The sequence below is a fragment of the Streptomyces sp. H39-C1 genome, from assembly GCF_027158125.1.
GTDB lineage: Bacteria > Actinomycetota > Actinomycetes > Streptomycetales > Streptomycetaceae > Actinacidiphila > Actinacidiphila fildesensis.
This window is the reverse complement of sequence record NZ_JAPVLS010000001.1, coordinates 230,649-285,979: the sequence shown is the minus strand read 5'-3', so window position 1 is coordinate 285,979 and position 55,331 is coordinate 230,649. Positions and strand designations below refer to the sequence as shown.

Sequence of the window (55,331 nt, the reverse complement as noted above, 5' to 3'; positions counted from 1 at the left end):
GACCAAGGAGTTCGCCGGGCTGACCCTGCGGCTGTTCGACACCGAGCGCAAGGAGTGGTCGCTGTACTGGGCCAGCAGGCGCACCGGGACGCTGTTCCCACCGGTCACCGGAACCTTCACCGACGGCGTCGGCGAGTTCTACGGGGACGACACGCATGCGGGGCAGCAGATCAGGGCCCGCTTCATCTGGTCGGGGATCACCGAGGACTCCGCGCGCTGGGAGCAGGCGTTCTCGGTGGACGGGGAGCAGACCTGGGTGACCAACTGGATCATGGAGTTCACCCGCCGCTGACCACTCACCGCTGAGCACTCACCGGCAGCCCGCCGCTGACCACGCGCGGGTGAGGGGGCCGGGTCGCTGGAGGAGATGGGCCGGCGACCCGGAGTGGTGCGTGGCGGGCGTCAGCCGTTGTGGGCGCCGTTGCCGGAGAGCACCGGGATCTGGTTCAGGATGTGCGACGCGGCCTCGTCGCCCTTGCCCTGGGTGGAGTTCTCGGCGCACTGCTGGTTCTGCGGCGACGCCAGGACGTTGATGTCCTGGGCCGTGACCGGCACCAGGATGCCGACGAGCGAGCCGACGTTGGCCTTGACCGGGACGCCCGCGCAGAGCTTGTTGAGCGAGCCCTGCACGAGGCCGATCTGCGGGCTCTGCATGCCGTCGGTGTGGGTGTTGCCGTAGGACTGCTCCGCCCCGTTGCCGTTCACGGTGTTGAGACCCGACTCATCACCGATGGCCATCGCGGGCGCGGCCGAGGCGGCACCGACGGCGACGACGGAGGCCGCCAGGGCAGCGCCGGCCAGGAACTTCTTGATCATGATCAGTCATTTGTCTGCGGGGGGATGCCCTACGTCGGGGCGAAGAGATCAACCGTTCAGAACGGGTTTGGTTCCGGAGCTTCATTCCATTGGCGGAAATTGCCCCGCACAGTGAAGTCAGCCGCCGAGGGGCAGGCCGCCGAGCAGCGACGTGGCCTTCGCGGCGCCGGCCAGCGCCGGCGTCAGGTTCTTGGCGGCGTCGGTCGTCTGGCCCAGGAGCGAGTCCGTGGAGGTGTCCGACCGCAGCTTGTCGGTGGTCTTGGAGACCGCGCCCACCACGGGTCCGAGGCTGGCGTCGCCCGCCTGCTGCACCGGCTGCGCCGCGAAGGCCTGGTCGAGGCCGCCGTTGATGCTGGTCGGCATCGGGGCCCCGTCGGCGGCGAACGCCGGCGCGGCGGCACCCACGGCCATCACGGAACCGGCGACGACCACAGCAACCTTGGAGAACTTCACTGTCAACCCTTTCAGTAGCGGCGCCCGGGTCGGCCACAGAGGTGGTGGCCGGGTGAGCGGCTGGTGGCTCACGACGCCGTAGTCCCCCTGGCTAACGACCCCGCCGCGCAACGGAAACCATGAGGAAAGATCCTTCTTGGCAATCACTCGAAAGTGAAGAACTCATGCAATTCTAGTATCAATTGAGTTCTCCGGATTCCGGCCAGGAGTACCGGAAACAGCCGAACGCATGTGAAACAAGCGAAATGACATATTCTCGTTCGCGTGAAGTCGCGGTTCGGCCGGGGGGACCACGGCGTCCGGCCCGTACTATCGAAGACGCACGAGGAGTCCGCAGATTCCTGCGCACGGCCTGCCCGCGGTGGGCCCCCAGCCGCCGGCGAATTCGCCGATTCGGGCACCTCGCGAATCTCTCCTGTCGCGGGACACCGGGGCAGGCCGTTTCCCCATCGCGTCAACAGATCAATTCGATCAGACCCGTGCGGCGCGCGTTCGGCGGTAGAGCATTGCTCCACTCAGCAGCAGCCCCGCACTGACCGCTCCGGCCGTACCGAGATCCCCGGAACCCGTCTGAGCGAGCTGCGCGCGCACCGGAACGACGGGCCGGGTCGCGGCCGCGTGCTTCGGCGGCGTGACCTGCTCGACCGGCGGCGGGGTGACGTGCGTCGGCGGCGGGGTGTGCCGGACCGGCGGCGGCATGGGGTGCGTCGGCGGCGGGGTCCACTCGTCCCCACCGCAGTCCGTACCCATGGCCGGGTTCAGCAGCGCCACGACGTTCACCGAGTCGCCGCACACGGTGACCGGGGCCTGGACCGGCACCCGGATGCTGTTGCCCGAGCCCACACCGGGCGAGCCCGACGTGGTGTTCCCTTCGTCGTGCCGCATGCCGTGGTGGCCGCTGTGCTCCTTGTGGTGCCGGCCGCCGTGCTGGGCGCTCCCGTGCGAGGGTGCCCCGGTGTGCTGCGCGGGTACCGCCGCGTGCCGCTCGTGCGCCGGGGCCGACTCGTTGCCGCAGCCGTTGCCCATCGACGGGTTCAACAGCGCCACGACGTCCACCGAGTTGCCGCACAGGTTCACCGGCGCGTCCACCGGGACCTGGACGCTGTCGCCGGACAGCACGCCCGGCGAGTTCGAGGTGGTCGCCTGCGCCTCCGTATCGGCGTGTGCGTAGCCGCCGGTCATGGCGAGCACTCCGCTCGCCGCGGCGACGGTGATCAGACTCCTGCTCAAGGCCTGTCGCATCGACTCTCTTCCCTGCCATGGGTGTTTCACGAAGCGCGCGGGAAGGTCTCCCGCACGCCGCAACCGAAGCGGCCCCGGAGCACAGGCGAGCGCTCCGGGGCCGCAGCGGGTCGCCCTCACGGGCTGGGGACCAACGTCACTTGTTGGTGCAGGCGTTGCCGAACGCCGGGTTGAGCAGGGCGATGACGTTGACCGTGTTGCCGCACACGTTGACCGGGATGTGGATCGGGACCTGAAGGCTGTTGCCCGACAGCACACCCGGGGAGTGCGAGACCTCGGCCTGGGCGCCGGCGTCGGCGAATGCGGGGGCAGCGCCACCCATGACCATCAGCGTTCCTGCGGCGATTGCGGCAACCTTCGAGTATTTCACGTTGAGCTCCCTTTCCGTAGGGGCGTCGATCACAGTCACGACCGTCGTGCTGCCCGGGGGAATTTCTTGCCGCCCGTGACGCCGCTACCATCCGGGGTAACGACTGCCGATGGCTGGAGAAACCCTTCACGTGCCGCTGCCGTGATCATCCACCCGAATGCCGTAACTTCGGCTTCCGCAATTCACGAATTGCCGTGCTGAATACGATTCCAGGTACGAATTGCGGTCAACGCAGAACAGCCCTGGCCGCCGGTGGTGATCACCGGCGGCCAGGGCCTTCAGGCAATGCGGATCAGTGGTTGCCCGCGCCGTTGCCGGAGAGGACCGGGATCTGGTCCAGGATGTGCGACAGCGGCTCGTCGCCCTTGATCTGCGAGGAGTTCTCGGTGCACTGCTGGTTCTGCGGCGACGACAGGACGTTGATGTCCTGGACCGTGATCGGAACCAGGCCGACCAGCGAACCGACGTTGGCCTTCGCCGGGAGGGCGATGCACGGCTTGTTCAGGGAACCCTGGACGAGCGCGAACGAGGGGCTCATGTAGCCGCTGGTGTAAGTGTTGCCGTACGACTGCTCGGAACCGTTGCCGTTGGTGGTGCTGGCACCGCTGTCGTCGCCGATCGCCATCGCGGGCGCGGCCATCGCGGCGGTGGCGCCGACGACGGAGACAGCCACCGCAGCCGTGGCGAGGAACTTCTTGATCACGATTATTCCTTCTTGTGCGAGATTGCCCCGGTACCGGGTCGGACTGATCAACTGTCCATCCCAGGTTTAGTTATGGCCCTTCACCCGAATGGTGACGACCCCGGCCCGGACAACGAGCCGTGCGGTCAGCGGTTCACGCAGACGTTGCCGAATACCGGGTTGAGCAGGCCGATCACGCTGACGGAGTTGCCGCACAGGTTGACGGGCACGTGCACCGGAACCTGGATCTGGTTGCCGGAACCGACACCGGGCGACTCCACAGCGGCACCCTGGGCACCGGAGTCCGCGAAAGCGATACCGGACGCACCGGCGACAGCGGCACCGGCGAAAGCGGTCAGAACGGTTGCCTTGGCGAAGCGTGACAAGGGAGCACCTTTTTCTACTGGAGAGCTGGAAAGCGGCGTTGGCCCGGATGGGCCAACGGAACTATCAACGCACCGGCACGCCCGGGGGTACCTCCCCCGGAAGGTGAAATCCCGCGCATGTGTACGGGTTGCCGAATAGCCGCATCGTTTCTTTCGCGACCCCGTTCGACAAACGCCGGTACGTCAACACACCGCGCTGATTGATCAGTTGGTCGTAAGAATGTGCTAGGAGCCGTGGTCAGCGCGTCCTGCGTGATTTTCAATCCGCGCTCTGTCACGGTGCATTCCTGTTCTGATGGTTGACTGTGGAGAGCAACCAGCATTCCGCCGGCATTTGCGAGCGGACGAACAGGAGTTCGCCGATCGACCTGCGGGCGCCGGTCGGTGAACCAGGTTCCGCCGTCGGCCGGCGGCGGCACTGAGCTCCGATTTCGCGCCGGCGCGCCGAACAAGGATTACCTGCCCGGCAGACCCCTCGTTGTTAGCGGGACAGACCACTGATGTGGCGGGACAGGGCAGGCAGCACACATCCGATTCTTCATGTCGCGGAGAGAGAGAACGGCGCGCGATGCCGCAACACCAGCAGGACCCGGGCCGGCTGACGGTGCTCCACCTCGTTCAGCCGGTCGACGGCGGGGTCGCCCGCGTCGTCACCGACCTGGTGCGGGCCCAGGTCGGTGACGGGGTCCGCGCGGTCGTGGCCTGCCCTCCCGGCGGCGTCCTGGCCGCCGACGCGGCCGAGGCGGGCGCCGAGGTCGTGCCCTGGGCGGCCGGCCGTTCCCCCGGCCCAGGCCTTCCCGGCGAGACCGCCCGCGCCCGCCGGGTGGTCCGCGAGGTGCGTCCCGACCTGCTGCACGCCCACAGCGCCAAGGCCGGACTGGCCGGACGGCTGGCGGTACGCGGCCGGGTCCCGACGGTGTTCCAGCCGCACGCCTGGTCCTTCGAAGCGGTCGGCGGGGCGACCGCGTACGCCGCTCTGCGCTGGGAGCGGTGGGCCGCGCGCTGGGCCACCCGGGTGCTCTGTGTCAGCGAGAGCGAACGGCTGACAGGGGAACGTGCCGGGATCGACGCCCGCTGGGCGGTCGTTCCCAACGGCGTCGACCTCGAGCGATTCACTCCCGACGGCGGGCCGCCGGACGCGGCCCGCGGACTGCGCGCCTCGATGCCCGCCCTCACCGACCTGGGTCCCGCCGACCGCCTCGTGGTCTGCGTGGGCCGGCTGTGTCCGCAGAAGGGCCAGGACCTGCTCCTGCGGGCCTGGCCCGAGGTCACCGCCCGGCTGCCCGACGCCCGGCTGGTCCTGGTGGGCGAAGGACCCGACCGCGACCGGCTGCTCCGGGACGCCCCCGAAGGGGTGCTGTTCGCCGGGGCCACCCGCGACGCCGTCCCCTGGTACCGGGCCGCCGACGTGGTCGTCCAGCCGTCCCGGTGGGAGGGGATGGCGCTGGCCCCGCTGGAGGCGATGGCCTGCGGCCGCCCCGTGGTGATGACCGACGTCGACGGCGCGCGGGAGAGCCTGCCACCCGGCCAGGAGCGCTTCTGCCTGGTGCCGCCGGAGGATCCCGACGCCCTCGCCCAGGCGCTGCTCGGCCTGCTGACCAACCCCGGCGTGTGCGCAACCGCGGCCCGCCGGGCCCTCAACCACGTGCGCACGACATACGACGTGCGGCGGACGACGGCATCGGTCGCGGACCTCTACCGCGACATGCTCGATCCGTCGCGACCCGAGTGCAGGGAACGCATCACGCGATGACGACGGAGAGCGCAAGCGCGCCCCACCCAGCCCGGCACGTGCGGCAGACCAAGGTCGCGCCCGCCACCACCGCCCCGATCTCGCCACCCCGGGGACCGTCCGACGCCGCCGTGCAGCGGCGCCCCCACGCACGGGTCGCCGTCCGCCACCGCGCGGTCGTCCCGCTCGTCGCCACCGACTGCCTGGCCGCCGCCGGCGTGCTGGCCGTCCGCCCGGGTTCCCCGGTGCTGCTGCTCGGACCGCTCCTGGTGTGCCTGACGCTCCTGCACACCTACGCCGGGCTGTACCGAACCGGCCTCGACCCGGCGGCACTCGACGAGTTGCCCGCGCTGCTCGGCTGCTCGGCCCTCGCCTGGTGCGCGTCCGCCACCACCCTCGCCGCCGTCCGCCCGGCGCACTCCCCCGGCTGGCCGGTGCTGCTCACCACGATCGCCGCGACCAGCCTGCTGGCCTGCGCCGCACGCGCGGTCGTCTACCGGTTCCAGCGCTGGTCGGCGCGGCGCCCTCCGCGCTCGACGCTGCTCGTCGGGGCCGGTCCCGTCGTCCAGCAGGTGGCCGACGTGCTGTACGCGCACCCCGAGTACGGCATGCGGCCGGTCGGCGTGGTGCACCCGTACAACACGCCGGGCACGGACTCACCGCTGCCCGTGCTCGGCTCCGTCGGCGACATCCACCGGGCGATCATCCAGAACTCGGTGCGCTACGCCGTGTTCGCCGGCCCCCCGGCGGGCAATCCGGCGGCCGCGAACCTGGTCCGGCTGCTCGCCGCCCGGGGCTGCTGTCTGTGGCAGGTCACGTCGGGGCCCGGCTCCAGGACCGCCGGCCGGCCGGCGGCCGGCCATCTGTGGGGCTTCGCCTGCGCCCGCCTCGACCCTTACCCGCGCCCCGGCGCCGGCCTGATCGCCAAGCGGGTGCTGGACGCCCTGCTCGCCTTCCTGGCGCTGCTGCCCGCGGCCCCGATCCTGGCACTCAGCGCGCTGGCCGTCCGGCTCTCCGACGGCCCCGGGGTGCTCTTCCGGCAGGAGCGCGTCGGCCTGGACGGCCGGCCGTTCGTCCTGCTGAAGTTCCGCACCCTGCGGCCGAGCGACGAGCGGGAGTCGGCCACCCGGTGGAACGTCTCCCACGACCGGCGGATGAGCGCCGTCGGCCACTTCCTGCGCCGTACCTCGCTGGACGAGCTGCCGCAGCTGTGGAACGTGCTGCGCGGTGACATGAGCCTGGTCGGCCCCCGGCCGGAACGGCCCTACTTCGTCCGCCAGTTCAGCCAGACGTACCCCGGATACCAGGAGCGGCACCGGATGCCCGTCGGCATCACGGGCCTCGCGCAGATCCACGGGCTGCGCGGCGACACCTCCATCGAGGACCGGGCCCGCTTCGACAACCACTACATCGAGAGCTGGTCGCTGTGGCAGGACATCCGCATCCTGCTGCGCACCGCGACGGCGCTCTTCCGGTTCGGGGGGAGCTGAGCGTGGCCGTCCTCCCGGACACCGCCCCCCGCCCCGTACGGCACGCGCCGGCCGCCCGTCCCCCGGCCCGCCACGCAGTCGACCGATGGGCCTGGCTGGGGCCGCTGCTGCCCGCGGTCGCGACCGTGCTGCTGCTCGCGGCCCCGGTCGGCGCCGGGGATGTGAGCGCCTCCGGGAAGATGACCCCCGCCGACGCGGCCTCGGGAGTGCTGGTCGCCTTCTGCGCCGTCCGGGCGCTGCGGGCGCGGACGCGTCCGCTGACCGCGGCGGCCGCCCTCGTCCTGGGCGCGCCCGTCGTCGCGATCGCGGTGGCCACCCTCGCCGCCGCCGATCCGGCCGCCGGTGTCGCCGGATTCGTGCGGTACCTACAGGTCTTCGTCCTCGTGCCGACCGCGCTGGTGCTGCTGCTGCGCACCACCCGCGACTTCCTGGTGGTGGCCGGCTCCGTCGTACTGCTCGCCCTGGTGCAGGGCGCGTTCGGGGTCTACCAGTACGCGACGGGAACCGGCGCCTCGTACGTCGGCGAGAACATCCGCGCCGTCGGCACGTTCGGGCCGTCGGACGTGATGGGCATGGCCACCGTGGTCGCCTACGGGCTGATGATCTCCGTCGGGCTGGCCCTCGCGCCGGCCGCGCCCGGCTCCCCCCGCCGGCTGCGGCCGGTCGCGCTGGGCTGCGCCGCGGCGCTCGTGGTCCCGCTGGTGCTGTCCTTCAGCCGCGGCACCTGGATCGCCACCGTGCTGGCGTGCTCGGTGATGACCGTGCTGGCCGGCTGGCGCCAGGCGGTACGGATCCTCGCGGTGACGGCCGCGGCGGGCGTGGTGCTGGTCGGCGGCGCCGGGGTGGGCTCCCAGCTGATCAGCGACCGGCTCGCCAGCATCACGCAGGTGACGGACGCGCCCGACTCGTCGGTCACCGACCGGTACAGCCTGTGGGCCGCCGCCACCGACATGTGGCGCGAGCGGCCGGCCACCGGCGTCGGCCTCAAGGGCTTCCCCGCCCACCGCGACGGGCACGCCGCGCTCGACCTGTCGTCCGGCAGCGACACCGACGGCGCGGGCCAGGGGTTCGCGCGCGAACCCCTGTTGTCCCCGCACAACATGTATCTGCTCATCCTCAGCGAGCAGGGGCTGATCGGGATCACCCTGATCGTCGGCAGCTGGGCGGCGCTGCTGGCCGTCGGGCTGAGCCGGCTGGCGGGAGCCCGGCGCGCGGGCCGCGGCACCGAGTGCGGGCTGATCGCGACCGGGCTGCTGCTCTGGCAGTGCGTCGACTTCCTGTACGCGGACATCGGCGGGCCCTCGACCGTGCTGACCGCCATGCTCTTCGGACTGGCCGCCGCCTGGGCACTGCGCCCGGAGGCCGTCCGATGACGGACACCACGGCGCCACCCGAACCTCCCGCGCAGCCACCGCGATCCGGCGTCCTCGAAGGCGTAGCCCCGGCTGTCGTCCCCGCTCCTTCCCCCGCGCCGGACGGCGGGGGAGCGGCGAGGGAACAGCCCCAACCGTCCGGCCTGGGACGGGTACTGGCGCGGGCCGCGGCCCTCACCGCCGCGCTCACCGCGCTCGGCTCGCTGCTGGGCCTGCTCCGCGACCAGACGATCGCCCACCTCTTCGGCGCGGGACCCGCCACCGACGCGTTCCTGGTCGCCTGGACCGTGCCGGAACTCTCCTCCACCGTCCTCATCGAGGACGCGATGGCCCTGCTGCTGATCCCGGCCTTCAGCCTCGCCCTGGCCCGGCGCCGCGGAGCGGGGCAAGGGCCGGACCCCGTACGGACGCTGCTGGCGGCCACGCTGCCCCGGCTGCTGCTCGCCCTGGGCGCGGCGATGGTGCTGCTCGAACTGGGCGCGCCCGTGCTCGTGGGGATCCTGGCGCCCGGTCTGAAGGACCCCGCCCTCGCGGTCGACTGCACCCGGCTCACCGCCGCCACCGTCCTGACGTTCGGCCTCACCGGCTACTTCAGCGCCGCGCTGCGCGCGCACCGCCGGTTCGTCCCGCCGGCGGCCATCTACGTCGTCTACAACGTCGGCATCATCGCCACCCTGCTGCTGCTCCACGCCCGCTGGGGAGTGCGCGCCGCCGCGGCCGGTGTCGCGGTCGGCGGCCTGCTGATGGTGCTCGTCCAACTCCCGTCGTTCCTGCGCCGGCTGCCGCCGCGCGGCCCGCGCCCGCGGCGCTCGGTGCGGGCCGCCGCACGGGCCGCCGGGGACGCGGGCGCCGCGCCCCTCGGGATCGCGCTGCTGGCTCCCGTCATCATCTTCAGCCTCTGCCGCCAGGCGCAGGTGCTGATCGAACGGTTCCTCGCCGCCTCGCTCCCCGCGGGCGCCATCTCGCATCTGAACTACGCGCAGAAGGTCGCCCAACTGCCGATGGTGCTCTCGTTGATGATCGTCACGGTCACCTTCCCGGTGGTCGCGCAGGCGCTGGCCGACGGTGAGCCGGACAAGGCGCGGCGCCGGGTGGAACGCGATCTCACGCTGGCCGGCATCGTGGTGCTGCTCGGCACCGCCTTCGTCATCGCCTGTGCGCCGCAGATCGTCCAACTGCTCTTCCAGCGCGGCGCCTTCGACGCGGCCGACACCGCCGCGACGGCGTCCGTCATGCGGGTCTACGCGCTGGGCCTGCTGGGCCAGAGCATGGTGGGAGCCCTGGTCCGGCCGTTCTTCTCGGCCGCCCGGCCCACCTGGTACCCGGCCGCCGCCATGGGTGCCGGACTGCTGATCACCATCACCGCGGGAGCCGTCACCGTCGGGTACTGGGGCATCTACGGCATCGCCGGCGCCAACGCCGCGGGCATCACGGCCACCGCCGTGCTGCTGCTGCGCGGCCTCGGCGCGCAGGTGATCGCCATCAGGGCCCGCACGGTCGCGGCGGGTCTCGGCCGGCTCGTGGTGGCCGCCGCGGCCGCCACTACGGCCGGCTGGGCGACCGCCCGCCTGCTGCCGGGACCACTCCTGTCCACCACCGTCTGCTGTCTCGTGGTACCGGCCATTTTCACCGCGGCCGCCGCCGCCGTACGGGTGCCGGAAGTCCCGCACCTGCTCGCCACCGTGAAACGGAAGCTGCCCCATGTCCGCTGAGATCTCCCCCGTCCACGTCCCTCCGCGCCGCTCCGCCGCCTCCGACACGCTGTCCGGACGAGGCCGCCGGACAGCGCCGTGGGTGCTGATGTACCACTCCGTCGGGGAGTGCGCCGACGATCCGTACCTGGTCACCGTCAGCCCCGACCGGCTGGAACGGCAGCTGCGGTGGCTGAACGGCCGCGGCCTGACCGGGGTGGGCGTGGCGGAGCTGCTGCGCGCCCGCGCGGACGGGCGCGGGAAGCGGCTCGTCGGGCTGACCTTCGACGACGGCTACGCCGACTTCGTGGAACACGCGGTACCGCTGCTGCGCCGGTACGAGCACTCCGCCACGGTCTTCGTCCTGCCCGGCAGGCTCGGCGGGAGCAACGACTGGGACGAACTGGGGCCGCGCAAACCACTGCTGACCGAGGACGGCATCCGCGCCGCGGCCGCCGCCGGTATGGAGGTCGGCTCCCACGGCCTCGTCCATCTGGACCTGACGGCCACCGCCGACGACGTGCTGGCCGCAGAGGTGCGCGGCAGCCGCGACCGGCTCCAGGAGATCACCGGGAAGGCCCCCGAGGGCTTCTGTTATCCGTACGGCAAGCTGGACGCCCGCGTCGTCAACGCCGTACGCGCGGCCGGCTACGCGTACGGCTGCGCCGTCGGAGCGGGGCCGCTGACCGGGACGCACGCGCTGCCCCGCGCCTATGTAGGGGAGCGGGACACCGCCGGGCACCTCCACCTCAAGCGGCTGCAACACCTGCTGCGCCGCCGCCCGCTGCCGTTCGAGGGCGGTTACGCCGCGCTGCCGTACGCCCGCACCGCCGGCCCTCGGGATTCCGCGGACGCCCCTGACGTGCCGGACGCCCCTGAAGTGCCGGACGCGCGTGTCGCCGAGGGCCCGCCGGTCCCCTCGGAACCCCGGGTCGAGCAGGACGGCCGATGAAGGTCCTGCACATCATCACCGGGCTCGGCATCGGCGGGGCCGAACAGCAGTTGCGGCTGCTGCTGCGGCATCTGCCGCTGTCCTGCGAGGTCATCACCCTCACCCACCCGGGTCCGGTCGCCGAGGGCATCCGCGCCGACGGCACACCCGTCACCCATCTGGGGATGACCGGGAACCGGGACCTCACCGCGCTGCCCCGGCTCACCCGGCTGATCCGCGCCGGGCGCTACGACCTCGTCCACACCCACCTCTACCGGGCCTGCGTCTACGGCCGGATCGCCGCCCGGCTGGCCGGGGTGCGCACCGTGGTCGCCACCGAGCACTCCCTGGGGACCACCACGATCGAGGGCCGCCCCCTCACCCGCGGCACCCGCGCCCTGTACCGGGGCACCGAGAAACTCGGCAGCGCGACCGTCGCGGTCTCGGACACCGTCGCCGAACGGCTGCGCGCCTGGGGCATCCCGGGGCCGCGGATCCATACGGTGCCCAACGGCATCGACGCCGGGGCGTTCCGCTTCGACGCCGCGGTCCGGGCGGCCACCAGGACCCGCCTCGGGCTCCCGCAGGACGCCTTCGTGGTGGGCGGCGTGGGGCGGCTGGTGGCCGGCAAGCGGTTCGACCTGCTGGTGCGCGCGGTCGCCGGCCGCCCCGGCGCCCAGCTGCTGCTGGCCGGCGCGGGACCCGAGCGCGACGCCCTGCTGAGGCTGGCCGCCGGGCTGGGCGCGGCCGACCGGATCCATCTGCTGGGCGAAACCGGCGGCGGGGACGGCCGCGACCCGGCGCCGGCCCTCCCCGCGCTGCTCGCCACCGTCGACCTCTTCGTCTCCGCCTCGCGCGAGGAGACCTTCGGGCTCGCCGTGCTGGAGGCCCTCGCGGCCGGGCTGCCCGTCCTGTACGTCACCTGCCCGGCCATCGACGACCTGCCCGCCGCGGACGCACCCGGCGCACGGCGTATCGGCGCCGGTGCCGACGCGCTCGCCGCCGCCCTGCGGCAGCACCAGGAGGCCGGACAACACCGCTTCCCGGTGCCGTCCGCCGTCGGCCACTACGACATCGCCGGCACCGCCGGCCGGCTGGCCGAGCTGTACGCGCTCGCCGCCGCCCGGCCCGCCCGGCCCTGACCAGAGCCCACAGAAAGAGCGATCCCATGGACGAGACCCCCACCCACGCCCCCGGCGCGCCGACCCGGCTGCGGGACGCGTCGCGGCGGCTGCCGCGCTGGTGGCCGCTGCCGCTGTGCATCGGCATCGGGCTGGCCGGCGGCCTGGGCTACGGCCTGGCCACCCCGCCGCAGTACTCCGCGACCAGCTACGTCATCGTCGTGCCGCAGCACTCCGACCCGGCCACCGCCCTCGGGTTCGCACAGGCCTACGGCCGCGTCATCACCGGTTCCACGGTGCTGGCCGACGCGCAGGAGGACGCGGGCGTACCTCTCGCGCGGCTGCGCGAGAACGTGCAGGTGGCCACCTCGCCCGACGCGCCGATGATCGCGATCACCGGCACCGGGTCCCGCGCCCGCGACGCCTCGGACATCGCGAACGCCGTGGCGAACTCCCTGACGGCCACCGGCAACCGGAACGCCGCCAACACCGGGGTGCGGTTGCTGATGTTCTCCCCGGCCGCCGTCCCCGCCGCGGCCGCGTCGCCCTCGACGGCGCTGTCCGGCGCCGTCGGCGCCAGCGCCGGCGGCCTGGTCGGCGCGCTGGTCCTACTGGTCCGGCCCGGCAACCGCGGCCGCCGGGCGGCCGCGCACGCCGCTGTTCCCGCCCCGGCCCACGGCAGCCGTCCGCCGGTCAAGGAAATGGCGTGATGACCGGGGGCGACACCGCAGCCGTCCGCTCGGTGACGATGTGCCGCGACCCGCTGCAGTTCGCCGCGCTGCGCGAGGAGTGGGGACGCCTGCACCGGCACTGCCGGACCGCCACCCCGTTCCAGAGCCACTCCTGGCTGCACTCCTGGTGGACGTCGTACGGGCGGCCCCGCCGGTTGCGGGTGCTGCTCGTCCGGCAGGACGGGGAGCTCATCGGCGCCGCCCCGCTGATGCTCACCCACCGGCCGCTGCCCGTCCTGGTGCCGCTGGGCGGCAGCATCACCGACTTCTCCGACGTGCTGCTCGACGACAACGCCACCGACGCCGCCGTCACCGCGATGGCCACCGGACTGCGCCGCGCGGCCCGCGGCGCGCTGATCGACCTGCGCGAGGTACGGCCGGGCGCCGCCGCCGAACGGCTCCACGAGTGCTGGCAGGGACCGAAGCGGCGGCTGGCGGACTCCGTCTGCATGGAGCTGCCCGGTGTCCCGCTGGCCGAGCTGATCACCCGGATGTCCACCTCCCGCGGCCAGCGCACCCGGGCCTACGTACGCAAACTCGACGCCCTGGGCATCGAGGAGCGCGTCGTCCCCGAGCACGAGGTGCCCACGGCCGTCGAGAACCTGCTGCGCCTCCACATCCTGCAGTGGGAGGGACGCGGGGTGACCCCGGAGCACGCCAGGCCGCGCTTCGCCGCGCACCTCAAGCGGGCCGGGCAGCACATGGTGGCCGGCGGCGACGCCGTCATCACCGAGTACCGGCTGGACGGCGAAGTGCTGGCGGCGGACCTCAAGATGCTCTCCCCGCAACTGGTCGGCGGCTATCTCTTCGGCGCCGACCCCCGGCTGCGCGCCACCAAGGCCGATCTCACCACCATGCTGATCAGGAACGGCGCCGGTCACGCCACCGCATCGGGCGGCGGCGGAGCGCTGAGCCTGCTGCGCGGCAACGAGGCGAACAAGCTGCCCTGGTGCCCCGACCTCGTGGCCAACCAGCGGCTGCTGATGACGTCGCCGCTGTTCGCGCCCGCCCTCCGGCTCCAGGTCGCACGGGCCGCACTCCGGGACCGGGCGGCCGCGGCGGTGCGCCGCTATCTGCCGGTGGTGCGCAGCTGGCGGTCGCGGCTGAACACCTGGCGGGCGAAGCGGGTCTGAGGCGCCCTTCCGCCGGCACCCGCCCCGGAAAAGACCACGACCTGCGGCGCGCGTCCATCCGCGTGCCGCAGGTCGTCGGGGTCCTGAACGCGTCAGCCGGGGAGGTCGTTGAGCGGCAGCGGCGGGAGCGGGACCGGGAGGGTCGGCAGCGCCGGGAGCTTCGGCAGGCCGGGCAGGTCCGGCGCCGGCAGCGCACCGCCGAGGACCGTGGCGACCAGGAAGTTGACCAGGCCGGTGACGGTCGCGAGCGCGCTGGTCAGGACACCCGCCACGTCACCCGACGTGGCCGCCTTCAGCAGGTTGTCGACGGCCGTCTGCAGACCGGCCAGCGCGTCACCCGCGACGTCGGCCGCACGCGGTGCGGAGCGGTCCGCAGCACTGACGCCGTGCATCGACACACCGGGCAGCGCCGGAACTCCGGGCAGCGCGGGGGTGGCTGGCAGCGCGGGGGTGGCTGGCAGCGCGGGGGTGGCTGGCAGCGCGGGGGTGGCCGGCACGGCCGGCACGGCAGGCGCGGCGGGAACCGCAGGAACGGCTGGGGCGGCCGGAGCGGCGGGGACGGCGGGCGCTGCGGGCGCGGCCGGGACAGCCGGCGCCGCGGGGACCTTGGCCGCGGCGATCGCGGCCTTGACCGCGTCGGCGTGCTTCGTGGCGTCCTCCGCCGACAGCTTGTTGCCGGGGGCCGCGAGCACGGCCTTGACCAGGTCCGTCACCGGCGTCAGGACGGCGCCGACATTGCCGAGGGCTGTGACCTGGGCGAGTAGTGCGGCGGGATCAGGAGCCGCCGGGGCGGTGCGACCGGTGAAGGTACCGGTGGGAGCGACGTCGGGGGACGCGAATGCCGTTCCGGCAGTGCCGAATGCGAGTGCGCCGACGAGGGCGGTGGAGACGATCACGCCGGTCGTCCGGTGGGTGCGCATGAAGATGTTTTCCCTTCGCTGAACAGACGGGTGTACTCCACAACCGTCGAAAGCGAACGGCGGCCCCGCAACCTGTCAACTACCGGCACCCGGCGTGTCGCGCTCCCCCTCCGGCCGGGACCGGCCGTGAACAGCCCCTGGACACAGTGCATTCGGCGTCCGGGGCCGCCGCGAAGGGATTGTCGGCGGCCACGTGAGCCAACCGGGTGCCCCGGGAAAATCGGAAGCGCCGGAGAACGCGACGGTGGCCGCGTACGGAGTACGCGGCCACCGCCATGCGATGAGGTGTCAGCTGTCAGCCGTTGCCGACGCCGTTGCCCGAGAGCACCGGGATCTGGCTCAGGATGTGCGACAGCGGCTCGTCGCCCTTGATCTGCGAGGAGTTCTCCGTGCACTGCTGGTTCTGCGGCGACGACAGAACGTTGATGTCCTGGGCCGTGATCGGCACGAGGCCGACGAGCGAGCCGATGTTCGCCTTGAGCGGCAGGCCGACACACGGCTTGTTGAGCGTGCCCTGGACGAGGCCGACCTGGGGGCTCATCACACCGTCGGTGTGGGTGTTGCCGTAGCTCTGCTCCGCCCCGTTACCGTTCGTGGTGGAGGCTCCCTCGTCGTTACCGATGGCCAGCGCCTGCGGGGCAGCCATGGCGGAGAGACCGACGATGGAAACGGCAACTGCTGCACTGGCCATGAACTTCTTCAGCACGGTTCGCCCTTCTTGAAACTATGTTCCTGTCATTGAAGCGAACTGATCAACTGCCCATCTCCGGTTTGGTTCCGCGATTTCACTCCACTAGCCCAACCGATTTTCCATGCGTGCGCCCGGCGGCAGGCCGCCGGGCGCGTCGCGTTACGGTCAGCTCTTCTTGGGGGTCTGCCATTCGACGCGGAAGCACAGCTTTCCGGTGCCGAACTGGCGCTTGAATTCGTCTCCCATGTCGAGTGGCAGGCACACCTCGGCGGGCGCCGGGGGTGAACTGAGCGTCGGAGCGGGCTTGAAGGGCCCCACCGGAACCGCCGTGCACACGGGTCCGGCCACCTGGACGACCGGCCCCGGCGTCGCGGGCGACGTCGGCGACGCAGTCGGCGCAGGAGCGGGAGACGTCGGAACAGGAGACGTCGGAACCGGTGCGGGCGACAGGCTGGGGGCGGGGCTGAAGCCGGGATCCGGCGTCGGTGTGCAGGGCGCACCGATCGTCGGGAGGGTCACCGGCACCGGGACCATGACGGTCGGAGCAGGCGCGGGTGCCGTGGCGCCGGTGGCGGCCGGATCGGGACCCGGAGCCGGCAGGGGGGTGAGCGTCGCGGCGGGACTCGGCGCGGGCGCCGGGCTCAGCCCGGGCGCGGGCTCCGGCGCCACCACCGGATCGGCGGTCGGCGGGGCCGCCGGAGCGACCACCGGCGCCGTCGCGTCGGCCGGAACCGGTGCGGCGGACGGGGTCTCCGCCACGGCCGGATCCGGAGTCGCGGCCGGGGTGACGGTCGGGGTCACGGTCGCGGGCGGCGTCACCGTCGCGGGTGGCGTCGTGGCGTCACCCGGCGCGGGGCTCACCGGAACGGTCGGGGACTCCGCCGGGGTCGCGCCGTCCGTCGGCGACGGCGACGGCACGTCCGCGGGCGTGGACGTCAGCGGCACACTCGTTGTCCCGCCCGGCGTCGTTGTCCCGCCCGGCGTCGGCGTCCCGCTCGGCGTAGGCGTGGTCGACGGCGTGGTCGACGGCGTGGGTGCAGGCGTTGTCGTCGGCGTCGGAACAGGGGTCGGTACCGGCGTCGGCGTCGGCTCGACGCGGGCGAAGTTCGTCGACCGGAAGACCTTCGACGACTTGGGGTTGTCCGTGCACTGCCACACGCCGTGCGGACAGTAGTCGGTGAGCGTCTGGTAGACCGGCCGGTGATCGTTGATCCACTGCAGCATCATCCGCATGTAGTCCGCGTTGTCGCCGTTGCGGAAGAGTCCCCACTCCGGATAGGAGATCGCCTTGTTGTGCGCGGCCGCGAAGTCCACCTGCGCCTGGAGACCGAACGGCTCCTCGACCTGGTCGTAGAAGGAGTCGCCCGGCGGCTGGTCGTAGGAGTCCATGCCGATGATGTCCACGGTGGAGTCACCCGGGTAGCACGACGTCCAGCCGATGGCGTCCTGGCCGCGGTTCGGCGTGAAGTCGAACCGGAACCGCTGGCCGGGAACGGCGCGCATCGCCGTCACGATGCGGTTCCAGTACGTCTTCCAGGACTCCGGATCCGGACCGCAGCGGTGGGTGTACGTGGTGCCGTTCATCTCCCAGCCCAGCACGACGACCGTGTCGGGCACACCCAGCGCGACCAGTCGCCGCGCCAGCTCCGTGAAGTGGCTGTCGAACCGGCCCGCCGCGCCGGAGCGCAGCAGCGACCGCACCTGGCTGTCGGAGATGTGCTGCTCGTTGCGCTCCTGCATCGGCACGTTGAGGACGAAGAGCCGGTCCGGCTCCGCCTTCCTCCACTGCGCCCACGGCTGCAGCAGCTCGGGCTCGCCCTCGATGTTGTCCCAGCTCTCGCCGGGGAGATAGGTGTGACCCACCGTGAGATGGGTACCGCCCAGCCACTGCTGCAGATCGGCGATCCGCTGCACACCGTCGGCACCGGAGGACGTGAACGCCCCCATCGGCGTGTATCCGGCGGTCGACGCGGGGCGCAGGGCCCCGGCCGGCCCGGGACCCGGCGGTCCGGCGGCCGGTGACGGCGGTGCCGGATCCGTGGCGTCCGCCGCGACGCGCATGTCGTCGACGGCGGTGTGGGTCATCCCGAGCATGAGCAGGCCGGCGGTGGCCGCTCCGACACATGCACCAGTCAGCCTCTGGCGTCGGTGGGCCATGTTTGCTCCTCCTGCGACGTTACCGACACGGAGCACTTTCTCCGGACGGTAATTCAGAAAGTATGAGCAGCCGGGCGAGCGGGCCTCTTCTGATAGTCCATTAGGAAACGTGCGCCGGTCAGAACCGCCGGTGAATCCGTCGGATCGTCAGATCGGGTGAATACCGGGTCCCTGGTTGACTTCCGCCGCCGTATATCGGATTTACGTTCGTCACGGGTCGGAGGCAAACGCCACCCGCACGAATGGAGTTCTGTACTCCGGCTGCCGGGATGAGCGAGCGCCTCACGCCGGGAGCAGGATGATGGTGCATAGCTGACGGACAGTCGGCGCCGCCCGTCCGGGCGAATGCGGCGCGATACCGCCGCTCCTCACAGGTCCGGCCCTGTCGGCCGATATCGAGGAGAGCTGAGCATGAGCGAAGCCAAGGAAAACGGCGGCGGGAAAGCGTCACCGTCCGCCCACACGCGCCGCCGGGTGCTCCGGGCGGCGTTCACCGCAGCCGTCGCCGTCACCGGCACGACGGCGGTACTGCACCCGATCATCACGGCCGGGGAGTCCGACGCGGGGAAGACCGGGTCCGGCCGGTCCGACGCCGGCAGCGACCGGGCGGGGTCCGCCCCGGCTGCGGCCGCCGGAGCCTTCGACGAGGTCTACCGGGGCCGCCGCATCCAGGGTGTGCCCACCGGCACGGCCGACGCCGCCACGACCGAGGGGTCCCCTGTCGTCATCCTCATCGACGGCCGGCAGCTCCATGTCATGCGGCGCGCGGACGGCACCTACCTGAGTGTGGCCAACCACTACCAGCCGTACGCCACCCCGCTCGACACGGCCCGCGGCGCGGTCGACGTGATCGGCGGAGCCAAGCTGTCGCTCGCCGGCGGCGCCTACCACCACTGACCGCAGAAGGGCCGACACGGTGTACACCCGCCAGAACCAGAAGAACATGACCAGCGCCCAGCGGGCGAAGTTCGTCCGCGCGGTCCTGAAACTCAAGAGCAAGGGCATCTACGACGACTTCGTCCGCATACACGGTCAGTACTACGTCTCCGACGGCGACACCGGGCTCCGGGTCGGCCACATGACGCCCTCGTTCTTCCCGTGGCACCGCCGGCTGATCCTGGAGTTCGAGCGCAAGCTGCAGTCCGTGGACTCCAGCGTCACCCTGCCCTACTGGGACTGGACGCGGGACAACGCGAAGACCTCCTCGATCTGGGCGTCCGACTTCCTGGGCGGTGACGGCCGGCGGTCCGACGGCCAGGTCATGACCGGCCCCTTCGCCTACGTCAACGGCAACTGGCCGATCACCGTCGCCGTCACGGACGAGAAGTATCTGACCCGGCAGTTCGGCCGCCCGGACCGTCCGATCGGGCTGCCCACCAAGGCGGACCTCGACAAGGCGATCGCGGAATCGGTCTACGACACCTCCCCGTGGAACTCCACCGCCACCACCAAGGGCTTCCGCAACAGGATCGAGGGGTGGACGGTCAGCGAGACGCAGGGCGGACTCCTCCACAACCGGGTCCACCAGTGGGTCGGCGGCCATATGACGGGCGCCACCTCGCCCAACGACCCGGTCTTCTGGCTGCACCACGCCTTCATCGACCTCATCTGGCTGCGCTGGCAGCGCAAGTACCCGAAGTCGGGCTATCTGCCGGCCCGGCCGCTGGCCGCCTCCGACCCGCAGCACGGCCGCGTCGTCAGTCTGAACGAGCCCATGCCGCCGTGGAACACGAAGCCGTCCGAGGTCATGAACCTGCAGAACATCTACCGGTACGAGGAGAACTGACCCGCACCCGGACCGGCGGGCGAACGCACGAGTGCGGCCCCCCGCGAAGGCATCGCGGGGGGCCGCACCAGTGGGATGGGGGTGTTCGCCCCGGGCCGCCGGACGGACAGGTGACGGGACGGTCGGTCTGCGTCCCGCCGGCCCGCTGTGCCGGGCCGGTCGTCGTCCGGTCCAGTGGCCCTACAACTGTTGAGAACCGGGACTACCAGCCGCCCGAGACGTTCTCGCAGTGGTTGCCGAACGCCGGGTTCAGGAGACCGATCACGTTGACGGAGTTACCGCAGACGTTGACGGGCACGTGAACGGGGATCTGGGCCTGGTTGCCGGACAGAACGCCGGGGGAACCGACCGCAGCACCCTGGGCACCGGCGTCGGCGGCAGCCATGCCGGCGCCCGCAGCCAGAACGGCACCGGCCGCGGCGGTGATGGCGGCTGCCTTGGCAATACGCGACATCGAAATCTCCTTGATGGTGAAACCCAAACCGCAGGACCTGCGGCATTGACGCCCTGCGCAACGCGTATGTATGCCGCATAGTCACGCAGGTTGAGCCGAACTGGTGAACGTCACCGCCGGTGAGGACGGCCCCGACACCAAAGGCTCCGAAGCTTGGACGCTCCGGAGCCTTCGCGCGGGGGTGATGCGCCCTGTCCAACGACCACGGGCCCCACCGGTCACGGCCGGGGGCGGTGCATCGCACCCCTTCCACGGACATACCGTCGTATCGCATGTGCGATCGACACGACCTCGTTCGGTGGGTTTAGCGGTCAGGACTCGCTCTCTCAGGTGACATGCGGGCCCGGTCGGGCGCGGCCCGCCGTTACAGTCCGTTGCCATGAGTCAGACCAGCACCGCTCCGGACATCACCCGGCAGAGCCAGATGGGCACCCTCGCGGTGATCCCCTGGGCCGGCGAGCACATCGAGGACGAACGGGACATCGCGTTCCTCCTGGCCTACTCCCTCGGCGATGTCGAGGGCGGCCCCGAGGCCGCGGAGGCGGCCATCACCGCGGCGATCGAGGAGGTCGGCCTGCCGATCGGCGGGACCATCCTGGACATCGCCCAGGTGCCCAAGGCCCCCGTGAAGCTCCTCGTCGAGGGCGGCCAGGCCGTCCTGACCATGCCGTACCTGCACGCTGCCTGCCCCGTTCCCGAGCAGTGGGTGGACGCGGCCCGCGACCGCGGCATGGTGTATTTCATGTTCGCCACCCGGCCGTGGCCGGAGGCGGCACCGGGGAAGCCGGTCAGCGAAGAGGTGCTCAAGTCCTTCGTGGGCGACGAGACCATGCTGGCCGGGTCCGCGCACTGCTTCGTCCCGATCGGCTCCCTCCAGGGCTGACCGCCCCGGCCGTCACAGCGCGAAGGTCCCCGCCGGACAGTGCCGGCGGGGACCTTCGTGCTGACGTTCCGACGTGTTACGCCTGGGTGAGCAGCCCGGTACGCAGCCGGGTGAGCGTCCGGGTCAGCAGCCGGGACACATGCATCTGGGAGACCCCGAGCTCGGCGCCGATCTCGGACTGCGTCATCTCCTGGCCGAAGCGCATCCGCAGGATCGCGCGGTCCCGCTCGCCGAGTTCCGCCATCAGCGGCTTGAGAGCCTGCAGGTTCTCCACCGCCTCCATGCCCGGGTCGTCCTCGCCGAGCCGGTCGACGAACGAACTGCCCGCGGCCTCCTCGTTGTTCTCCCCCGCGGGGAGGTCCAGGGAGCCGGCGGTGTAGCCGTTGCTGGCCACCAGCCCCTCGTTCACCTCGGCCGGGGTCAGGTCCAGGTATTCGGCCAGCTCCGCGGTGGTCGGGGAGCGGTCCATCCGCTGGGAGAGCGCGTCCTTGGCCTGCGCCAGCGCGATCCGGCGCTCCTGGAGGCTGCGCGGTACATGGACGGCCCAGCTGGTGTCCCGGAAGAAGCGCTTGATCTCGCCGGTGATGTACGGAATGGCGAACGTGGTGAACTCGACCTCGCGCGACAGGTCGAACCGGTCGATCGCCTTGATCAGGCCGATCGTCCCGACCTGGACGATGTCCTCCATGTCCTCCGACCGGTTGCGGAACCGGCCGGCGGCGAACCGGACCAGGGACAGGTTCAGCTCGATGAGGGTGTTCCGCGCGTACTGGTGGTCGCGCGTCCCCTCCTCCAGGCTCTGCAGGCGGTCGAAGAAGAGCTTCGACAGGGCCCGCGCATCCTTCGGCGCGACCTTGCCCGCCTCCTCGATCCACGGCAGTTCCGTCATCGACGAGGCACAGCCGCCCGTGGCCTGGACATCGACCACAGCTGTGTCGTCCGAGTTCACTAGCGCTGTCATGTTCCTCATCCTCCCAGGAGCAACCGGCAATGGCACCCGCCTACCCGGGTCCATCGGTCCCACACCCATGAATCCCGGAATCGCTGTTGCACGTCCGTGACACCGGTCACACACGTCACGGACGTTGAATCGCCACTCTTCTCCTATCAACGTCCCTGGGGGGAACCGCTCATGTCCGCTCGTACCCGTGGCAGCACCGCCGTCGCCGTCGCTCTCACCGCCACCCTCACCGCCGCCACCGCGGCACTGCTCACCGGCTGCGGCCCGACGTCGGGCGCGCGGGCGGTCACCACTCCGCCGGCCGCCACCAACACCCCGAGCAGTGGCAGTTCCGCCGCTCCGGCCGGCGGTGCGACCCCGTCGGCCGGCACCGCTCCGAGCGCCAGTGCCTCCACCACTCCGGCCGGCGGCTCCACCCCCACGGGCACGCCCACCACGGCGGGCAGCACGCGCGCGCCGGTCCTGAACGGCACGGCGAACAGCAAACTGACCATCAGCGACGGCACCCGGTACGTGGTCATGAACGGCACCAGGGTGGACTTCGGCACCGCCGTCAGGGACCTGGCCTGGTCGCCGGACGGCCGCAAGGCCGCGTTCATCGACGGCGCCGGCAACCTCGCCCTCGCCAACCCGAACGGCACCGGACGCGTCACCGTCGCCCGGAACCCGGGCGGGCAGAACTGGTCGCACCCGACGTGGCAGGTGACGGCGTACGACTCGATTCCGGAGCTGTCCGGGCGGAGCAACATCCTCTTCGCGGTCCGGAAGAGCGGCGTCTCCGAGCTGGACAGCGTCCCCTCCAGCGCCGTCAACGGGACGCCGAAGAAGCTCGGTCTGGGCTGGGAGGCCGGCGACGGGGTGAAGCCCGTCCCGCAGACCGGCAACGTCTGGCCGAGCGCGGGCGGCACCCACGGCAGCGCCGTGTACGCGAACTCCGGCACCGGCGAGGTCTTCATCCGTGACGACTACGTCCGCCAGCAGGGATCCGCGCTCACGCACGGCTCGCAGCCGGCGATGTCGCACTCCGAGCACGAGGAGGTCGTCTTCGTCCGCTCGGTCGGCGGTCACGACCACCTGTTCCTGGAGAACCCGACGGACGCCGGCCCGGTCTTCAAGGACCTGACGCCGTACGCCACCACGGACTACACCGAGCCCGCCTGGGCCCCGGACGGCAGCACCATCGCCGCCAGGACGCCGGCCGGCATCGTCACGCTCTCCACGAAGAGCTCCGCCGCGCCGAAGCTGGTGTCCACCTACACCGGGCTGCCGTCCTACCGCGGCTGATCCCCGGGTGCTCCGGGCCGGTCCCGGGCGGCGAGTTCGGCGCGCAGCTCTTCGAGGTGCGCGTCGGACGTGTCGTGCGGCAGGAACTCGACGATGTCGAGGAAGCGGAACAGCACCTGGGTGCCGGTGACGGCGAACTCGTAGTCGCCGAAGCCCACCACCGCGCCCGTCGCACCCCGTACCGCGCCCCGGACGACATGTCCGGTCAGCTCGTCCGGCTGCTGTGCCGACAGCCCGCGGCGCGCGTTCGGACGGGCCAGGTAGGGGCAGACCATCGAGGCGTAGAGCATGCAGGCGCGGTGCCCCGGGCCCTCCAGGGTGGGGGCGAGATTGCGGTACGGGCGCCCGGCGGCCAGCGCGTCGGCGATCGCGGCGCTCTCCGCGGCACCCACCACACGCCACACCGGTCCTGGTGGCATCAGCGTGTCGCAGACCGAACACCGCCGCATGCGGGCGCAGTCGGCGCTGCGGCCGTAGTCCGTCAGCGCGAACTGCGGCTCGTCCCCGTCCCACGGGGTGATGGCCGGAACGGGATAGCCGCGGAGGTCACGCGGCCTGGCCCGGACGGTCGACGGCATCGGCACTGTCTCGAATCGCACGGGCCATGCCTACCAGGCACGCACCCTCGTCCGGCAGGCCGGGTGGGGCTGGGCTCGGAATATCAAGGTCCTGGGTTCTCCGTCGTGGAGATTCCCGCGCTCCGGAGAGGCGGTCTCGACACGACAAGTGGTGCGGTGGCTCAGGAGGGTCGGTTCGGACGTACGGGTGGAGACGGTCGAACGGTGTCGGTCCTGCGGTGGATCAGGCCGCGCAGGGGAGGCGGTCGAAGCGGTCGTCGTCCGCCGGGACCAGGGCGGGGGCGTCCGCGGCGGGCGTGAGGTGCGTGTCGCCGAGGCCCGCGGCCCGCGTCCGGGAGACGGGTGAGGCACCGTGGGCCTCGGCACGGATGCGCTGCTTGATGGTGGGCGGCAGGGACCGTTCGCCGCGGGGCGCGCTCCCGGCGAAGGCCGCGAGGGGCGACAGCGGGACGGCCGGCGCGGTCCGCTCGGACGCCACGACCTCGCGACGGGCGGCACGGGCCGGGGCGGTGAGCCGCAGCGCGGTGAGGATCCCGGCGAGAACGCCGAGGAGGACGGTCCAGAACTGCGCGACCCTGGTGGTTGCGGCAGTTGCGGCGGTTGCGGTGCTTGCTGTGGTGGCCACGGCCCCTCGCTTTCGATCGGTTGGTCTGCGTATGTCCCTCATCATGTGGACGGGGCACGGCGATCTCGGGATCCGCGCCGCTTTTCGTATGAACACCACTCGGACGGGCCAACGACCCCGCTCCGGGGCCCGCGCCCCGGGCTACCGTGGATCCGCGACGGACCGCCGTAGCGTGATGCCCGTCCGAGCAGATCCGCTCCGCCAGGAAAGAGCCCGCCATGTCGGACCGGCGTCCCCGGGCACTGCGCCCGCACAAGCGAGATCAGCGCAACCAGGCCGCGGACGCGGCCCCCGAGCGCTCCATGGAGCCCCGGCACCCGGCGGACGAGACGGCGGAGGCCGGTCCCGTGGAGAACAGCGTGATCGACGCGGCGCTCTACCGCGACGGCCACCGGATCGACACCCCTGCCACCCTCACCGAGGCCTACCGGAAACTGCCCGACACCCCGGACGCCATGGCCTGGATCGGCCTCTACCGGCCGGCGGAGGACCAGCTGCTGGCCGCGGCGGCCGCGTTCGGACTGCACGAGCTGGCGGTCGAGGACGCCGTCGTCGCCCATCAGCGGCCGAAGCTGGAGCGCTACGGCGACACCCTCTTCGTCGTGCTGCGCGCCGCCCGCTACCTCGACGACGCCGAGGAGGTCGACTTCGGCGAGCTGCACCTCTTCGTCGGCCCGGACTTCGTCCTCACCGTCCGGCACAGCCAGTCGCCCGACCTGTCGACCGTGCGCGCCCGGCTGGAGGCCGATCCCGAGCTGCTGCGGCTGGGGCCCGAGGCGGTGCTCTACGCCGTGCTCGACTCCGTCGTCGACGGGTACGCGCCGGTCATCGCGGGCCTGCAGAACGACATCGACGAGATCGAGACCGAGGTCTTCGGCGGCGACCCGAAGGTCTCCCGCCGTATCTACGAGCTGTCCCGCGAGGTCGTCGAGTTCCAGCGCGCCACCCGCCCGCTGCTCAACATCCTCTCGGCGCTGACCGCCGGATTCGAGAAGTACGGCACCGACGAGGAGCTGCGGCGCTATCTGCGGGACGTCGACGACCACGCCACCACCGTCGTCGAGCGGGTGGACGGCTTCCGGCAGATGATCGCGGACATCCTCGCCGTCAACGCCACCCTGGTCACCCAGGCGCAGAACGAGGAGATGAAGCAGCTCGCCGAAGCCAGCAACGCCCAGAACGACGAGATCAAGAAGATCTCGTCCTGGGCGGCCATCCTCTTCGCCCCGACCCTGATCGGCACGGTCTACGGCATGAACTTCGAGACCATGCCCGAGCTGAAGTGGGTCTTCGGCTACCCGTTCGCCATCGGGCTGATGGGCGTGGTCTGCGTCGGGCTGTACATGGTCTTCAAGCGGCGCAACTGGCTGTGAGGGACGACGCCGCGCTTCATGCCCAGAGCGTCTGGGCGACGGCCACACCGGTGTAGACGGCGCCCAGCCCGGCGGTGATGCTCACCACCACGTTCGCGGCGGCGAAGAACCGGGCCCCGTCCTCGGCCAGCCGCAGCGTCTCGAAGGAGAACGTCGAGTACGTCGTCAGCGCCCCGCACAAGCCGGTGCCCAGCAGCAGCTGCACGGAGGACGAGGCGGCCCCGGCGGTCACCGCGCCGGCGACGATGCCGAGCACCAGGCAGCCGGCCACATTGACGGTGAACGTTCCCCAGGGAAAGGCCGTCTCGTGCCGGGCCTGGACGCAACGGTCGGTCAGATAGCGCAGCGGGGCGCCGACGGCGGCGCCGGCGATGACGAGCAGCCAGTTCACCGCGCCTCACCCCGGACCGCCAGGCGGCGGGTCAGCACGGCGGCGGTCCACACGGCCGCCAGGGCGGCGAGCGCCGTCCCCGCCAGATAGGCCAGACCGGTCCCGGCCTCGCCCTGCTCCAGCAGGTTTCGGATGTCCACGGCGTAGCTGGAGAAGGTGGTGAAGCCGCCCAGCACCCCGGTCCCGAAGAACGGCCGCACCAGCCGGTGCGCGGTCCACACCTCGCTGATCAGCACCATGAACACCCCGATCACGGCGCAGCCGACGGTGTTGACCAGCAGCGTCGTCCAGGGGAAGCCGCCGACGGGCGTGGGCCAGAGCAGCGCGGCGCCGTACCGGGCGCAGGCGCCAGCCGCACCGCCCAGCGAGATCACGCCGAGTACCGACACCTGGTGGCGCACCAGCTCGTCGCGCTGCGCCGGCACGCGCAGATCGACATCGGGGTCGATGGGCTCGTTCACCACTTCGCGACGGGACATCGCGCTCAACGATACCGGCCGGGCCCCGACGGCCTGCCGGTCAGCGGTTGAAGGTGTCGATGTTGCCGATCTTCCAGACACCGTCCTGGTGGACGGCGTCCACGGCGAACATGGCCGCCGCGTAGGTCGTCTCCTCCTTCGGCGCGGTACGGGTGTTCCGCTGGTCCGCGAAGATCAGCACCCGGGCCCGGTCGCCGTCGATCAGCTCCACCCCGCTGTCGGTGACCGTCGTCGTCAGGACGAGCTTCTGCACCGGCGCCTGCTTGCGCACCTGGGCGAGCATGTCCGCGTACTGCTGCACCGCCTTGCCGGTCAGCAGCTTCTTCGCCGCCTGGTCCGTCCGTGCGGTGTCGGCGTAGTTGTAGGAGAAGACCGAGTTCACCGCCTGCGTCACCATGCCCTTGACCTCGCTGGTGCGGGCGGTGTCGGTGAGGGCGGTGTTACGGGTGGCCGCGGTGTCGTGGAGCGTGGCCGCCTCCATAGCGGCCCAGCCGGCGAACCCGCCGAGCAGCACCGTCAGCAGGCCCAGGGCCGCCACGACCCGGTGGAGCACGCTGCCGCCGCGGCCCCGGCCGGGCTTCTTGACCGACGGTTTCTGCGCGGGCTTCCGATCCCGTTTCTGCTTCTGTTCCGGCTTCTGTCCGGGCTTGTCCTGCTCGGGCGCGGGCGGCGGTCCCGGGCGCGTCCGGTTCGCGGGCGGTGCGGCGGCCAGGCGGCGCTGCCGGTTGATGAGGTGGCGGGTCGTCGACATGTACGCGGGTCCTCTCGGGTCCTCTAACCGGCGGCGGACGGCTGCGAAGTGGGGGCGGTCTCCCCGACCGGCGCCTGGCCGAGGGCACTGAGCTTCCAGCCATCAGGCGTACGGGTCAGCTCGCCGAGCAGCCGGCTCTCCTTGGCCGACGGCTGGCTCTTGGGCGCGGTGACCGTGATCCGCAGCGCCACCATCACGCTCGCCTTTCCGGCCCGGACGTCCAGCTCGGTCACCGAGCCGGACAGCACCTTCGCCGTGGTCACCGTCTGCGCCTGCCGCACCTGCTTCTCGAACTCCGCCCTGCCCTGCACCAGTTGGGTGCGCAGGTCCCCGGTGGTCGAGTTCTGCCAGGTGTCGAGGCCCTGGGTCAGGTTCTTGTGGTCGAGGGTGTTCATGTTCTGCACGCCCTGTTGACCGGCGGCCAGCACCTGCTCACGGGTCTGCGCGTACCCGGCGGAGTCGTCGTGCGCCGCCCCGTACCAGGCCCAACCGCCCCAGCCGGCGGCGGCCGCCGCGAGGACGGCCAGCGCGACGGCTGCCACCAGCAGCGGGTTCCACGTCTTCGTACCTGCCATCTGCCTCTCCCCTACCGGGACGTGATGTCGGTGATCTGCCAGTGCCCGTCGTGGAACCGGGCGGTCACCGACAGCTGGGCCGCCGCGGTGGTGGCCTTCTTTCCCTTGCGCTCCGCCGTCTGGTCCAGGAAGACGAGGAGCTGCGCGCTGTCGCCGTCGAGCCGGGTGACCCCGGCCCGCACCACATGGGTGGTGAGTGTCAGCTTCTGCGCGGCCACCTGCTGCTTGACCTGCCCGAACAGCGCCTCGTACTGTCCGGCCGCCGTTCCGGCGAGCAGTTCCCTCGCCGCCAGCTCGGTGGCCTGGGTGTCCTCGGGCGTGTACGAGAAGACCTTGCCGAGGGTGTTGCTGACATCGCCGATGACCCGGCTGGTGGCTCCCGTGTCGGTGAGCGCCGTGTTGGACGTGGCCTCCGGGTCCGTCAGCTGGGAGGTCCGGATCAGCAGTCCGACACCCGTCAGCAGCAGTACGGCGAGCAGCCCGGCGACGATCGCGGCCGCCGGGGTGACGCGACGCCGCAGGCCCGGTGTGGGCGCGTCCTCGGGCTCCTCGACCGCATCCGCCCTCCCGACCGTCTCTTCCGCCTCGTCGGCGGGCTCGGTCCTGGTGTCTTCTGTGGTGCTCACGTTCGCCGCCCTCTCTCCGGATCAGCCCGCACCGACGGGTACCGCGTTGATCGCCGTGAGCCGCCAGCCCCCGGAGGTACGGGCGAGCCCGGCCTCGAAGCGCTTGCGGTCGGTGGTGGGCGCGCCGCCGCGTGGGGTCACCGCCACCTGCACCGTCGCGATGAGCCTGGCCGTGCCCGACCGGGTGTCGAGTTCGGTGACGGCGGCGTCGGTGACGGTGCAGCGGGCGCTGGTGCCGGCCTGTTGCAGCGAGGTGTCGCTCTTGGCGTTGGTGCGGGCCATCTCGTCGTGCAGCGGCCCTGTGGTGGCGTCGAGCCATTGCCGCAGACCGGCCTGGACGTGCTGGGCATCGGTGCCGTCGATGCTGTTGAGACGGACGATGTTCTGCCGCCCGTCGGCGAGGACGGCGTCGCGGGCCTTGGCGTAGGCGAGCGACTCGTCCGTCCGCGCCTGCCGGTACGACCAGCCGGCGAAGGCGCAGAACACCACGATCGCCGCCGCCACCGCCCAGGCGACGGCTCCTCTGACCGCCGCAGGAACCGTCGGCGGAGTGGGGAGGGTCATCCGTCGGCCGGTCATGGGCGCGGCTCCAGTCCGAGCAGTCCGCTCATGCCGGAGGGGCCGGCGGCCGGCAGGGACGGCAGGCCGAGGGCCGCGGGGAGGGTGCCGCCCGCGTCGGTGCCCAGCAGCAGCGCACCGGGCCGGGTCGCGGCCGGTACGCCGCCCTTCGGGGCGTTGGCGGAACCGCGGACGTTGATGCCGCTGCCCGGTGAAGCGGTGCAGCGCGCCCCGGTGTTGAGGGCCGGCGCGGTGCTGAGGTCGAGGCCGTTGCGGTACGTGGTCCCCCCGTATCCGGCGGTGCAGGGCAGCGGGGAGAAGAACGTCACCGACATCCCGAGGTTGGCGCCCTTGCCGTTGATGGCCGTGGCACCGGCCGCGGCCACCGCCGGGAGCCGGACCAGCAGCTCCTCGATGCCGTGCTGGCGGGTGACGGCCACGTCCGACGTGGTCAGCAGGTTCGCGAGCACCACGCTGAGGCTGGGGTCGAGGTCCCGCAGCAGCGCGCTGATCTGCGTCGCGGCTTCAGGCGCGGCCGTGATCAGCCGCCGCAGATCGGCGTCGGAGCCACTCAGCTGGGCGGCGAGGTCCTTGGCGCTGATGGCGAACGACCGGATCGCGTCGCCCTCCTGCGCCTGGGTGCCCAGCACGGTCGCCCCGTCGATCATGAGTTTGGTGGTGGTGGGCTCGGCCCGGTTCGCGGCCTGGATGAAGTCGGTGCTGTTGTCGACGAGGGACTGCAGGTTGTCCCCCTGGCCCTGGAACGCCTTGCCGAACTCGTCGACCACGGTCTTCAGCGATGTCAGCGGCACGGAGGAGGCGAGGGTGTCGACGCTGGTGAGCAGGTTCGTCACCGGCGCGGGGGTACGGGTGTCGGACACCGGGACGCGCGAGCCGTCCGCCAGATACGGCCCGCCGTCCGCCGTCGGGCGCAGGTCGATGTACTGCTCGCCGACCGCGGACAGATTGGCGACCACGGCCTGCAGCCGGGAGGGGATGGGCGGCGCCGAGTCGTTGATCCGCAGCTCGGCCTCCACACCGTCGTCGGTGAGCGTGATCGGTCCGACCCGGCCGACGGAGACTCCGCGGTAGGTGACGTTGGAGTGGGTGAACAGGCCGCCGGCCTCCGGAAGTTGGACCTTGACGACGTAGTAGCCGCGCATGCCGAAGTAGTGGCCGAGGTCGGCGTACCGGGCGCCGATGAAGCCGAGGACGAGGACGGCGATCACGAGGAAGGCGACGTTCTTCAGCCGGGTGCCGAGGGTGATCATGAGTGCCCCCCCGCCGAGGGCGACGGCACGGTCCTGACCGGTCCGACGGACGGCAGCGGGAAGAGCGACGACCTGGCGCCGTCCGTCCCGCCGACGTCGGCACCCGCGTCCGTACCGCCGGTATCGGTACCGGCGTCGGTGCCTGCGTCGGTGCCCGCATCCGTGCCCGCATCCGTTCCGGCGTCCGTTCCCGCATCCGTTCCGGCGTCCGTTCCCGCATCCGTTCCGGCGTCCGTGCCCGCATCCGTTCCGGCGTCGGTCCCGGCGTCCGTACCCGCGTCCGTCCCCGCGTCCGTGCCTCCCACGTCCTCGCCCGGGTCGCTGGTCGGCGGCGGGTAGACATTGTCGGCGAAGTCGAGTTCCGGGACGATCTGCGTGCCCGGCGCGGCCGTCATGTCCAGGTAGACGTTGAGGTAGTCGCCCTTGACACCGCTGAGCACCTCGTCCGTGAACGGGTACGTGAGCAGCACCTGGAGCGAGTCCGGCAGCGCCTTCCCCGAGTCGGCGAGCCGCTGCAGGGTGGGCGCGAGCGCCTTGAGGTCGGCGACCATGTCGTCCTTGCTCCTGTTCACGGTGGTGACCGCGACATCGGACAGGGTGCCGAGCGAGCGGAGCATCGTCACGAGCGAACCGCGCTGCTCCTCCAGCACCTTCAGGCCGGGGCTGAGCCCGGTGAGCACCGTGCCGATCTGCCGATCGCGGGTGGCGAGGGTCGCGGAGAGGTGGTTGACGCCGTCGAGCGCCGCGGTGATGTCCTGCTTGTGGCCGTCCAGGTCCGTGACGAGGGCGTTGACGCGGGTCAGCATGGAACGCACCTGCGGTTCGTTGCCCTGCAGGGCCTTGTTGAGCTCCACGGTGATCGTCTTCAGCTGGTTGACGCCGCCGCCGTTCAGCAGCATCGACAGCGCGCCGAACACCTCCTCGACCTCCGGGTTGCGGTTGGTGTGGTCGAGCGGGATGCGGGCGCCGTCGCCGAGCCGGCCGGTGCCGGTCTCCCCGCCCGTCCGCCGGTCCGGGGCGGCGAGCTGGATGAACTTCTCGCCCAGCAGGCTGGACTGTTCGAGGTGGGCGTACGCGTTGGCCGGCAGCACGACCTTGCCGTTGACGCGCATCGTGACCTTCGCCGTCCAGCCGTTCGGCGCGAGGTCGATGGCGGTGACCCGGCCCACGGCCACGTCGTTGACCTTGACCGCCGACTGCGGGACGAGGCTCAGGACGTCGGCGAACTCGGCGGTGACGGTGTACGGATGGCTGCCCAGGTCGGCGCCGCCCGGCAGCGGCAGGCTGTCGATCCCGCCGAGCCCCGGCGCCGAGCAGCCGGCCAGGACGAGCGTGAGGGCCAGCGCGGCGGCGGCCCGGTCCGTACGTCTCACCGGGTCGCTCCCTGCGTGCCGTAGACGGTGCCGACGGTCGGCAGCGGGAAACTCAGCTCGTTGATGTCGGCCCGGCCGTCGATCGTCCGGTGCGCCGGGTCGTACGCGTTGAGGACGTTGTCGGCCGCGAGCGGCGCGGTGTCGAGCGCCTCCGCGATGGAGGCCCGCTGGTCGACGAGGGACTGGGTGAGCGGCGCGAGCTGGTCGACGACCGACTTGAGCCGGGTCCTGATGTCGTGGATGAAGCCCTTTACCTCGCCCAGAGCGGTGGCGAGCTGTTTCAGCGCACCGGCGAGGTTCTCCTTGTCCTCGGCGAGGAAGCCGGTGACCTCGGAGAGCTGCTGCGCGGCCCGGTGGACGTTGCCGTCGTTGTTCTTCAGCATCGTCGTGAAGGACTGCAGATAGGTGATCGTGTCGAAGAAGGTGCCGCTGTTCAGCGAGAGCGTCTTGGTGACCTTGCCGAGCTGCTCGATGGTGTCGCCGAGCAGCTTGCCGTTGCCGCCGAGGTTCGCGGCGCCGGTGTCGAGCAGTGCGGAGAGCGAGCCCGTGGAGTTCGCGCCCTTGGGGCCGAGCGCGTCACTGATCCTGGTGATGCTCTCGTAGAGCTGGTCGACCTCCACCGGGCCGGCGGTGCGGCTCGACGGGATCGTCGCCCGGTCGCCGATCTGCGCGCCGCCGGTGTACGCGGGGCTCAGTTGGATGTAGCGGTCGGAGACGATGCTGGGGGCCACGACGACGGCGCCCGCGTCGGCCGGCACCTTCACGCCCTTGTCCAGCGTGAGGTTCACCCGCACCTGGCGGCCTTCGGGGGTCACCGAGTCGATGCTGCCGACCTTCACGCCCAGGACCCGCAGATCGGAGCCGGGGTACACGCCGACGGCCTGGTCGAAGTAGGCGGTGATGCGCTTGCCGCCGCTGCCGCCGAACACGTACACGCCACCGGCGACCGCGACCAGGACGAGCAGCAGGACGGTGCCGAGCGCGATCCGGCGCCTTCTGGACAGGTGTGCCGTCATCAGCGACCGCCCTGGGACTTGGGTGGCATGCATCCGGTGGTGGGAGGCGTGCCGGCGGGCAGGTAGTTCCGCGGGACGAGCCCGCAGAGGTAGCTGTCGAACCAACGGCCGTTGCCGACCGTGTTGCCGACCAGCCGGTAGTAGGGCCCGATCGCGGCGAGGGCGGCGTCGAGGCTCTTCTGGTTCTTCAGGAGCACGGTGGTGACCCGGCTCAGCGCGCTGAGGGTGGGCTCCAGCTGCTTGTTGTTGTCCTCGACGAGGCCGGTCAGCTGGGTGCCGAGGTCCTGGGTGCCGGTCAGCAGCCCGTGGATGGCGTCCCGCCGCTTCTGCAACTCGCCCAGCAGCAGGTTCCCGTCCGTGATCAGCTTCTCGAACCTGCTCTGCTGTCCGGCCAGCGTCGCGGTGATCTGCTTGCTGCCCGCCAGCAGCTTGGCCAGCTGGCTGTCGCGGTCGGAGATCGTCTTCGACAGGGCGGAGAGCCCGGTGACGGCGGTGCGCACCTGGGGCGCGGTGTCCTTGAACGTGGCGGAGATGGTGTCGAAGCTCTTGGCGAGCTGCGCGGTGTCGATCTCCCCGAAGGTCTGCCCGAGCCCGTTGAACGCCTGCGTCACGTCGTAGGGGGAGGTGGTGCGGGTGGCCGGGATGCGCCGGCCGGGGTTCTGCGCGGCGGAGCCGAGCGGGTCCAGGGCCAGGTACTTCTCGCCGAGCAGCGTCTTGATGCCGATCGCGGCCCGGCTGGCGTCGCCGATCCAGGTGTCCTTGACCTTGAAGGTCACCTTCACCTTGCCGCCGTCGAGTCCCACGCCGGTGACCTTGCCGACCTTCACCCCGGCGACCCGCACCTCGTTGCCGGGGTCGAGCCCCGCCGCCTCGGTGAAGTCCGCCGTGTACGTGGTGCCGCCGCCGATGAACGGCAGCGCGTCGGCGTTGTAGACGACCACGCCCAGCAGGGCGAGGACGAGCAGCCCGACGATGCCGACGGTGACGGGGTTGCGCTCCGCCATCGGCTTCGGGCGCCGCCCCGCCGCCCGCCGGCGCAGCCGCGCCACCCGCCCGCTCATGACCTGCACCGCGCTTCGGTGATCGCGATACCGGTCGGCGCCTTGCTGCCGTCCGAAGTGGTCACGCCCGACACCTTGGCCTCGCAGAGGTAGAGGTTGAGCCAGGACCCGTACGACGCGAGGCGGGTGATCGTCCGCATCTTGACGGGCGTCTTCTGCAGGAAGTTCTCGATCTGCGGGGTGCTCGCGGCCAGGTTGGACGACAGCCGGCCGAGCTGGCGGATGTCCTCCTTCAACGGCGCCCGGCCGTCGTCCAGCAGCCCCGCCGTGCTGGTGGTGAGCTGGGAGATCGCGGTGATCGCGTCCCCGATCGGCTGCCGGTCGCCCGCGAAGCCGGTGACGAGGGTCTGGAGGGTGCCCACCAGCTCGTTGAAGCCCTGTTCACGGGTGTTGACGCTGGTCAGGACGGTGGTGAGGTTGTCGATCACCTCGCCGATGACCTTGTCCTTGGCGGCGAGGGTGGTGGTCAGCGAACCCACGTTCCTGATCAGGCTGTTGACGGTGCCGCCCTCGCCCTGGAGCACCTGGATGATCTCCCCGGCGAGCTGGTTGACGTCCTTGGGCGACAGCCCCTCGAAGAGCGGCTGGAACCCGTTGAACAACTGGGTGAGGTCGAGGGCGGGCGAGGTGCGGTCCAGCGGGATGGTGGAGCCGGGTGTGAAGGCCCGGTCCATCGGCCCGGTGCCCTGCTGCAGGTCGATGTAGCGCTGGCCGACCATGTTCAGGTACTTGATCGACGCGGTCACCGAGGCGGGCAGCGCCCGGCCCTTCTCGACCGAGAACGTCACCTGGGCGAGCCGCCGGTCCACCACCCGGATGTCCTCGACCTGGCCGACCTTCACCCCGGCGATCCGCACGCTGTCGCCGGTGATCAGCCCGGTGGTGTCGGTGAACCGCGCTTTGTAGCCGACGGTGTCCGCGATCCCGGTGTTGGCGATGCTGAAGGCCAGCACCGTGGTGGCCAGGGCCGTCACGAGGATGAAGACGATCGACTTGATGAGCGGGCCCGCGATGCTCCGGCGCCTCACTTGAGACTCACCTCCGCCCCGCGGAAGACCGGTCCGGCCAGCAGGCTGCTCCAGTCGGGAAGGGACTGCGGCGAGGCGTTCATCGCCGGTGCCAGCAGTTCGTTGACGAGTTCGTTCTCCTGCGGCGAGTTGGGCAGCCCCAGACCGCCGTTCCCGCTCCCCGCACCGGTGACGGTGAGGCCCGTCGTGGCTGTCGGGGGCGCCGTGGCCAACGGGCCCGTGAGCCCCGGCGCCACCGTGTCGTCCGTCCGGGTCGGCCGGCCGAGGTACGGCACCGGGTAGCAGTTGGGCCCGGTGCTCGCCGTGAACGACGGCTTGTCCTTGCCGGGCAGGTACTTGCCCCGGGAGGGCACGGTCCGCACGGTGACATGCAGTCCGGGCTCACTCGTGCCCTTGCCGAGCGCCTTGTCCATCGCCGGCACGAAGTTGGCCAGCGTGCGCAGGGTGCAGGGGAACGAGGGCGCGTACTCGCCGAGCAGCTGGAGCGTTCCCCTGCTGTCCGCCGACAGCCGGATGATGGTGTCCTGGTTCTGCCGCAGGAACGCTGTCAGGTCCTGGGAGGTGCTGGTCGTCGACCCGTACAGGGTGCTGAGGTTGGCGCGCTGCTCGGCGATGGTGCCGCTGGTCGTCGTGAAGTCGGTGAGCGCCTGCAGGATGTCGGGGGCGGCGTCGCCGTAGACGCGGCTGACCTTCACCAACTCCTGGATGTCCCGGTTGAGCGTCGGCAGGTTCGGGTTGAGCTTCGCCAGATAGGCGTCGAGGGTGACGAAGCTGTCGCCCAGCTTGGTACCGCGGCCCTGCAGGGCCTGCGAGACGGCGCTGAGGGTGGCGGAGAGCTTCTCCGGCTGCACCGCGGTCAGCAGCGGCAGCACGTTGTCGAGCACCTGCTCCAGCTCGATGGCGTTGCTGGAGCGGTCCTGCGCGATGGTGCTGCCGGCCAGCAGCTTCGGGCCCGAGGTGGTCCGCGCCGGCGGTACGAGGGCCACGAACCGCTCCCCGAACAGCGTCGTCGGCAGCATCTGCACGGTGACGTCGGCCGGTATGCCCTTCAGCTTGTCGCGCTGGATGGCCAGCGTGACGCGGGCGCCGTCGCCGTCGGCGGTGATGCCGCGCACCTGGCCGACGACCACCCCGCGCAGCTTCACGTCCGCGTACAGGTGCATCGCGTTGCCGACGCTGCCGGTCCTGACGGTCACCGTCGCGTCGTCGGAGAACTCCTTGTCGTAGATCGCCACCGAGAGCCAGATGAGCAGCGCGGGGACCAGCAGGAAGACCACTCCCGCGAAGCGGCGTCGCACGGTGAGGGCGTTCATCCGGCCACCCGCACCGTCGTCGTGGTGCCCCAGATGGCCAGGCTCAGGAAGAAGTCGGTCACGCTGATCACCACGATCGCGTTCCGCACCGACCGGCCGACGGCCACCCCGACCCCGGCGGGGCCGCCCTCGGCGTGGAAGCCGTAGTAGCAGTGCGCGAGGATCACCGTCACGCTGAAGACGATCACCTTGAGGAACGACAGCAGGACGTCGTCGGGCGACAGGAACGTGTGGAAGTAGTGGTCGTAGGTGCCCGACGACTGGCCGCTCACGAAGACCGTGACCAGCCGTGAGGCGAGGTACGAGCTGACCAGGCCGATGCCGTAGAGCGGGATGATCGCGACGACGCCCGCGATGATCCGGGTCGTCACCAGGTACGGCATGCTGCGGATGCCCATCCCCTCCAGGGCGTCGACCTCCTCATTGATACGCATCGCGCCGAGCTGCGCGGTGAAGCCGGCGCCCACGGTGGCCGAGAGCGCGAGGCCCGCCACCAGGGGTGCGATCTCCCGGGTGTTGAAGTACGCCGAGACGAAGCCGGTGAACGCGGCGGCGCCGACCTGGTTGAGCGCCGCGTGGCCCTGGAGTCCGACGACCGTGCCGGTGAAGAGCGTCATCGCGATCATCACGCCGACGGTGCCGCCGATGACCCCGAGCCCGCCGCTGCCGAACGCCACTTCGGCCAGCAGCCGCTGGATCTCCTTGAGGTAGCGGCGCAGGGTCTTGGGGATCCACAGCAGCGCGGTGATGTGGAAGATCAGATGGTCGCCGAGCCGGTCCAGCCAGCCGAACCAGCGGTCGGACCGGGCGCCGGGGCGGTACGCGGCCGGTCCGCTCCGGCCCGGCGGGACGGGGGCGTCCTGCGGCGCGTCCTTGTCGAGAAGGGCCATCGGTCAGGATCCCTTCGCGGGGACGATCTGCAGATAGATCCCCGTGAGCACCATGTTCACGAAGAACAGCAGCAGGAAGGTGATGACCACCGACTGGTTCACCGCGTCGCCGACGCCCTTCGGACCGCCGCGCGGATTGAGGCCCCGGTAGGCGGCGACGATGCCCGCGATGAAGCCGAAGATCAGCGCCTTCAGCTCGCTGATGTAGAGGTCGGGGAGCTGGGCGAGGGCCGAGAAGCTGGCGAGATACGCGCCCGGCGTGCCGTGCTGCATGATCACGTTGAAGAAGTAGCCGCCGAGCGTGCCGACGACCGAGACCAGTCCGTTGAGCAGCACCGCCACGAACATCGCGGCCAGCACCCGGGGGACGACGAGGCGCTGCACCGGCGAGACGCCCATGACCTCCATCGCGTCCAGTTCCTCGCGGATCTTGCGCGACCCGAGGTCCGCGCAGATCGCGGAACCGCCCGCGCCCGCGATCAGCAGGGCGACGATCAGCGGGCTCGCCTGCTGGATGATGGCCAGCACGCTGGCGCCGCCGGTGAACGACTGGGCGCCGAGCTGCTGGGTCAGCGATCCGACCTGGAGCGCGATCACCGCGCCGAACGGGATCGACACGAGGGCGGCGGGCAGGATCGTCACGCTCGCGATGAACCAGAACTGCTCGATCAGCTCCCGGACCTGGAACGGTCTGCGGAACATCGCGCCGACCGTCGTCACGGCGAGCGAGAAGAGCCGGCCGGTCTCGCGCAGCGCGCCCAGCCCCGGGACCGGCCGCCGCACGGGAGGCGCCGCGGGCTGCGGCGCGGGTGCGGGATCCAGGGGCGGATCCAGCGGGGGAGCCGTCATGACGGCCCTCCGCCCGCGCGGCCGGCGGGTGCGGCCTGCCCGGCGACGACGTGCCCGGTGCGGTCGAAGCTGGACTCGATCGCGTGCCGCGCGGCCGGCGGCAGCGTGTCCAGCAGACCGAGCACCCGCTCCCTGCGGCGCAGTACCGCCCGCCGGACCGGCAGCCCGGGGGTCGGCTCCAGCTGTGGCTCGATGGTGCGGGGCACCGAACTGCTCCCGGTGACGCCGTGCCGCTCCTCCAGGGCCATCGTGGCCTCGTCCTTCTCCTCCGACATCCCGATCGGACCGGCCCGGTGCCCGCCGAGGAACTGCGCCACCACCGGTTCCTGGCTGGTCAGCAGCACCTCGCGCGGGCCGAAGGCGACGAGCCGGCGGCGGAAGAGCATGCCCATGTTGTCCGGCACGGTGGAGGCGATGTCGATGTTGTGCGTGACGATCAGCATCGTCGCGTCGAGCTGCGCGTTCAGATCGATGAGCAGCTGCGAGATGTACGCGGTGCGGACCGGATCGAGCCCGGAGTCCGGCTCGTCGCAGAGAATGATCTGCGGATCGAGCACCAGCGCGCGGGCCAGTCCGGCGCGCTTGCGCATGCCGCCGGATATCTCGCCGGGTAACTTCCCCTCGGCGCCCAGGAGTCCGACCATGTCCATCCGCTCCATCACGACGCGGCGGATCTCGGATTCCTTCTTCTTGGTGTGTTCGCGGAGCGGAAAGGCGATGTTGTCGAAGAGGGACATCGACCCGAACAGCGCGCCGTCCTGGAACATCAGGCCGAAGAGCTTGCGCGCCTCGTACACATCGCGTTCCGGGCTGTTCACCATGTCGACGCCGTTGACCATGACCCGCCCGCGCTCGGGCTTGAGCAGCCCGATCACCGACTTCAGGAACACGGTCTTTCCGGTACCCGAGGGGCCCAGCATCACGCTGACCTCACCGGGCGGCAGAGTGAGCGTCACGTCCTGCCAGACGGTCTGACTGCCGAACGACTTGGTGAGGCCTTCGACGACCACTTCGATTCCCATTGCACCTCCCGGGATGGTTGGCCGGCGCCGTCCGCGGCGCCGGTGGCGGACTGGTCAGCGGTGCGGCAGCGGCGGGATCTGGATCTCGGTACCGGTCGAGGCGTCGCAGCCGAGTCCGGCCCAGGGCGCGCAGAGCGTGCCCTGGTTGAGGTTGAGCGAGTTCCCCGGCCCGGACACCGCCGCGGTGAAGAGCGCGTCGAGGTTCTCGCCGTGGGTCCCGCAGCCGGTGAAGGCGGGGATCGTCAGGTTCTCCTGGTGCAGCGGCCCGCCGTCGAGAATGGTGTAGTCCGGCTTGCCGTCACCGCCGCCGGGCATGTGCGCGTCCTGCAGCCCGACGAGCGCCAGCTGGATCGGCGCCCTGGTGCGGCAGTTGGGTCCCACATCGAGCGGTGTGCCGTTGATCCTGACGTCGTAGAGCCGGAGCCACTGATATCCGTGGATCGTGGTGATGACGTTCTGCTCGACGAAGTTGGTACCCGTCGTGACGATGGTCAGCAGCGGTTTCACCGGATCGGGCGTGAGCGCCATCTTCGCCGTCGTGGGCACGAATCCGTAGGTCAGGAACGTGGAATCGGCGACCGGCAGCGTCATCGAACCGAGCGAGTCGAACTCGTAGTACTGCGGGGGATTCGGCTGTACCGCCATCCGCACGTTCATGTTGATGTAGGTCAGGGACGGGCCCTTGGCGCTGTGCGCGTCATTGATGACGGCGGCGCCGCTGAGCTTGTGGACGTTGGAGAATCCGGTCGCGTAGGCGCACGAGCCGAGATCGAACGTGGTCTCGGTGACCGTCGCGCCGGCATCCTGCTCGTCCTTCAGCGGAATGTGATCGAAGTCCAGCTTCCCCTTGGGCAGTACGTCGCAGTCGTACGTGCCGGAATGCACCGGCGGTTCGACCTTGATGGTGCTGTTGTGCGGCGCGCCCGGCTTGGGCGACGCACCCGGTGAGGTACCCGCCGACGTACCGGGGGCGGAAGGCGTCGTGGGGGAGGACGGTGAGGCCGGTGCCGATGAAGAGGGTGGGGATGAAGGGGAGCCTGACGGGGTGGGGTCCGGTACGGGCACCGGCACCGCGCCCAGCAGCGTGTTCTGCCCGGCCTCCGGAGTGCACGCCACCTTCACGGGGGCGGCGGTGGCCGGTACGGGCGACGGCGTCGCGTCCGTCGCGGCGGCCTTGCCCGGTGTGAGCTCCAGGGCCAGCGCACCCGCGCCGAAGCTCACCTCGCCCGCCGCGGTGACGGTCACCGGCGGCACCTCGCCCTTGAACGTCAGCACCAGGTCGTCCTTGCCGGCCACCGGAACGGCGGGGGCCCGCAGTCCCGGCCAGGGGGCGTCGGCGGCCGAAGTGCCCTGGGTGACACGGGCGGTGAGACTTCCGGTGCCGGCCAGCGTTCCGGTGGTGTCCGGCACGAGCCCGTCGACGGCGGCGCGGGGCACCGTCACCGCCATGGTCGGATCACCGGGCTGGATCGGCCTGTTGACCGCCCCGGTGTCCGGGAAGAGCTGGGTCAGGACGACGTGCACCGGCTGATCGCCGCCGGGGAAGGCGCACTGGTAGGCCATCGTCAGCGGTCCGTCCCGTCCGGCCGCCGCGGAGCCGGATCCGGACAACAGCCCCGCCACGAGCGCCGCCGCCGCGAGGCCCGCCAGCCGCACCGTACGGCGTGGAACACCTGCACCCCTCATTGCGGCACTCCTCGGACTGGCTCGGCGCATACCTGCGGGGAATCACGAACTCGGTCGGGACGCAGGACACTACGTGCGGGTAATAACGAGGACAAGTGATCGAACACAGGAATGTTCCGCGATCTCGCGGCCATCGGATTTCTTGTCACTGAGTGATAAATGCGGAGCGGAGCTTTGTATTCCATTGAGTACCGGTGAGCAGCCGGGCGCCGCTGGGCGCGCGCTCCGCTGTGCGGACCCCGGCCCGTGGCTCCGGGCCGGGGTCCGCACAGCGGGTTGGCTCACGGGGAGGTGATCTGCAGGGTGGCGGGGCTCAGGACGTAGTTGGCGCTGTAGACGGCGCTGTCGCCGTTGTTGATCAGACCGAGGCAGATGCCCGAGACGTTGTACGCCTTCAGGTTCCCGCCGCTGACCGTCAGCACATGGGTGGAGTTGGTGTACTTGCCGGTGAGGGTGGCGGTGCTGCCGGCCGTCGGGCCGTTGAAGTCCGCGTTGCACAGACCGCTGATGTGGGCCTTGACGCCGGTGATGGTGCCGGTGGTGACGCCCGCGGAGTACGTCGCGGCGTTGAGCTTCCAGGGCAGGCCCTGGGCGGTGACGGTGAAGGAGATGCCGGCGGGACCCGAGCAACTGGTCCACGTGACGGAGGAGATGCTCGCGATGGCGGTACCGGAGAGCCCGGTGCCGTTCGCGGCGCTGCCGGCGGCGTTGGACTTGGTGCACTTGAGCTGGGTGCCGGTGTTGGTGTCCGTCAGGATCGGGCTGGTCGCCACCGCTGTGAACGAGCCACCGCCGGTCACGGTCCAGGTGCCGGCCGCGGAGGCGGGAGAGGTGGAGAATCCGACGGCGGCGGCGAGGGCCGCACCGACGACGATGGTGCTCTTGGTCAGCTTGCGCACGGGCTGATCCTTTCAAGGAGTTGGCGTACCTGATTAACCGCGATCCACGCTGTTCAGGCGGGGATTGCGACTGCGGCTCAATACCTGGAACGCGGCACCGAATGAATTCGGCTGCCCTTGCGAATGGGCACGTTACGCATCGGTAACAGGGTGGCGCAATACTCCAGTCAGAGATTGGGAGAACGACCTTACTCCCGAGTATTTTCTTATCTCTGGAGCAATAAATTCCGGCTGAGAACTGTCCGGAAGTGAGCACGCACGCACCCCGGGGACCGGCCGCCGGTCACATGCCCCGTGCACGTTTACGGCCCCTGGGTGCTGCGCTCCGGCCGCCGTTGGTCTATGTTTCGACGAGCTACGACGTGTCGTACGTCACTCCCGGCATGTCCGATGCCCCACCCTGCGCCGCCTAGTTGAGGGGGGACGAGCGTGTCCGGAGCGAGACGGGCCGCGGGACCGGCCGAGCCGCTGCGACCGATCCCGCAGGAGCTCGCGGCGATCATGTGGCCCGAACTGCCCAGCCTCTTCCAGGAGATGTCCGCCGAGATCATCGGGGCGTTACCGGAGTACTCCCACATTCTGGACGGGCCCTACGGGCAGGCGATACGCATCGGGATCGAGCAGAACATCGCCACCTTCGTCGACCAGATCGCCGCCCCCTCCACGACCTCCACGCTCCGCGACGACATGTGCCGCAGGTTCGGCCGCTTCGAGGCGTACGAGGGCCGCAGCCTGGACAGCCTGCAGGCCGCGTACCGGATCGGCGCCCGGGTCGGGCTGCGCCGGGCGATGAAGGTCTCCGAGCGCTACAAGCTCCCGCCCTCCGTCATGATGACCTTCGCCGACTCGCTGTTCGCCTATGTCGGCGAGCTCGCGTCGCTCTCCCGCGAGGGCTATCTGGAAGCCATGGCCGAGCTGGGTGAGAAACCGGACAACCGCCGCCGCCGGGTGCTGCGGCTGATTCTGGCCACCCCGTCCGTCTCGCTCGCCGCGATCGCCGAACTCGCCGAGCACGCCGCGTGGCCGCTGCCGGACGAGGTGACGCTCGTCGCCCTGGGCCCGGAGTCCAAGCTGACGCGGGCGGCCCTGGACCGCGACATCCTCGTCGACCTGTCGGGACCCGAACCCCATCTGCTGGTCCCCGGCCCGCTCGACGACGTCCGGCGCGCGGCCCTCGACACCGCGCTGACCGGCAGCCGGGCGGCGGTCGGGCTGACCACCCCGCTCGGGGACGCGGCGGACTCGCTGCGCTGGGCGCGGCAGACCCTCGCACTGGCCGACGCCGGGATCATCGACGACCGGCCGGTGGTGCTGTGCGAGGACCACTTATTGCCGTTATGGCTCCTCGGAGACCCCGCCCTGATCAACCAGCTCAGCAAGAAGCACCTCGGCCCGCTCGTCGGCCTCACCCCAACCCAGCGCACCCGGCTCGTCGACACCCTGCGCACGTGGCTCACCACCCGCGGCACCGCCGCCCAGATGGCCGAACTCCTCGAAGTGCACCCGCAGACCGTGCGCTACCGCATGCGGATCCTCGACCGTGCCTTCGGCGACCAACTCTCCGATCCCGACGCCCGGTTCGCGACCGAGATCGTGCTCCGCGCCCTGTACCTCCAGGAGCGGGCGGGCCCGTCGGGACTGCCGGGCCTGCCGCCCGGCGTGCACGAACCCTTCTGACGCCGACGGCCTTCTGACGCCGACAGCCGGGAACCACCGCGCCGGGGTCAGGGTGCCGGGGAACCCGCCTCCGGCCGGTCCTCCTCCGGGAGCCACCGGAACTCGGCCCACACCGACTTGCCCTCCCCGCGCGGCTCCACGCCCCAGCGGGTGGCGAGGGAGTCGATGAGCAGCAGACCGCGGCCCGAGGTCGCGGCCTCGCCCGGGGTCCTGCGGCGCGGCCAGACGCTGGAACGGTCCTGGACGGCCAGCCGCACCCGGCGGGGCCCCTTGATCCGTACCGAGGGGACGATCTCCAGCGTCATCACGGCACCACCCTCGGTGTGCAGCAGAACGTTGGTGAGGAGTTCGCCGGCCACCAGCTCGACATCGTCGACCAGTTCGCCCGCACCCCAGTCCAACAGCGCCTGGCGCAGCACCGCGCGGGCTTCGGCCAACCCCTCCGGGTCGGCCTGGTGGACGTACTGGTGGATGCGCGGGGCCTTGGCGGTGCCCGGGTCGGGCGCCCGGCGCAGCAGGAGCAGCGCCATGTCGTCCTCCGCGCCCGGCCGGGCCCACAGGCCGTCCGAGAGATGGTCGGCGAGCGCGGCCGCGCCGTGCGGTCCGTGCCGTACGGCGTCGGCGAGCTCGTCCATGCCCTCGCCGATGTCCTTGCCCGGCTGCTCGACGAGCCCGTCGGTGCACAGCAGCAGGGTCTCCCCCGGCACCAGGTCCAGCCGGGTCTCCGGGTACTCGTGGTCCTCGAAGTGGGTGGCCAGGCCGAGCGGCAGTCCGCCGCGGACGTTGGGCCAGCCGGTCCGCCCGTCGGTGTGCCGGATCAGCGGCCCGAGGTGGCCGGCCCGCACCACGCGTACGTCGCCGGTGGCCAGGTCGACCTGGGCGTAGGTGCAGGTGGCGAAGCGTTCGGTGTCGAGCTCGGCGAGGAACTGCGAGGCACGCGCGAGCACCGTGGAAGGGGCGTGGCCCTCGGCGGCGTAGGCGCGCAGCACGATCCGGAGCTGGCCCATCATGGCCGCGGCGTGGGTGTCGTGGCCCTCGACGTCGCCGACGACGACACCGATGCGGCCCTGCGGCAGCGGGATGACGTCGTACCAGTCGCCGCCGACCTCCCGGCCGCTCCAGGCCGCGTGGTAGCGCACGGCGATCTCCCCACCGGTGACCTCGGGGATCCGCCGCGGCAGCATCGAGGCCTGCAGCCCGGTGGCGAACTCGCGCTCCTGGTCGAAGAGCATGGCGCGCTGCAGCGACTGGGCGACGATGCCCGCGAGGGCGAGGCAGAGGTTGCGGTCCTCGGCGGTGAAGTGGGTGCGGTCCCGGTAGAACAGGCAGAGGCCGCCGATGGAGCGCGCCTGGGCCACCAGCGGCAGGTAGGCCGCCGCCTCGATCTCCATCTCCCCTGTGTAGGGCCGCAGCCGGGGGTAGCGGTCGGCGAGTTCCGACAGCGAGCTGACGAACCGCGGGCGCTGTTTCAGGATCGCTTCGGACAGCGGGAGGTCGTCGTCGATCCGGGTGAGCCGCAGGTCGGACAGGACCTCCATCGACCGGCCGGTGAGCGCGATGATCTTGAGCATGCTGCCGTCGACCAGCCCCAGCGCGAGGCCGTCGGCCCCGAACCGCTCCAGCCCGCCGCTGCCGGTCAGCGCGGCGGTGACGTCGTCGACGGTGACGGCGCGCGACAGGGCCTGCGTGGTCCGTTCCACCATGGACGTCTGGCGTTTGCGGTCCTCCTCCAGGGTCCGCAGCAAGGTGGAGTGCGTGAGTTCGGCGGTGGCGTCACGGACGATGCCGATGACGCGCACGGCCTTGCCGTCCTCGTCGCGCAGGATGCGGCCCTGGGTGTGCGTCCAGCGCGGTGTGCCGTCCCGGAGGAACGCCTGGAAGTACATGCCGTACGACGACGCCCGCTCGTGCAGGGCCCGGTTGAGTACCGCGTCGAGCCGGGCGCCGTCCTCGGGCGTCACCCGGCTGTACAGGGAGTTGGGCCGGCCGTTGAACTCCTCCGGCCGCAGGTCGAAGACCTCCAGGGCGGCCGGGTCCAGCTCCAGGGTGCCGATCCTGAGGTCCCAGTCGAAACTGCCCATGTGGTTCAGGGCGAGGCGTTCGGCCAGACCGGTACGGGGCGTGCCGGTGCCCGGGAGCTCGCCGCCGTCGGACGGCCGGTCCTGTTCGGGCATATCCGTACTCCGGGGTGTCGCGTTTCCCGCCGGTCAACCCGACAGGATCTTCGCCTTCTCGGCGGCGAACTCCTCTTCCGTGAGGATTCCCTGGGTCTTCAGTCCCGCCAGCCGCTCCAGACGGCTGATGGTGTCGTCGCCGGGCGCCGCCGGCGCGGCGGGCTGCTGCTGCGCCGCCTGGGCCTGCGCGGCCTGCTCGGCCTCCTGCCCGGCGAACTTCTCCTGCTGGTGCTGCCGCACCCGGCCGCTGACGGCGGATGCGGTGCCGGCCACCACGGCGGTGCGCGCGACGGCACCCAGCAGCCCGGGCCCCCTGCGGTTCATGGCTCCTCTGCGAAACGGCATGTCAGGACGTCCTTTCCGAGTCGTCGGACCGGCGGGCGGACGGTCAGCGGGCCTCCGCGAGAGCCCGCTCCGCGATCTCCGCCGGGATCTGCTCGTGGGCCACGGTGATCCCGCCGGCACCGCGGACGGCATCGGTGAGCGGTACCGCCCACAGGTCCTCCCAGACGATGAGCGCCGCCGAGCTGCCCGGCGGCACGCTCCGGGCGAGCGCCTGGATGTCCGCGTCGTTGAAGAGCCCGGCGATGGTGCCCTCCACCGGGTCGTAGGCGACCAGGTCGTCGGGGTCGAGGTCCTGGAGCTCCACACACTCGATCGTCCCGTCCTCCTCCCGCCGGACGAAGGTGATGTCGAGGATCCGTACGGTGCGGGACGCGACGATGTCGGCGAGCGCGGGTGCGATGCGGCCGGTGAACCGGCTGCCGGGAAATGCGACGACAAGGTATTCGACGGGTCCGATTCCCACGGTCCGTCCTCTCCTGGGTGCGGTGTCCGAGTCCGCTACCGGAATCGGATCGCCAGCATAACTTTGGGAGTATTTGTCTGCATTCAGACTATGACATTCCGGTCCCCCAACGGCCCAACGTGACGGCTCCCGACAGGACAGCGGAGGCCGGGCCCCGCAGGCTGGGCGGAGAGCCGGTGACGACCGACGCCGTCCATGCCCCGGAAGGGACCTCGACATGACCGCAGCCGGTGGGCTCGCCCTCATCATCATCGGGGCGATCCTGAGATACGCGATCACCTGGCAGACCCAGTGGATCGACATCGGCGTCCTGGGCACCATCTGCATGCTCGGCGGAGCCGCGAGCCTTCTCATCGGCATGCTGCTGGCCTTCGGCCGCCGCCGGCGTACCGACCGCCGCTACGAATCCGAGCGCGTCTACGAGCAGCGGTACTACGAGGACCCCCCTCGCCCGTGACCGTGCTCGACCGGGTACTGCGCAGGGCCCCCTTCATCGGGCGGCTCGTCCACGAGTTCACCGCGGTGAACGTCCTGGACTGCGCCACCCGGCTGGCCGCCCAGGCCTTCCTGGGGGCCCTGCCCGCTCTCTTCGTGATCGCCGCGTTCGCGCCCCAGGGCGTCCGCGACCAGCTCGTCTCCTCGCTGCACTCCGTCCTCGGGCTGCACCACGACGCGCTGGACCAGGTCCGGCAGGTCTACGCGGCCGACGACACCACCGAGACCAACTCCATCGGCATCGTCGGCATCATCGTCACCCTCCTCTCGGCGACGGCCTGCAGCGGACCTGCGAACGGGCCTGGCGGATGCCCAGGGCCGGCGCCCGGCTGGTCGCGTGGCGGTGGGTGGTCTGGCTCGTCGACCTGCTGCTCCAGGGCCCGCTGCACGACGGCTTCGGCGTGGGCACGGCCCTCGGCGTCCCGCTGCAGCTCCTCTCCGGGACGCTCCTGTGGTGGTGGACCCAGCGTTTCCTGCTGGGCTCCCGGATCCCCTGGCTGCCGCTGCTGCCGGGGGCGATGCTGGTGTCGGCGGGCGTCCTGGGGGTCGTCGCGTGGTCGGCGATCTACATGCCGGGGGCCGTCGACCGCAGCCTGCGGCAGTTCGGCCCGTTCGGGTCGCTCTTCGTCCTGCTGTCCTGGCTGATCGTGCTCTTCACCGTCATCACGATCGGTATCTGCGTCGGCCATGTGATCGCGCAGGAGGAGCCGGTGGCCCGGCGGCTGGGTACCCCGGCCCCACCGGTAGCGCCGACCGTGGCCGGCTCCGCGGCGTGATCCGTTCCCGCCGCGGCTACTTCTTCTTCCCGAAGCTCCGCAGGAACAGCGCCTCGGACAGCGCCATGTTCGCGATCTCGGTCGGGTCGACGCTCTCGTTCGGCGCGTGGATGAGGCACAGCGGTTCCTCGACGCCCATCAGGATGATCTCGGCATCGGGGTAGGTGTCCGCGAAGACGTTGCACAGCGGGATCGAGCCGCCCTGCCCGAGGGTCGTCATGGGCTTGCCGTACGCCTCCTCCATGGCCGCGCCCAGCGCGGCGTAGGCCGGCCCCGTCGTGACGGCCTCGAAGGGGGCACCGGACGACTCCCGCTCGATCTCCACCCGCACCCCCCAGGGCGCGGCCTTCTCCAGGTGCGCGGCGAGCGCGTCCTGCGCCGTGCGCGGGTCGGTGCCCGGCGGCACCCGCAGATTGAGGCGGGCGGCGGCGGTGGCCTGGATCGCGGCGGAGGAGCCGACGACGGGCGGGCAGTCGATACCGAGGACGGTGAGGGCCGGGCGGGCCCACAGCATGTCGGAGACGGTGCCGTCACCGAGCAGCTCGGTGCCCTCCACCATGTGCGCGTCGGTGCGGAACTGCTCCGGGTCGTACCCCTCGCCGGTCCACGTCCTGGTGTTGTCCAGGCCGTCGACGGTGGTGTTGCCCCGGCTGTCGCGCAGCGACGCCAGCATGTGGATGAGCGCGGCGAGCGCGTCGGGGGCGGGACCGCCGAACATCCCGGAGTGCATCTCGGAGTCCAGCGCGGTGACGGTGACCACGACGTTCGCGAGCCCGCGCAGCGTGACGGTCGCGGCGGGGACGCCGACGGCCGCGTTGCCCGTGTCGCAGACCAGGATCGCGTCGGCGCGCAGCTCCTCGGCGTTCTTGGGGACGAAGTCCTCCAGGCCGCCGGTGCCCTGCTCCTCCGACCCCTCGGCGATGAACTTCAGGGTGACGGGGATGTCGTCGCCGAGCGCCCGCAGCGCCGTGAGGTGCATGGCGATGTTGCCCTTGCAGTCCGCGGTGCCTCGCCCGTACCAGCGCCCGTCGCGCTCGGTGAGCCGGAAGGGCGGGCTGGTCCAGGCGGCGTCGTCGAGCGGCGGCTGCACGTCGTAGTGGCAGTAGAGCAGCACGGTCGGCGCGCCGGGCGGGCCCGGCCGGTGGCCGAGCACGGCCTTGCTGCCGTCGATGGTGTCGGCCAGCCGCATGTCGGTGAAGCCCAGCTCGGTGAAGGCGTCCGCTACCCACTGCGCGGTGCGGTGGCACTCCTCCACCGGGTATTGGCGGGGGTCGGCCACCGAGGTCATGGCGACCAGCTCCGTCAGATCGGCCTTGGCGCGGGGCATCAGGCCGCTGATGCGCTGTTTGAGGTCGTCGGACATCACACGGCTCCTGGAGGGTGCGGGGTTGCGGCGGCGGTCACTTCTTGACGGTGTCGTCGTACTTGAGGCCGCCGTACGCCTTCTCGAACTCACCGAGCTTGTCCGGGCAGTAGACGGAGACGGCCAGCGAGGCCGCGCTGATCGCCTCGCTGTCGGCGATGACCGGGCGCGTACCGGGACCGCTCGCGCCGTTGACGAGGGCCGCCTTCGCCTGGGCCTTGACCAGGGCGTTGCCCGGGTCCCTGCACAGCGACGCGCCGTCGTCGCCCAGGGTCCGGACGATCAGGTCGTGGTCGGGCACCGGATAGCCGGCGTCGGCGAGCTGCTTGGAGAGCTGGTCGGCCTTGTCGTTGGCCTTGGCCGTCTCGCGCAGGGTCGTGTACTGGATGATCCCGATGACGGCGAACACCACCAGCAGCACGATCGAGCCGATGTAGATCCACCGGTGCTCGGACGCCATCAGGGTGCGCTTCATGTTCCCCGCGGTGCGCTTCATGCGTCGACTCCCGCCTCTGCCGGGTTCTCGTCCACGTGCTGGCGCCAACTGGGCTTGCGCAGTGTGTAGAACAGGTACGGCACCAGCAGCCCCAGCAGGAGGAGCCCGGACGTGACGATGCCCACGTAGGCGAGGACGCTGCCGCCGCCGAACTGCGAGGAGGGCACGAAGCCGATGACGAGCGCCGCGAGCGACGACAGCAGGCCGACGACGCACAGCACGTGCAGCGCGGGCGCCCGGTAGCCGCGTGGATGGTCCGGCTGGGTCTTCCGCAAGCGGATCGCCGCCGCGAACATCAGCAGATAGACGATCAGGTAGATCTGCGTGGTGATGACGGAGAAGATCCAGTACGCGCTGGACACGTTGGGGATGAACGCGTAGAGCAGCGCGATGACGGTGGTGATCAGGCCCTGCGCGACGAGGATGTTCTGCTGGACGCCGAACCTGTTGAGCTGCTGCAGGAACGGCGGCAGATAGCCCTCCTGCCGGGAGATCAGCAGCAGCCCCTTGGACGGTCCGGCGAGCCAGGTCAGCATGCCGCCGAGCGCCGCCGCGACGAGCATCACGCCGAACACCGGCGTGAGCCAGCCGACGTTGAAGTAGGAGAAGAAGGCGTCGAAGGCCTGGATGACCCCCGCTGTCAGGCTCAGGTCATGGGCCGGGACGACCCAGCTGACCGCCAGGGCCGGCAGGATGAAGATCAGCAGGACCAGGCCCATCGCGGTGAACATCGACTTCGGGAACTCCTTGTCCGGGTTCCGCAGCGAGGAGACGTGCACCGCGTTCATCTCCATGCCGGAGTACGACAGGAAGTTGTTGACGATCAGCACGAGGCTCGCCAGTCCGGTCCACTGCGGCAGGATGTGCGAGGCGTCCATCGGCGCGGCCGAGGGGTTGCCCTGGCCGAGGAAGACGAAGCCGAGGATCACCAGTACCGCACCCGGGATGAGGGTGCCGATGATCAGGCCGCCGCTCGCCAGGCCCGCCACGGCTTTCGTGCCGCGCGAGGAGACCCAGACACCGGTCCAGAACAGCACCACGATCACGATGGCCACATAGAGGCCGTCGCTCGCCAGCCGCGGATCGATGATGTACGCGAAGGTGCTCGCCACATAGGCCAGCAGGCTCGGGTAGTAGAAGATCGTCATCGCGAACTGGCACCACACCGCCAGGAAGCCCATCGGCTTCGACAGCCCCTCGCTCACCCAGCGGTACACACCGCCGTTCCAGCCCGACGCCAGCTCGGCCGAGACCAGCGCCGTCGGGATCAGGAAGACGATCGCGGGCACGACGTAGAGGAAGACCGCGGCGAGGCCGTAGACGGCCATGGACGGCGCCGCGCGCAGGCTCGCCACCGAACTGGTGGTCATGAACGCCAGCGTCAGCCACGACATGTACTGCTTGCCGGGCACCCGCGCCGCGCTGGTGGCCGGCGAAGCGGCTTTCGCCGCGTCTCTCCCGCCGGCCGGAACATCCATCGACGCCATGCTGATGACCCTCCGATCGCCCGCTGAGCTGTCCGGCACAGGATCACCCGGTTTGTCCGCTCCCGCACTCGGATGTCCGCCGACCGGATGAGGGGCGGGCCCTGTCGCGGGCCCGCCCCTCACGCACCGGCCGCTACTCCTGGGGCTCGTGCGCGTGCTGCCGTTCCGCCTCGGGGCTCTCGGTGTACTCGAAAGCGTCCAGGTTCTCCCGCACCTCGTTGGCGCGGTGCTTCGCCTGCGCGGCATCCACTTGCTCGGTATGCCTCATGCCCTTGGAGTGGGCGCTGCGGGCTGTGTGCTTGGACATGGCCATTTCCTCCTGAAAGGTGTCCAATTCGGACCATCTCAGGCAAACACCATTCCTCAGGACCCGCTACCGGGGCGAGCTGCGCTCAACCCCCCATGGCGCGCGCGAGGTTCGGCACCGGGTGGAAGGCCTCGGCCAGTCCGGTCAACCGCAGCAGCCGCAGCGTCGACGGGCGGTCGCAGACCGTTCTCAGCTCCCCGCCCCGGACCTGGACACGGCGGCGGGCACGGCAGAGCAGGGACAGGCCGTAGCAGTCGACGAATTCCAGCGGGCACAGATCGACGACGACCCGGAGCGGGGGCGGACCGCCGGAGACGAGATCCAGATGCGGAGCCACGAACCGCGCGGTGTCGATGTCCAGTTCACCGCGCAGCTCCACGACGGTGAACGCGTCGATCCGGTAGGTGCGCGCATACCGATTGGCCGGGGGGACCAGATTCGGCGGGCCGATCGGCGGATCACTGCGGGCATCATCCTGCACCGGTGTCCCCTCCCGCGGTCGACCGTGCGAGCGACCACCGGGGCCTGGGTGACCTACGGTCACCGTATCCGGCGGGAATTCGCACACGGGAGGCGGTAGCCCGGAACAGATACGTATCTTCACCCGTTGGAGTGAAGATCGATCTGACGACCGTGATGAGCCGGGCTACCGGACGTCGGAGTGCTGGTCAGAAAGCGATCGGAGCGCGGGTCAGAACGGGAACCGGCTGCGTCCGTGCTGGATGGAGATCCACTTCACGGTCGTGAACGCGTCCACGGTGGCATCGCCGTTGAGCCGCCCCACACCGGACGCCTTCTCACCGCCGAAGGGCACGATCGGCTCGTCCGCGATGGTGCCGTCGTTGACGTGCATCATGCCGGTGTCGATGCGCTGGGCGAAGCGCACACCACGCTCGATGTCCCGGGTGTGGACGGCGCCGCTGAGCCCGAACGGGGTGTCGTTGGCGATCCGGACCGCCTCCTCCTCACCATCGAAGGGCACCACCAGGACCACGGGGCCGAACAGCTCACGGCGCAGGATCGCGGCTTCCGCGGGGATGTCGCCGAGCACGGTCGGTGACACGACGGCGCCGTCGGCCTCACCGAGCAGCAGCGCCGTGGCGCCCGCCTCGACGGCCTGTGCGACCTCGGCCGTGATGCGCTCGGCCTGGAGGGTGTTGATCAGCGGGCCGATCTGGGTGGCCGGGTCGGCCGGGTCGCCGACGATCAGCGAGGCGGTCTTCGCGACGAACTTCCGGGTGAACTCCTGCTCCACCGAGCGGTCCACCAGCACCCGGTTGGCCGCCATGCACACCTGGCCCTGGTGGGCGAAGCGGCTGAAGACCGCGGCGTCGACCGCGTAGTCCAGGTCGGCGTCGTCCAGGACGACGAGCGCGCTGTTGCCGCCCATCTCCAGCACCGTCCGCTTGAAGTGCGAGGCGGCGACCGTGGCCACGTGCCGGCCCACGTGGTCGGAACCGGTGAAGGAGATGACCTTGGGCACCGGGTGCTCGATGAAGCTGTCGCCGATCTCGGCGATGTCCGTGATGACGACGTTGAAGAGACCGGCCGGCAGGCCCGCCTCCTCGAATATCTTCGCGATCAGCGTGCCGCCGACCACCGGGGTGTTCTGGTGCGGCTTGAGCACCACGGCGTTGCCGAGCGCCAGCGCCGGGGCTATGGACTTCAGACCGAGGAAGAGCGGGAAGTTGAACGGGCTGATCACCCCGACGACGCCGACCGGCTTCCGGTAGAGGCGGTTCTCCTTGCCGTCCACCGGGGACGCCAGGATCCGCCCCTCGGGGTGCAGCGCGAGCTGCATCGACTGCCGCAGCATGTCCTTGGTGAGGGCGAGCTCGAAGCCGGCCTTGAGATACGTGCCGCCCAGCTCGGCGATGATCGCCTCGGTGATCTCCGCCTCGCGCTCCTCGATGACCTTCAGCGCGCGCTCGAAGACCAGCCGGCGGGCGTACGGGTTGGTCTCGGCCCAGGCGGTCTGAGCGCGTTCCGCAGCCCGGTACGCCTGGTCCACCTCGGCCTTCGTCGCCACCGTGATCGAGGCGAGTTTGTCCCCGTTGTAGGGATTGAAATCGACGATGTCCCAGGAGCCGGAGCCGGAGCGCCACTCACCGTCGATGTACTGAAGAGCCAACTCGGAGAAGTACGACACTTTATCCCTTTCGCGGTGGCCGATGCGGCACGCGTTAGTGATGCGGCGTCATATTACCTTCGTATCAAGCCTGTTGATGGATCTTGCGGAGTCGCTCGAGCGAACGCTCGGCGGAAAGACTGTCCACGCAGAGCCTTTCCATGGTCTTGTCGTAGAAGTCCACTTCCTCACGCTTGTCGATGTACAGCGCGCTGGTGAGCTGTTCCAGATAGACGAGGTCCGACAGGTCGGACTCCGGGAATCGCAGCAGGGTGAACGCACCGCCGCCCGCCGCATGGCCGCCGATTTCGAACGGCAGGACGTGGACCGTCACATTCGGCTGCTGCGCGACTTCCATCAGATGGCTCAACTGCCCGCGCATGACGTCCCGTCCGCCGAACGGCCGGTACAGCGCGCCCTCGTCCATGACGGCGACGAAGTGCGGTGCCCGCTCCGAGACCAGCAGCTTCTGCCGCTCCATCCGCAGGCCGACCCGGCGTTCGATCTCGGACGTGGCCGCGCCGGGGTGGCCGAGCTCGACGACCGCACGGGAGTAGTCCTCGGTCTGCAACAGGCCGTGGATGAACTGCACTTCGAAGGTCCGGATCAGTGAGGCGGACTCCTCGAGACCCACATACGTCTGGAACCAGGCCGGGAGGACGTCCCCGTACCCGTGCCACCAGCCGGCCACGTTCGCCTCGCGTACGAGCCCGAGGAGGGCCGCGCGGTCCTCGTCGTCGACCACGTTGTAGAGGGTCAGGAGGTCGGCAACATCCCGTTCCTTGAAGCTCACGCGTCCCAACTCCATGCGGCTGATCTTCGATTCGGACGCGCGGATCGAATAACCGGCGGCCTCACGGGTGATTCCTCCCGCTTCGCGAAGCCGCCGCAGCTGAGCTCCCAGCAGAATACGTCGCACGATGGACCCGCCTCCCGGCTGCCCTGTGGTCATTTACGTCACGCTCCGCCCCTAGGTCGTCAGCAGTCTGCCACGGTTGCGCTGCGTTGAGTACTCACCCGGTCACACAGCAACATCACGTGCATCATTCCTTGCATCTGCACGTGCATTCGCCCTTGCATACCGTGTGGGCGTTGGGGACCATGGGGTTCGTGCAGATACCCAGTGGGCGCGCATGAGGACTGAGGCCGCAACTGTGCTTGAGCCGTTATGGGATGGAGTGCTCGCCCCCGGGGGCCTGGCCGCGTCCAGCGGCGCCACGTGCGAGCTGCCGGGACGCTTCGAAGCCGTCCGCGACGCCCGGAGATTCACCCGGGCGACACTTCAGCGCTGGGATCTGGCACCACTCTTCGAGAGCATCGAGCTGGTCGCCTCGGAACTCGTCACCAACGCGCTGCGTTACGGCGTACCCCCCGGCACCGGCGGTGCCCCGGTCCATCTCAGTCTGGTGCGCTGGACCTCACGGGTGGTCTGCGCCGTACGCGACCCCAGCGCCATCGGTCCGGTGGCCAGGACGCCCGACTTCGTCGCGGAGTCCGGACGGGGGCTGCACCTGGTGGAGTCCTACAGCGAGACCTGGGGCTGGCATCCGCTCACCGGGGCGGGAAAAGTCGTCTGGGCCCTCTTCCATTCACCGATCGGAATGGCCGAAGACCCGTCGCTATAGGTTCATATACGGTCACATGAGGTGGTCGAACTCGCCATCCTTGACCCCGAGAATCAGTGATTCGATCTCGGCCCGCGTATATATCAACGCCGGTCCGTCCGGAAAGCGTGAATTGCGTACTGCCACCTCACCGCCGGGCAGCTGCGCCAGCTCAACGCACGTACCGTTCGCGTTGCTGTGCAAACTCTTCTGCCAGACGACTCCCTGGAGATCTGTCGAGGCCATGCCATTGTGTGTCCGGCTCATAAGACGCTCCCCAAATTCCCCGTAACTGCCCTACTGGGTAAGCCAGATGATAACCGGTTGCACCAGCACGTGCATGTGCACGTGCATGCGCACGTGCA

59 protein-coding genes (1 of these 59 only partly in view) are annotated in these 55,331 nt (G+C 70.8%); 18 read left to right on the top strand and 41 right to left on the bottom strand.

What is annotated here, in order from left to right; all coding sequences use genetic code 11:
• Positions 1 to 292, top strand: the 3' portion of a protein-coding gene (locus tag O3W51_RS01340) for a hypothetical protein (RefSeq protein ID WP_138351305.1). Its footprint begins 158 nt before the window's first position; 292 of the gene's 450 nt are visible here — the last part of the coding sequence; its start codon lies off the left edge, out of view; it ends in the stop codon at positions 290 to 292.
• A 110-nt stretch (positions 293 to 402) separates the two neighbouring features.
• On the opposite strand, the gene O3W51_RS01335 is transcribed toward O3W51_RS01340, so the two are convergent.
• From O3W51_RS01335 to O3W51_RS01310, 6 genes are all read right to left on the bottom strand, one after another.
• Positions 403 to 816, bottom strand: a complete 414-nt coding sequence (locus tag O3W51_RS01335) for a rodlin (RefSeq protein WP_138351304.1) — start codon at positions 814 to 816, stop codon at positions 403 to 405.
• A 117-nt stretch (positions 817 to 933) separates the two neighbouring features.
• Positions 934 to 1,269, bottom strand: coding sequence for a hypothetical protein (locus tag O3W51_RS01330; RefSeq protein WP_138351303.1), 336 nt, complete (start codon positions 1,267 to 1,269; stop codon positions 934 to 936).
• A 471-nt stretch (positions 1,270 to 1,740) separates the two neighbouring features.
• Positions 1,741 to 2,511, bottom strand: coding sequence for a chaplin (locus O3W51_RS01325; protein ID WP_138351302.1), 771 nt, complete (start codon positions 2,509 to 2,511; stop codon positions 1,741 to 1,743).
• A gap of 136 nt (positions 2,512 to 2,647) precedes the next feature.
• Positions 2,648 to 2,881, bottom strand: a complete 234-nt coding sequence (locus O3W51_RS01320) for a chaplin (protein WP_138351301.1) — start codon at positions 2,879 to 2,881, stop codon at positions 2,648 to 2,650.
• Between the two features lie 292 nt (positions 2,882 to 3,173).
• The gene (locus O3W51_RS01315; protein WP_138351300.1) at positions 3,174 to 3,584 is read right to left on the bottom strand and encodes a rodlin; all 411 of its coding nucleotides are present in this window, start codon (positions 3,582 to 3,584) and stop codon (positions 3,174 to 3,176) included.
• Positions 3,585 to 3,709: 125 nt separating this feature from the next.
• On the bottom strand, positions 3,710 to 3,949 hold the full coding sequence (locus O3W51_RS01310; protein ID WP_138351299.1) for a chaplin: 240 nt from the start codon (positions 3,947 to 3,949) through the stop codon (positions 3,710 to 3,712).
• A gap of 568 nt (positions 3,950 to 4,517) precedes the next feature.
• Here O3W51_RS01310 and O3W51_RS01305 point away from each other — a divergent pair.
• The 8 genes from O3W51_RS01305 to O3W51_RS01270 are packed head-to-tail and all read left to right on the top strand — an operon-like array spanning position 4,518 to position 14,151.
• Positions 4,518 to 5,702 (top strand): glycosyltransferase family 4 protein, encoded by a 1,185-nt coding sequence (locus tag O3W51_RS01305; protein WP_138351298.1) that lies wholly within the window; start codon positions 4,518 to 4,520, stop codon positions 5,700 to 5,702.
• Entirely contained in the window at positions 5,699 to 7,171 is a 1,473-nt protein-coding gene (locus O3W51_RS01300) for a sugar transferase (protein ID WP_269283005.1), read from the top strand. The genes O3W51_RS01305 and O3W51_RS01300 overlap by 4 nt, the downstream gene beginning before the upstream one ends.
• A gap of 2 nt (positions 7,172 to 7,173) precedes the next feature.
• Positions 7,174 to 8,544, top strand: coding sequence for an O-antigen ligase family protein (locus tag O3W51_RS01295; protein WP_381584656.1), 1,371 nt, complete (start codon positions 7,174 to 7,176; stop codon positions 8,542 to 8,544).
• A complete protein-coding gene (locus O3W51_RS01290; protein ID WP_138351296.1) occupies positions 8,541 to 10,256 on the top strand; it encodes a lipid II flippase MurJ in 1,716 nt (571 codons plus the stop codon). The genes O3W51_RS01295 and O3W51_RS01290 overlap by 4 nt, the downstream gene beginning before the upstream one ends.
• Positions 10,246 to 11,187: a polysaccharide deacetylase family protein gene (locus O3W51_RS01285; RefSeq protein ID WP_443048231.1), complete on the top strand. Its 942-nt coding sequence runs from the start codon at positions 10,246 to 10,248 to the stop codon at positions 11,185 to 11,187. The genes O3W51_RS01290 and O3W51_RS01285 overlap by 11 nt, the downstream gene beginning before the upstream one ends.
• Positions 11,184 to 12,308, top strand: a complete 1,125-nt coding sequence (locus tag O3W51_RS01280) for a glycosyltransferase (protein ID WP_138351295.1) — start codon at positions 11,184 to 11,186, stop codon at positions 12,306 to 12,308. The genes O3W51_RS01285 and O3W51_RS01280 overlap by 4 nt, the downstream gene beginning before the upstream one ends.
• 26 nt (positions 12,309 to 12,334) lie before the next feature.
• Positions 12,335 to 12,997: a lipopolysaccharide biosynthesis protein gene (locus O3W51_RS01275; RefSeq protein WP_138351294.1), complete on the top strand. Its 663-nt coding sequence runs from the start codon at positions 12,335 to 12,337 to the stop codon at positions 12,995 to 12,997.
• The gene (locus O3W51_RS01270) at positions 12,997 to 14,151 is read left to right on the top strand and encodes a GNAT family N-acetyltransferase (protein ID WP_138351293.1); all 1,155 of its coding nucleotides are present in this window, start codon (positions 12,997 to 12,999) and stop codon (positions 14,149 to 14,151) included. Before O3W51_RS01275 ends, O3W51_RS01270 begins: the two co-directional genes overlap by 1 nt.
• Before the next feature lie 92 nt (positions 14,152 to 14,243).
• Here the strand turns inward: O3W51_RS01270 and O3W51_RS01265 are convergent, their stop codons facing one another.
• The 3 genes from O3W51_RS01265 to O3W51_RS48725 all read right to left on the bottom strand — a co-directional run bounded on the left by O3W51_RS01265 (position 14,244) and on the right by O3W51_RS48725 (position 17,847).
• On the bottom strand, positions 14,244 to 15,071 hold the full coding sequence (locus O3W51_RS01265; protein ID WP_269282997.1) for a hypothetical protein: 828 nt from the start codon (positions 15,069 to 15,071) through the stop codon (positions 14,244 to 14,246).
• A gap of 295 nt (positions 15,072 to 15,366) precedes the next feature.
• Positions 15,367 to 15,777 (bottom strand): rodlin, encoded by a 411-nt coding sequence (locus O3W51_RS01260; protein WP_138351292.1) that lies wholly within the window; start codon positions 15,775 to 15,777, stop codon positions 15,367 to 15,369.
• Positions 15,778 to 15,927: 150 nt separating this feature from the next.
• Complete coding sequence (locus tag O3W51_RS48725; RefSeq protein WP_381584648.1) at positions 15,928 to 17,847, bottom strand: glycoside hydrolase family 26 protein; 1,920 nt, start codon at positions 17,845 to 17,847, stop codon at positions 15,928 to 15,930.
• A 483-nt stretch (positions 17,848 to 18,330) separates the two neighbouring features.
• Here O3W51_RS48725 and O3W51_RS01250 point away from each other — a divergent pair, with 483 nt between their 5' ends.
• Entirely contained in the window at positions 18,331 to 18,816 is a 486-nt protein-coding gene (locus O3W51_RS01250; protein WP_138351290.1) for a tyrosinase family oxidase copper chaperone, read from the top strand.
• Positions 18,817 to 18,835: 19 nt separating this feature from the next.
• Positions 18,836 to 19,705 (top strand): tyrosinase family protein, encoded by an 870-nt coding sequence (locus tag O3W51_RS01245; RefSeq protein ID WP_138351289.1) that lies wholly within the window; start codon positions 18,836 to 18,838, stop codon positions 19,703 to 19,705.
• Positions 19,706 to 19,907: 202 nt separating this feature from the next.
• Here O3W51_RS01245 and O3W51_RS01240 read toward each other — a convergent pair whose 3' ends face one another.
• Positions 19,908 to 20,159: a chaplin gene (locus O3W51_RS01240; RefSeq protein ID WP_138351288.1), complete on the bottom strand. Its 252-nt coding sequence runs from the start codon at positions 20,157 to 20,159 to the stop codon at positions 19,908 to 19,910.
• A 379-nt stretch (positions 20,160 to 20,538) separates the two neighbouring features.
• On the opposite strand from O3W51_RS01240, the gene O3W51_RS01235 reads away from it, so the two are divergent.
• Positions 20,539 to 21,042, top strand: a complete 504-nt coding sequence (locus tag O3W51_RS01235) for a DUF5949 family protein (protein WP_138351287.1) — start codon at positions 20,539 to 20,541, stop codon at positions 21,040 to 21,042.
• A 76-nt stretch (positions 21,043 to 21,118) separates the two neighbouring features.
• Here the strand turns inward: O3W51_RS01235 and O3W51_RS01230 are convergent, their stop codons facing one another.
• On the bottom strand, positions 21,119 to 22,012 hold the full coding sequence (locus tag O3W51_RS01230) for a SigB/SigF/SigG family RNA polymerase sigma factor (RefSeq protein WP_381584643.1): 894 nt from the start codon (positions 22,010 to 22,012) through the stop codon (positions 21,119 to 21,121).
• A gap of 162 nt (positions 22,013 to 22,174) precedes the next feature.
• On the opposite strand from O3W51_RS01230, the gene O3W51_RS01225 reads away from it, so the two are divergent.
• Entirely contained in the window at positions 22,175 to 23,287 is a 1,113-nt protein-coding gene (locus O3W51_RS01225) for a PD40 domain-containing protein (RefSeq protein ID WP_198357278.1), read from the top strand.
• Here the strand turns inward: O3W51_RS01225 and O3W51_RS01220 are convergent.
• Both O3W51_RS01220 and O3W51_RS01215 read right to left on the bottom strand, forming a co-directional pair.
• Positions 23,275 to 23,886, bottom strand: coding sequence for a hypothetical protein (locus tag O3W51_RS01220; protein ID WP_269282987.1), 612 nt, complete (start codon positions 23,884 to 23,886; stop codon positions 23,275 to 23,277). The two genes, O3W51_RS01225 and O3W51_RS01220, sit on opposite strands and share 13 nt — an antisense overlap.
• 202 nt (positions 23,887 to 24,088) lie before the next feature.
• Positions 24,089 to 24,490 (bottom strand): DUF6344 domain-containing protein, encoded by a 402-nt coding sequence (locus O3W51_RS01215; protein ID WP_269282984.1) that lies wholly within the window; start codon positions 24,488 to 24,490, stop codon positions 24,089 to 24,091.
• A 218-nt stretch (positions 24,491 to 24,708) separates the two neighbouring features.
• Between O3W51_RS01215 and O3W51_RS01210 the strand changes: the two genes are divergently transcribed.
• The gene (locus tag O3W51_RS01210) at positions 24,709 to 25,863 is read left to right on the top strand and encodes a magnesium and cobalt transport protein CorA (protein WP_138351283.1); all 1,155 of its coding nucleotides are present in this window, start codon (positions 24,709 to 24,711) and stop codon (positions 25,861 to 25,863) included.
• 16 nt (positions 25,864 to 25,879) lie between these two features.
• Here the strand turns inward: O3W51_RS01210 and crcB are convergent, their stop codons facing one another.
• From crcB to O3W51_RS01125, 17 genes are all read right to left on the bottom strand, one after another.
• The gene (gene crcB, locus O3W51_RS01205; RefSeq protein ID WP_138351282.1) at positions 25,880 to 26,254 is read right to left on the bottom strand and encodes a fluoride efflux transporter CrcB; all 375 of its coding nucleotides are present in this window, start codon (positions 26,252 to 26,254) and stop codon (positions 25,880 to 25,882) included.
• On the bottom strand, positions 26,251 to 26,733 hold the full coding sequence (locus tag O3W51_RS01200; RefSeq protein WP_138351281.1) for a fluoride efflux transporter FluC: 483 nt from the start codon (positions 26,731 to 26,733) through the stop codon (positions 26,251 to 26,253). The genes crcB and O3W51_RS01200 overlap by 4 nt, the downstream gene beginning before the upstream one ends.
• A gap of 40 nt (positions 26,734 to 26,773) precedes the next feature.
• Positions 26,774 to 27,484, bottom strand: a complete 711-nt coding sequence (locus tag O3W51_RS01195) for a hypothetical protein (protein ID WP_138351280.1) — start codon at positions 27,482 to 27,484, stop codon at positions 26,774 to 26,776.
• Positions 27,485 to 27,507: 23 nt separating this feature from the next.
• Positions 27,508 to 28,029 (bottom strand): hypothetical protein, encoded by a 522-nt coding sequence (locus O3W51_RS01190; RefSeq protein ID WP_381584739.1) that lies wholly within the window; start codon positions 28,027 to 28,029, stop codon positions 27,508 to 27,510.
• 41 nt (positions 28,030 to 28,070) lie between these two features.
• The gene (locus tag O3W51_RS01185) at positions 28,071 to 28,685 is read right to left on the bottom strand and encodes a hypothetical protein (protein ID WP_138351278.1); all 615 of its coding nucleotides are present in this window, start codon (positions 28,683 to 28,685) and stop codon (positions 28,071 to 28,073) included.
• Between the two features lie 21 nt (positions 28,686 to 28,706).
• A complete protein-coding gene (locus O3W51_RS01180; RefSeq protein ID WP_138351353.1) occupies positions 28,707 to 29,249 on the bottom strand; it encodes a hypothetical protein in 543 nt (180 codons plus the stop codon).
• 11 nt (positions 29,250 to 29,260) lie between these two features.
• A complete protein-coding gene (locus tag O3W51_RS01175) occupies positions 29,261 to 30,514 on the bottom strand; it encodes an MCE family protein (protein WP_138351277.1) in 1,254 nt (417 codons plus the stop codon).
• On the bottom strand, positions 30,511 to 31,857 hold the full coding sequence (locus tag O3W51_RS01170; protein ID WP_269283067.1) for an MCE family protein: 1,347 nt from the start codon (positions 31,855 to 31,857) through the stop codon (positions 30,511 to 30,513). Before O3W51_RS01170 ends, O3W51_RS01175 begins: the two co-directional genes overlap by 4 nt.
• A 26-nt stretch (positions 31,858 to 31,883) precedes the next feature.
• Complete coding sequence (locus O3W51_RS01165; protein ID WP_443048234.1) at positions 31,884 to 32,891, bottom strand: MCE family protein; 1,008 nt, start codon at positions 32,889 to 32,891, stop codon at positions 31,884 to 31,886.
• A gap of 11 nt (positions 32,892 to 32,902) precedes the next feature.
• Entirely contained in the window at positions 32,903 to 33,964 is a 1,062-nt protein-coding gene (locus O3W51_RS01160; RefSeq protein WP_138351275.1) for an MCE family protein, read from the bottom strand.
• Positions 33,961 to 34,992 carry an MCE family protein gene (locus O3W51_RS01155; RefSeq protein WP_164294647.1) on the bottom strand — a complete coding sequence of 344 codons (1,032 nt, stop codon included), beginning with the start codon at positions 34,990 to 34,992 and terminating at the stop codon, positions 33,961 to 33,963. The genes O3W51_RS01160 and O3W51_RS01155 overlap by 4 nt, the downstream gene beginning before the upstream one ends.
• Positions 34,989 to 36,305 (bottom strand): MCE family protein, encoded by a 1,317-nt coding sequence (locus O3W51_RS01150; RefSeq protein ID WP_269282968.1) that lies wholly within the window; start codon positions 36,303 to 36,305, stop codon positions 34,989 to 34,991. The genes O3W51_RS01155 and O3W51_RS01150 overlap by 4 nt, the downstream gene beginning before the upstream one ends.
• Complete coding sequence (locus O3W51_RS01145) at positions 36,302 to 37,195, bottom strand: MlaE family ABC transporter permease (protein WP_269282964.1); 894 nt, start codon at positions 37,193 to 37,195, stop codon at positions 36,302 to 36,304. Before O3W51_RS01145 ends, O3W51_RS01150 begins: the two co-directional genes overlap by 4 nt.
• A 3-nt stretch (positions 37,196 to 37,198) precedes the next feature.
• On the bottom strand, positions 37,199 to 38,044 hold the full coding sequence (locus O3W51_RS01140; RefSeq protein WP_138351271.1) for an MlaE family ABC transporter permease: 846 nt from the start codon (positions 38,042 to 38,044) through the stop codon (positions 37,199 to 37,201).
• Positions 38,041 to 39,066, bottom strand: coding sequence for an ABC transporter ATP-binding protein (locus O3W51_RS01135; protein WP_164294650.1), 1,026 nt, complete (start codon positions 39,064 to 39,066; stop codon positions 38,041 to 38,043). Before O3W51_RS01135 ends, O3W51_RS01140 begins: the two co-directional genes overlap by 4 nt.
• Before the next feature lie 54 nt (positions 39,067 to 39,120).
• The gene (locus O3W51_RS01130) at positions 39,121 to 40,752 is read right to left on the bottom strand and encodes a DUF6801 domain-containing protein (RefSeq protein WP_269282958.1); all 1,632 of its coding nucleotides are present in this window, start codon (positions 40,750 to 40,752) and stop codon (positions 39,121 to 39,123) included.
• 281 nt (positions 40,753 to 41,033) lie between these two features.
• On the bottom strand, positions 41,034 to 41,651 hold the full coding sequence (locus tag O3W51_RS01125) for a hypothetical protein (RefSeq protein WP_138351269.1): 618 nt from the start codon (positions 41,649 to 41,651) through the stop codon (positions 41,034 to 41,036).
• A gap of 429 nt (positions 41,652 to 42,080) precedes the next feature.
• Between O3W51_RS01125 and O3W51_RS01120 the strand changes: the two genes are divergently transcribed.
• Positions 42,081 to 43,328: a helix-turn-helix domain-containing protein gene (locus O3W51_RS01120; protein ID WP_244809300.1), complete on the top strand. Its 1,248-nt coding sequence runs from the start codon at positions 42,081 to 42,083 to the stop codon at positions 43,326 to 43,328.
• Positions 43,329 to 43,375: 47 nt separating this feature from the next.
• Here the strand turns inward: O3W51_RS01120 and O3W51_RS01115 are convergent, their stop codons facing one another.
• The 3 genes from O3W51_RS01115 to O3W51_RS01105 form a co-directional block, all read right to left on the bottom strand.
• Positions 43,376 to 45,502, bottom strand: coding sequence for a SpoIIE family protein phosphatase (locus O3W51_RS01115; protein ID WP_269282953.1), 2,127 nt, complete (start codon positions 45,500 to 45,502; stop codon positions 43,376 to 43,378).
• A 33-nt stretch (positions 45,503 to 45,535) separates the two neighbouring features.
• Entirely contained in the window at positions 45,536 to 45,826 is a 291-nt protein-coding gene (locus tag O3W51_RS01110) for an SHOCT domain-containing protein (RefSeq protein ID WP_138351267.1), read from the bottom strand.
• 64 nt (positions 45,827 to 45,890) lie between these two features.
• Entirely contained in the window at positions 45,891 to 46,310 is a 420-nt protein-coding gene (locus O3W51_RS01105) for a DUF6325 family protein (RefSeq protein ID WP_187144953.1), read from the bottom strand.
• A gap of 217 nt (positions 46,311 to 46,527) precedes the next feature.
• Here O3W51_RS01105 and O3W51_RS01100 point away from each other — a divergent pair, with 217 nt between their 5' ends.
• Both O3W51_RS01100 and O3W51_RS01095 read left to right on the top strand, forming a co-directional pair.
• Complete coding sequence (locus tag O3W51_RS01100; RefSeq protein WP_269282948.1) at positions 46,528 to 46,767, top strand: hypothetical protein; 240 nt, start codon at positions 46,528 to 46,530, stop codon at positions 46,765 to 46,767.
• A gap of 346 nt (positions 46,768 to 47,113) precedes the next feature.
• Positions 47,114 to 47,581: a hypothetical protein gene (locus O3W51_RS01095; RefSeq protein WP_232484886.1), complete on the top strand. Its 468-nt coding sequence runs from the start codon at positions 47,114 to 47,116 to the stop codon at positions 47,579 to 47,581.
• Positions 47,582 to 47,597: 16 nt separating this feature from the next.
• On the opposite strand, the gene O3W51_RS01090 is transcribed toward O3W51_RS01095, so the two are convergent.
• From O3W51_RS01090 to O3W51_RS01060, 7 genes are all read right to left on the bottom strand, one after another.
• Positions 47,598 to 48,944: a dipeptidase gene (locus O3W51_RS01090; RefSeq protein WP_187144952.1), complete on the bottom strand. Its 1,347-nt coding sequence runs from the start codon at positions 48,942 to 48,944 to the stop codon at positions 47,598 to 47,600.
• Positions 48,945 to 48,981: 37 nt separating this feature from the next.
• Positions 48,982 to 49,440 (bottom strand): hypothetical protein, encoded by a 459-nt coding sequence (locus O3W51_RS01085; protein ID WP_232484885.1) that lies wholly within the window; start codon positions 49,438 to 49,440, stop codon positions 48,982 to 48,984.
• Positions 49,437 to 50,927, bottom strand: coding sequence for an APC family permease (locus O3W51_RS01080; RefSeq protein WP_138351264.1), 1,491 nt, complete (start codon positions 50,925 to 50,927; stop codon positions 49,437 to 49,439). The genes O3W51_RS01085 and O3W51_RS01080 overlap by 4 nt, the downstream gene beginning before the upstream one ends.
• A 133-nt stretch (positions 50,928 to 51,060) precedes the next feature.
• On the bottom strand, positions 51,061 to 51,234 hold the full coding sequence (locus tag O3W51_RS01075; protein ID WP_164294656.1) for a hypothetical protein: 174 nt from the start codon (positions 51,232 to 51,234) through the stop codon (positions 51,061 to 51,063).
• 85 nt (positions 51,235 to 51,319) lie between these two features.
• A complete protein-coding gene (locus O3W51_RS01070; protein ID WP_244809299.1) occupies positions 51,320 to 51,715 on the bottom strand; it encodes an anti-sigma factor antagonist in 396 nt (131 codons plus the stop codon).
• A 210-nt stretch (positions 51,716 to 51,925) separates the two neighbouring features.
• Entirely contained in the window at positions 51,926 to 53,383 is a 1,458-nt protein-coding gene (locus O3W51_RS01065; RefSeq protein WP_269282933.1) for an aldehyde dehydrogenase family protein, read from the bottom strand.
• A 64-nt stretch (positions 53,384 to 53,447) separates the two neighbouring features.
• Positions 53,448 to 54,314 carry a helix-turn-helix domain-containing protein gene (locus O3W51_RS01060; protein WP_269282930.1) on the bottom strand — a complete coding sequence of 289 codons (867 nt, stop codon included), beginning with the start codon at positions 54,312 to 54,314 and terminating at the stop codon, positions 53,448 to 53,450.
• A 181-nt stretch (positions 54,315 to 54,495) separates the two neighbouring features.
• On the opposite strand from O3W51_RS01060, the gene O3W51_RS01055 reads away from it, so the two are divergent.
• A complete protein-coding gene (locus O3W51_RS01055; RefSeq protein WP_138351261.1) occupies positions 54,496 to 54,987 on the top strand; it encodes an ATP-binding protein in 492 nt (163 codons plus the stop codon).
• 12 nt (positions 54,988 to 54,999) lie between these two features.
• Here the strand turns inward: O3W51_RS01055 and O3W51_RS01050 are convergent, their stop codons facing one another.
• Positions 55,000 to 55,233, bottom strand: coding sequence for a DUF397 domain-containing protein (locus O3W51_RS01050; RefSeq protein WP_138351260.1), 234 nt, complete (start codon positions 55,231 to 55,233; stop codon positions 55,000 to 55,002).
• Positions 55,234 to 55,331 lie beyond the last annotated feature (98 nt).

Bases quoted from the DNA above. Each gene is read 5' to 3' on its own strand.
- O3W51_RS01080 (WP_138351264.1), bottom strand. From the start codon at position 50,927: ATGGCGTCGATGGATGTTCCGGCCGGCGGGAGAGACGCGGCGAAAGCC.
- O3W51_RS01090 (WP_187144952.1), bottom strand. From the start codon at position 48,944: ATGTCCGACGACCTCAAACAGCGCATCAGCGGCCTGATGCCCCGCGCC.
- O3W51_RS01285 (WP_443048231.1), top strand. From the start codon at position 10,246: ATGTCCGCTGAGATCTCCCCCGTCCACGTCCCTCCGCGCCGCTCCGCC.
- O3W51_RS01145 (WP_269282964.1), bottom strand. From the start codon at position 37,195: ATGGCCCTTCTCGACAAGGACGCGCCGCAGGACGCCCCCGTCCCGCCG.
- O3W51_RS01050 (WP_138351260.1), bottom strand. From the start codon at position 55,233: ATGAGCCGGACACACAATGGCATGGCCTCGACAGATCTCCAGGGAGTC.
- O3W51_RS01195 (WP_138351280.1), bottom strand. From the start codon at position 27,484: ATGTCGACGACCCGCCACCTCATCAACCGGCAGCGCCGCCTGGCCGCC.
- O3W51_RS01075 (WP_164294656.1), bottom strand. From the start codon at position 51,234: ATGTCCAAGCACACAGCCCGCAGCGCCCACTCCAAGGGCATGAGGCAT.
- O3W51_RS01230 (WP_381584643.1), bottom strand. From the start codon at position 22,012: ATGAGGAACATGACAGCGCTAGTGAACTCGGACGACACAGCTGTGGTC.
- O3W51_RS01270 (WP_138351293.1), top strand. From the start codon at position 12,997: ATGACCGGGGGCGACACCGCAGCCGTCCGCTCGGTGACGATGTGCCGC.
- O3W51_RS01265 (WP_269282997.1), bottom strand. From the start codon at position 15,071: ATGCGCACCCACCGGACGACCGGCGTGATCGTCTCCACCGCCCTCGTC.
- O3W51_RS01235 (WP_138351287.1), top strand. From the start codon at position 20,539: ATGAGTCAGACCAGCACCGCTCCGGACATCACCCGGCAGAGCCAGATG.
- O3W51_RS01130 (WP_269282958.1), bottom strand. From the start codon at position 40,752: ATGAGGGGTGCAGGTGTTCCACGCCGTACGGTGCGGCTGGCGGGCCTC.
- O3W51_RS01225 (WP_198357278.1), top strand. From the start codon at position 22,175: ATGTCCGCTCGTACCCGTGGCAGCACCGCCGTCGCCGTCGCTCTCACC.
- O3W51_RS01250 (WP_138351290.1), top strand. From the start codon at position 18,331: ATGAGCGAAGCCAAGGAAAACGGCGGCGGGAAAGCGTCACCGTCCGCC.
- O3W51_RS01115 (WP_269282953.1), bottom strand. From the start codon at position 45,502: ATGCCCGAACAGGACCGGCCGTCCGACGGCGGCGAGCTCCCGGGCACC.
- O3W51_RS01110 (WP_138351267.1), bottom strand. From the start codon at position 45,826: ATGAACCGCAGGGGGCCCGGGCTGCTGGGTGCCGTCGCGCGCACCGCC.
- O3W51_RS01280 (WP_138351295.1), top strand. From the start codon at position 11,184: ATGAAGGTCCTGCACATCATCACCGGGCTCGGCATCGGCGGGGCCGAA.
- O3W51_RS01240 (WP_138351288.1), bottom strand. From the start codon at position 20,159: ATGTCGCGTATTGCCAAGGCAGCCGCCATCACCGCCGCGGCCGGTGCC.
- O3W51_RS01135 (WP_164294650.1), bottom strand. From the start codon at position 39,066: ATGGGAATCGAAGTGGTCGTCGAAGGCCTCACCAAGTCGTTCGGCAGT.
- O3W51_RS01200 (WP_138351281.1), bottom strand. From the start codon at position 26,733: ATGTCCCGTCGCGAAGTGGTGAACGAGCCCATCGACCCCGATGTCGAT.
- O3W51_RS01055 (WP_138351261.1), top strand. From the start codon at position 54,496: ATGAGGACTGAGGCCGCAACTGTGCTTGAGCCGTTATGGGATGGAGTG.
- O3W51_RS01085 (WP_232484885.1), bottom strand. From the start codon at position 49,440: ATGAAGCGCACCGCGGGGAACATGAAGCGCACCCTGATGGCGTCCGAG.
- O3W51_RS01305 (WP_138351298.1), top strand. From the start codon at position 4,518: ATGCCGCAACACCAGCAGGACCCGGGCCGGCTGACGGTGCTCCACCTC.
- O3W51_RS01160 (WP_138351275.1), bottom strand. From the start codon at position 33,964: ATGAGCGGGCGGGTGGCGCGGCTGCGCCGGCGGGCGGCGGGGCGGCGC.
- O3W51_RS01275 (WP_138351294.1), top strand. From the start codon at position 12,335: ATGGACGAGACCCCCACCCACGCCCCCGGCGCGCCGACCCGGCTGCGG.
- O3W51_RS01140 (WP_138351271.1), bottom strand. From the start codon at position 38,044: ATGACGGCTCCCCCGCTGGATCCGCCCCTGGATCCCGCACCCGCGCCG.
- O3W51_RS01060 (WP_269282930.1), bottom strand. From the start codon at position 54,314: ATGACCACAGGGCAGCCGGGAGGCGGGTCCATCGTGCGACGTATTCTG.
- O3W51_RS01100 (WP_269282948.1), top strand. From the start codon at position 46,528: ATGACCGCAGCCGGTGGGCTCGCCCTCATCATCATCGGGGCGATCCTG.
- O3W51_RS01300 (WP_269283005.1), top strand. From the start codon at position 5,699: ATGACGACGGAGAGCGCAAGCGCGCCCCACCCAGCCCGGCACGTGCGG.
- O3W51_RS01290 (WP_138351296.1), top strand. From the start codon at position 8,541: ATGACGGACACCACGGCGCCACCCGAACCTCCCGCGCAGCCACCGCGA.
- O3W51_RS01210 (WP_138351283.1), top strand. From the start codon at position 24,709: ATGTCGGACCGGCGTCCCCGGGCACTGCGCCCGCACAAGCGAGATCAG.
- O3W51_RS01095 (WP_232484886.1), top strand. From the start codon at position 47,114: ATGCCCAGGGCCGGCGCCCGGCTGGTCGCGTGGCGGTGGGTGGTCTGG.
- O3W51_RS01150 (WP_269282968.1), bottom strand. From the start codon at position 36,305: ATGAACGCCCTCACCGTGCGACGCCGCTTCGCGGGAGTGGTCTTCCTG.
- O3W51_RS01180 (WP_138351353.1), bottom strand. From the start codon at position 29,249: ATGACCCTCCCCACTCCGCCGACGGTTCCTGCGGCGGTCAGAGGAGCC.
- O3W51_RS01325 (WP_138351302.1), bottom strand. From the start codon at position 2,511: ATGCGACAGGCCTTGAGCAGGAGTCTGATCACCGTCGCCGCGGCGAGC.
- O3W51_RS01175 (WP_138351277.1), bottom strand. From the start codon at position 30,514: ATGATCACCCTCGGCACCCGGCTGAAGAACGTCGCCTTCCTCGTGATC.
- O3W51_RS01335 (WP_138351304.1), bottom strand. From the start codon at position 816: ATGATCAAGAAGTTCCTGGCCGGCGCTGCCCTGGCGGCCTCCGTCGTC.
- O3W51_RS48725 (WP_381584648.1), bottom strand. From the start codon at position 17,847: ATGACCCACACCGCCGTCGACGACATGCGCGTCGCGGCGGACGCCACG.